Origin of the sequence: Streptomyces oceani, from assembly GCF_001751245.1 — a bacterium.
GTDB classification, from domain to species: Bacteria; Actinomycetota; Actinomycetes; order Streptomycetales; family Streptomycetaceae; genus Streptomyces; species Streptomyces oceani.
In genome coordinates this window covers 57,672-105,474 of sequence record NZ_LJGU01000095.1, presented here as the reverse complement: position 1 = coordinate 105,474, position 47,803 = coordinate 57,672, and the positions used below count along the sequence as shown (strand labels likewise).

48 protein-coding genes (1 of these 48 running past the window's edge) are annotated in these 47,803 nt (G+C 70.3%); 30 read left to right on the top strand and 18 right to left on the bottom strand.

The genetic code is table 11. From position 1 onward, the window contains the following. Nucleotides 1–538 (bottom strand): DoxX family protein (locus AN216_RS02845; RefSeq protein ID WP_070194966.1); only part of this gene is annotated, 538 nt, incomplete at its 3' end. Between the two features lie 74 nt (nucleotides 539–612). Then, nucleotides 613–1,371 (bottom strand): type 1 glutamine amidotransferase, encoded by a 759-nt coding sequence (locus AN216_RS02840; RefSeq protein WP_070194965.1) that lies wholly within the window; start codon nucleotides 1,369–1,371, stop codon nucleotides 613–615. A gap of 348 nt (nucleotides 1,372–1,719) precedes the next feature. On the opposite strand from AN216_RS02840, the gene AN216_RS02835 reads away from it, so the two are divergent. After that, nucleotides 1,720–2,694, top strand: coding sequence for a PfkB family carbohydrate kinase (locus AN216_RS02835; RefSeq protein WP_070194964.1), 975 nt, complete (start codon nucleotides 1,720–1,722; stop codon nucleotides 2,692–2,694). A gap of 64 nt (nucleotides 2,695–2,758) precedes the next feature. On the opposite strand, the gene AN216_RS02830 is transcribed toward AN216_RS02835, so the two are convergent. Both AN216_RS02830 and AN216_RS02825 read right to left on the bottom strand, forming a co-directional pair. Then, the gene (locus AN216_RS02830; protein ID WP_070194963.1) at nucleotides 2,759–3,160 is read right to left on the bottom strand and encodes a DnaJ family domain-containing protein; all 402 of its coding nucleotides are present in this window, start codon (nucleotides 3,158–3,160) and stop codon (nucleotides 2,759–2,761) included. Between the two features lie 343 nt (nucleotides 3,161–3,503). Next, nucleotides 3,504–4,346, bottom strand: coding sequence for an MIP/aquaporin family protein (locus tag AN216_RS02825; protein WP_107401873.1), 843 nt, complete (start codon nucleotides 4,344–4,346; stop codon nucleotides 3,504–3,506). A 334-nt stretch (nucleotides 4,347–4,680) separates the two neighbouring features. On the opposite strand from AN216_RS02825, the gene AN216_RS02820 reads away from it, so the two are divergent. Then, nucleotides 4,681–5,904: a PP2C family protein-serine/threonine phosphatase gene (locus tag AN216_RS02820; RefSeq protein ID WP_079166180.1), complete on the top strand. Its 1,224-nt coding sequence runs from the start codon at nucleotides 4,681–4,683 to the stop codon at nucleotides 5,902–5,904. Between the two features lie 163 nt (nucleotides 5,905–6,067). Here AN216_RS02820 and AN216_RS02815 read toward each other — a convergent pair whose 3' ends face one another. Together AN216_RS02815 and AN216_RS02810 are read right to left on the bottom strand one after the other, a co-directional pair. Continuing rightward, nucleotides 6,068–6,874, bottom strand: a complete 807-nt coding sequence (locus AN216_RS02815; RefSeq protein WP_244502292.1) for a hypothetical protein — start codon at nucleotides 6,872–6,874, stop codon at nucleotides 6,068–6,070. A gap of 345 nt (nucleotides 6,875–7,219) precedes the next feature. Further along, the gene (locus tag AN216_RS02810; RefSeq protein ID WP_070194960.1) at nucleotides 7,220–8,584 is read right to left on the bottom strand and encodes a cryptochrome/photolyase family protein; all 1,365 of its coding nucleotides are present in this window, start codon (nucleotides 8,582–8,584) and stop codon (nucleotides 7,220–7,222) included. A 186-nt stretch (nucleotides 8,585–8,770) separates the two neighbouring features. Here AN216_RS02810 and AN216_RS02805 point away from each other — a divergent pair, with 186 nt between their 5' ends. The 4 genes from AN216_RS02805 to AN216_RS02790 all read left to right on the top strand — a co-directional run bounded on the left by AN216_RS02805 (nucleotide 8,771) and on the right by AN216_RS02790 (nucleotide 13,012). Next, the gene (locus tag AN216_RS02805) at nucleotides 8,771–9,580 is read left to right on the top strand and encodes a MerR family transcriptional regulator (protein WP_070194959.1); all 810 of its coding nucleotides are present in this window, start codon (nucleotides 8,771–8,773) and stop codon (nucleotides 9,578–9,580) included. A gap of 35 nt (nucleotides 9,581–9,615) precedes the next feature. Further along, complete coding sequence (locus AN216_RS02800; RefSeq protein ID WP_244502291.1) at nucleotides 9,616–10,425, top strand: hypothetical protein; 810 nt, start codon at nucleotides 9,616–9,618, stop codon at nucleotides 10,423–10,425. A 104-nt stretch (nucleotides 10,426–10,529) separates the two neighbouring features. Further along, the gene (locus AN216_RS02795) at nucleotides 10,530–11,018 is read left to right on the top strand and encodes a hypothetical protein (RefSeq protein ID WP_070194958.1); all 489 of its coding nucleotides are present in this window, start codon (nucleotides 10,530–10,532) and stop codon (nucleotides 11,016–11,018) included. A 173-nt stretch (nucleotides 11,019–11,191) separates the two neighbouring features. Next, a complete protein-coding gene (locus tag AN216_RS02790; protein ID WP_070194957.1) occupies nucleotides 11,192–13,012 on the top strand; it encodes a protein kinase domain-containing protein in 1,821 nt (606 codons plus the stop codon). 87 nt (nucleotides 13,013–13,099) lie between these two features. On the opposite strand, the gene AN216_RS02785 is transcribed toward AN216_RS02790, so the two are convergent. Then, on the bottom strand, nucleotides 13,100–14,323 hold the full coding sequence (locus AN216_RS02785) for an MFS transporter (protein ID WP_070194980.1): 1,224 nt from the start codon (nucleotides 14,321–14,323) through the stop codon (nucleotides 13,100–13,102). A gap of 274 nt (nucleotides 14,324–14,597) precedes the next feature. Between AN216_RS02785 and AN216_RS02780 the strand changes: the two genes are divergently transcribed. The 4 genes from AN216_RS02780 (at nucleotide 14,598) to AN216_RS02765 (ending at nucleotide 18,072) form a co-directional block, all read left to right on the top strand. Continuing rightward, entirely contained in the window at nucleotides 14,598–15,533 is a 936-nt protein-coding gene (locus AN216_RS02780; protein WP_070194956.1) for a TetR/AcrR family transcriptional regulator, read from the top strand. An 85-nt stretch (nucleotides 15,534–15,618) separates the two neighbouring features. Beyond that, the gene (locus AN216_RS02775) at nucleotides 15,619–16,506 is read left to right on the top strand and encodes a beta-keto acid cleavage family enzyme (protein WP_170843008.1); all 888 of its coding nucleotides are present in this window, start codon (nucleotides 15,619–15,621) and stop codon (nucleotides 16,504–16,506) included. Between the two features lie 130 nt (nucleotides 16,507–16,636). Further along, complete coding sequence (locus AN216_RS02770) at nucleotides 16,637–17,617, top strand: 3-hydroxyacyl-CoA dehydrogenase NAD-binding domain-containing protein (RefSeq protein WP_070194955.1); 981 nt, start codon at nucleotides 16,637–16,639, stop codon at nucleotides 17,615–17,617. After that, the gene (locus tag AN216_RS02765; protein ID WP_070194954.1) at nucleotides 17,614–18,072 is read left to right on the top strand and encodes a thioesterase family protein; all 459 of its coding nucleotides are present in this window, start codon (nucleotides 17,614–17,616) and stop codon (nucleotides 18,070–18,072) included. Before AN216_RS02770 ends, AN216_RS02765 begins: the two co-directional genes overlap by 4 nt. 82 nt (nucleotides 18,073–18,154) lie before the next feature. On the opposite strand, the gene AN216_RS02760 is transcribed toward AN216_RS02765, so the two are convergent. Next, nucleotides 18,155–18,925 carry a TetR/AcrR family transcriptional regulator gene (locus AN216_RS02760; RefSeq protein ID WP_070194953.1) on the bottom strand — a complete coding sequence of 257 codons (771 nt, stop codon included), beginning with the start codon at nucleotides 18,923–18,925 and terminating at the stop codon, nucleotides 18,155–18,157. A gap of 101 nt (nucleotides 18,926–19,026) precedes the next feature. Here AN216_RS02760 and AN216_RS02755 point away from each other — a divergent pair, with 101 nt between their 5' ends. The 13 genes from AN216_RS02755 to AN216_RS02695 all read left to right on the top strand — a co-directional run bounded on the left by AN216_RS02755 (nucleotide 19,027) and on the right by AN216_RS02695 (nucleotide 31,124). Beyond that, nucleotides 19,027–20,025 (top strand): ATP-binding cassette domain-containing protein, encoded by a 999-nt coding sequence (locus tag AN216_RS02755; protein ID WP_079166179.1) that lies wholly within the window; start codon nucleotides 19,027–19,029, stop codon nucleotides 20,023–20,025. Beyond that, nucleotides 20,022–20,819 carry an ABC transporter permease gene (locus tag AN216_RS02750; protein ID WP_070194952.1) on the top strand — a complete coding sequence of 266 codons (798 nt, stop codon included), beginning with the start codon at nucleotides 20,022–20,024 and terminating at the stop codon, nucleotides 20,817–20,819. Before AN216_RS02755 ends, AN216_RS02750 begins: the two co-directional genes overlap by 4 nt. Before the next feature lie 217 nt (nucleotides 20,820–21,036). Beyond that, a complete protein-coding gene (locus AN216_RS02745; protein ID WP_070194951.1) occupies nucleotides 21,037–22,506 on the top strand; it encodes an MFS transporter in 1,470 nt (489 codons plus the stop codon). Nucleotides 22,507–22,659: 153 nt separating this feature from the next. After that, nucleotides 22,660–23,853, top strand: a complete 1,194-nt coding sequence (locus tag AN216_RS02740; RefSeq protein WP_070194950.1) for a trans-sulfuration enzyme family protein — start codon at nucleotides 22,660–22,662, stop codon at nucleotides 23,851–23,853. Nucleotides 23,854–24,018: 165 nt separating this feature from the next. Continuing rightward, a complete protein-coding gene (locus AN216_RS02735) occupies nucleotides 24,019–24,519 on the top strand; it encodes a MaoC family dehydratase (RefSeq protein ID WP_070194949.1) in 501 nt (166 codons plus the stop codon). Between the two features lie 54 nt (nucleotides 24,520–24,573). After that, entirely contained in the window at nucleotides 24,574–25,413 is an 840-nt protein-coding gene (locus tag AN216_RS02730) for a class I SAM-dependent methyltransferase (protein ID WP_070194948.1), read from the top strand. Then, nucleotides 25,410–26,483 carry a class I SAM-dependent methyltransferase gene (locus AN216_RS02725; protein WP_070194947.1) on the top strand — a complete coding sequence of 358 codons (1,074 nt, stop codon included), beginning with the start codon at nucleotides 25,410–25,412 and terminating at the stop codon, nucleotides 26,481–26,483. Before AN216_RS02730 ends, AN216_RS02725 begins: the two co-directional genes overlap by 4 nt. A 248-nt stretch (nucleotides 26,484–26,731) precedes the next feature. After that, on the top strand, nucleotides 26,732–27,622 hold the full coding sequence (locus AN216_RS02720) for a diiron oxygenase (protein WP_070194946.1): 891 nt from the start codon (nucleotides 26,732–26,734) through the stop codon (nucleotides 27,620–27,622). A 30-nt stretch (nucleotides 27,623–27,652) separates the two neighbouring features. Beyond that, nucleotides 27,653–28,522 (top strand): class-II aminoacyl-tRNA synthetase family protein, encoded by an 870-nt coding sequence (locus tag AN216_RS02715; RefSeq protein ID WP_079166178.1) that lies wholly within the window; start codon nucleotides 27,653–27,655, stop codon nucleotides 28,520–28,522. A 1-nt stretch (nucleotide 28,523) separates the two neighbouring features. After that, nucleotides 28,524–29,036 carry a holo-ACP synthase gene (locus AN216_RS02710; protein ID WP_070194945.1) on the top strand — a complete coding sequence of 171 codons (513 nt, stop codon included), beginning with the start codon at nucleotides 28,524–28,526 and terminating at the stop codon, nucleotides 29,034–29,036. After that, a complete protein-coding gene (locus AN216_RS02705; protein WP_070194944.1) occupies nucleotides 29,020–29,262 on the top strand; it encodes a phosphopantetheine-binding protein in 243 nt (80 codons plus the stop codon). The genes AN216_RS02710 and AN216_RS02705 overlap by 17 nt, the downstream gene beginning before the upstream one ends. A gap of 101 nt (nucleotides 29,263–29,363) precedes the next feature. Beyond that, nucleotides 29,364–30,365 (top strand): PfkB family carbohydrate kinase, encoded by a 1,002-nt coding sequence (locus AN216_RS02700; RefSeq protein ID WP_070194943.1) that lies wholly within the window; start codon nucleotides 29,364–29,366, stop codon nucleotides 30,363–30,365. A gap of 108 nt (nucleotides 30,366–30,473) precedes the next feature. Then, on the top strand, nucleotides 30,474–31,124 hold the full coding sequence (locus AN216_RS02695) for a maleylpyruvate isomerase family mycothiol-dependent enzyme (RefSeq protein ID WP_070194942.1): 651 nt from the start codon (nucleotides 30,474–30,476) through the stop codon (nucleotides 31,122–31,124). Between the two features lie 98 nt (nucleotides 31,125–31,222). Here the strand turns inward: AN216_RS02695 and AN216_RS02690 are convergent, their stop codons facing one another. Beyond that, entirely contained in the window at nucleotides 31,223–31,963 is a 741-nt protein-coding gene (locus tag AN216_RS02690; protein WP_070194941.1) for a PIG-L deacetylase family protein, read from the bottom strand. 163 nt (nucleotides 31,964–32,126) lie between these two features. On the opposite strand from AN216_RS02690, the gene asnB reads away from it, so the two are divergent. From asnB to AN216_RS02660, 6 genes are all read left to right on the top strand, one after another. Further along, entirely contained in the window at nucleotides 32,127–34,046 is a 1,920-nt protein-coding gene (asnB, locus tag AN216_RS02685; protein ID WP_070194940.1) for an asparagine synthase (glutamine-hydrolyzing), read from the top strand. 137 nt (nucleotides 34,047–34,183) lie between these two features. Then, entirely contained in the window at nucleotides 34,184–35,023 is an 840-nt protein-coding gene (locus tag AN216_RS02680; protein ID WP_170843007.1) for a PrpF domain-containing protein, read from the top strand. A 166-nt stretch (nucleotides 35,024–35,189) separates the two neighbouring features. Beyond that, nucleotides 35,190–35,918, top strand: coding sequence for an SDR family oxidoreductase (locus AN216_RS02675; protein WP_070194938.1), 729 nt, complete (start codon nucleotides 35,190–35,192; stop codon nucleotides 35,916–35,918). A 39-nt stretch (nucleotides 35,919–35,957) separates the two neighbouring features. Then, entirely contained in the window at nucleotides 35,958–37,538 is a 1,581-nt protein-coding gene (locus tag AN216_RS02670) for a class I tRNA ligase family protein (RefSeq protein ID WP_070194937.1), read from the top strand. A 157-nt stretch (nucleotides 37,539–37,695) separates the two neighbouring features. Beyond that, complete coding sequence (gene mshA, locus AN216_RS02665; protein ID WP_079166183.1) at nucleotides 37,696–38,928, top strand: D-inositol-3-phosphate glycosyltransferase; 1,233 nt, start codon at nucleotides 37,696–37,698, stop codon at nucleotides 38,926–38,928. 326 nt (nucleotides 38,929–39,254) lie between these two features. Then, complete coding sequence (locus tag AN216_RS02660; RefSeq protein WP_070194936.1) at nucleotides 39,255–39,434, top strand: hypothetical protein; 180 nt, start codon at nucleotides 39,255–39,257, stop codon at nucleotides 39,432–39,434. 126 nt (nucleotides 39,435–39,560) lie between these two features. Here AN216_RS02660 and AN216_RS02655 read toward each other — a convergent pair whose 3' ends face one another. The 9 genes from AN216_RS02655 to AN216_RS02615 form a co-directional block, all read right to left on the bottom strand. Beyond that, nucleotides 39,561–39,980 (bottom strand): Fur family transcriptional regulator, encoded by a 420-nt coding sequence (locus AN216_RS02655; RefSeq protein ID WP_079166176.1) that lies wholly within the window; start codon nucleotides 39,978–39,980, stop codon nucleotides 39,561–39,563. An 82-nt stretch (nucleotides 39,981–40,062) separates the two neighbouring features. Beyond that, nucleotides 40,063–41,118 (bottom strand): helix-turn-helix transcriptional regulator, encoded by a 1,056-nt coding sequence (locus AN216_RS02650; protein WP_244502290.1) that lies wholly within the window; start codon nucleotides 41,116–41,118, stop codon nucleotides 40,063–40,065. A gap of 110 nt (nucleotides 41,119–41,228) precedes the next feature. Then, complete coding sequence (locus tag AN216_RS02645) at nucleotides 41,229–42,011, bottom strand: class I SAM-dependent methyltransferase (RefSeq protein WP_070194934.1); 783 nt, start codon at nucleotides 42,009–42,011, stop codon at nucleotides 41,229–41,231. 343 nt (nucleotides 42,012–42,354) lie between these two features. Further along, entirely contained in the window at nucleotides 42,355–42,735 is a 381-nt protein-coding gene (locus AN216_RS02640; protein WP_244502289.1) for a GNAT family N-acetyltransferase, read from the bottom strand. 331 nt (nucleotides 42,736–43,066) lie between these two features. Beyond that, a complete protein-coding gene (locus tag AN216_RS02635; RefSeq protein WP_070194932.1) occupies nucleotides 43,067–43,963 on the bottom strand; it encodes a M56 family metallopeptidase in 897 nt (298 codons plus the stop codon). Beyond that, entirely contained in the window at nucleotides 43,960–44,337 is a 378-nt protein-coding gene (locus AN216_RS02630) for a BlaI/MecI/CopY family transcriptional regulator (RefSeq protein ID WP_070194931.1), read from the bottom strand. The genes AN216_RS02635 and AN216_RS02630 overlap by 4 nt, the downstream gene beginning before the upstream one ends. A 91-nt stretch (nucleotides 44,338–44,428) precedes the next feature. Next, nucleotides 44,429–44,710, bottom strand: a complete 282-nt coding sequence (locus tag AN216_RS02625) for a metal-sensitive transcriptional regulator (RefSeq protein WP_070194930.1) — start codon at nucleotides 44,708–44,710, stop codon at nucleotides 44,429–44,431. Between the two features lie 114 nt (nucleotides 44,711–44,824). After that, nucleotides 44,825–47,098, bottom strand: coding sequence for a heavy metal translocating P-type ATPase (locus AN216_RS02620; RefSeq protein ID WP_070194929.1), 2,274 nt, complete (start codon nucleotides 47,096–47,098; stop codon nucleotides 44,825–44,827). A gap of 91 nt (nucleotides 47,099–47,189) precedes the next feature. Then, nucleotides 47,190–47,468 (bottom strand): heavy-metal-associated domain-containing protein, encoded by a 279-nt coding sequence (locus tag AN216_RS02615; RefSeq protein WP_070194928.1) that lies wholly within the window; start codon nucleotides 47,466–47,468, stop codon nucleotides 47,190–47,192. Between the two features lie 176 nt (nucleotides 47,469–47,644). On the opposite strand from AN216_RS02615, the gene AN216_RS02610 reads away from it, so the two are divergent. Further along, a protein-coding gene (locus tag AN216_RS02610; protein ID WP_070194927.1) for a hypothetical protein crosses the window boundary here: on the top strand, nucleotides 47,645–47,803 show its 5' portion. Its footprint extends 816 nt past the window's final position; 159 of the gene's 975 nt are visible here — the first part of the coding sequence; it begins with the start codon at nucleotides 47,645–47,647; its stop codon lies off the right edge, out of view.

The following is a 47,803-nucleotide window of genomic DNA, read 5'->3' as shown; positions in this document are numbered from 1 at the left end:
CGTTGGCTCCCGCGCTGCGGGCGCTGTCGCCGGCGGCGCGTACGCCGTCCGCGGCCGTGCGGCCGGCGCCGCTCACCTGCTGGCTCGTCGCACGAACGGTCTGCCGGGCGCGCCAGCCGACCGAGGGCTTGCCCTCGGTGTCCACCACCGCCAGCAGCAGTCCGCCCGCCAGTCCGGCGTTCTTGAGGAAGTGCGCCAGCTCCTGCTGCCGAGCGGCCGAGTCCTCCTGCTCCCAGAACGGATGCCCGGCCGCCGTGGTGGGCACCAGGCTGCCGATCAGCAGCGCGGCGGACACCCGGGGGAAGGCGCCCAGAGCCAGGGCGGTACCAGCGACGATCTTCACCGCCGCGTCGATCCGGATCAGGGACTCGGCGTCGGTGGGGGTGCCTTCGGGGAGCTTCTCGGACTGCTTACGGAGGGTGCGGTCCAGCAGCGGCTCGGCTGCCTGGGCGTGCTGCTCGCAGTACCGCAGGGCGTTGATGCCACCGAAGACGAAGGTCGCACCCAGCATCGGGCGGGCGATGCGACGGAGAATCATGACACGCACCTTTCACGTCGCACGGGGAGGGTCGTTACCCGGAACTCTGCCGGGGTACCCAGCAGGGCGCATGTTCACCCCGCGGCGTTCTCCGGGCGCCCGGTCCCGGACGGGGCCCCGCCCGCCCGTACGACAGCGGCGAAGCGGTGCGCGACGGTGCGCCACACCGGGTCCGCGGCCGATTCGTTCCGCTGCGCCGTACGGCTGACCTCGTCCGGCGCGAAGCCGAGCCGGTGGAGGCGCGCCGGGTCCCAGTCCCGGAGTCGTGCCGGGGTGATCTCCGGGTGGAACTGCACGCCCCACGCCGAGGTGCCGACCCGGAACGCCTGGTACGGACAGTCGGTGCTGGACATGAGCCAGTGCGCGCCCGGGGGCAGGGTGGTGATCGCGTCCACGTGGTTCTCGATCGCGGTGACCCGGGGCGGCAGTTCGTGGAAGAGCGGATCGTCCGCCGCCTCGTCCCGCAGGGTCAGCGGGGTGCTGCCGACCTCGGGCGTGCCGTGTTCGGCTCGTACGCTGCCGCCGGCGACCTGGGCGAGGAGCTGACCACCCAGGCAGACGCCGAACACCGGGACCTCCCTCTCCAGCGCCTGGGTCACCAGCTTGCGGGTGGCGGTGAGCCAGGGAGCCCGGTCGGACGCGTCCGGCATGAAGCCGCCGCCGAGGACGACCACGGCCTGGTGCTCCCGGGGATCCAGGGTCTCCGGGGGCGTCTGTCCGGCGTAGCCGTGCACGACGTCCAGTGCCAGTCCGGCCTCGGTGAGGCACTCACCGAACCGTCCCGGGCCGCCGTTGGGTCCGTTCTGCACGACGAGCACGCTGGCATCGGTCATGGCTCCGCCTCCCTCAAGCCGCTGTGTGGTCGGGGGAATCCTATGGGCGCGGTGGTCGGTGGACCGTACGAGGTGGTTGGGATGTGACGTGAGCGGGGACGGGGGCGGCACCCGAGAGGCGGGCGGGGTGGTGGCCGAGGGCACGGAGCAGCCCGCCAGCCGGCCAACTCCCAGGTCAGGGGCAACGTACAGCCTTTCGTGTGCGGGGCGTCGGTGAGTTATCCACAGGCGGCCGGTGCTCGCTTGCCGTTGTTGACACGGCACTGGGAAGCTCAGATCTGTTCGGCGGCGCGGGCGGTTGGCGACGCGGGCAGTTCAGCTTGGCCACTTCGACCGGGGAGAGCACGCATGACCAGCACCGTCATCGGGGAGGTCCTCGTCGACCTGGTGTGGCGCACCGGAGCGTCCACCATCGTGCCGATCCCGGGCGGCAGCCCGGCGAACGTCGCCATCGGCCTGCATCGGTTGGGTCGCCCCACGACGCTCGCGACCTGCTGGGGCGACGATCCACCCGGATCCCTGGTGGCGGAGTATCTCCGCGACACCGGGCTGCCCGTGCGGCGTGCGACTTCCGGATCCGGGCGTACCACCCAGGCCCTGGCCTACGTCGACGGCGACAGCGGGGCGGCGACGTACGACTTCCTGGCCGCCTGGGACCCTCAGCGGTTGTCCATACCGCCCGAGGTGCGGCTGTTGCACACCGGTTCGCTGGCGATCGTCGTACAACCCGGCGCTGAGGAGGTGCTGAACGCATGTCAGGAGGTGCGGGGCCGGGATGGTGGCGCGGTCGCCGTGGACCTCAACGTCCGGCCGGCGGTGCAGCCTGACCGGGCCGCCTACCGGCGTGCGGTGGAGCGGGTGGCGACGACCGCCGATGTCATCAAAGCCAGTGATGAGGATCTCTCCTGGCTGTATCCGGGTGACTCACCTGAGGAGGCGGCGCGGCAGGTGCTCGGCCAGAGCGGCGCGCGGCTGTTCGTGCTCACCCGCGGGGCCTCGGGCGCCACCGGATACCTGGCGGCGGCGGATGCGGAAGAGGGCAGCGTCAGCGAGGTCACGGTGCCCGCGCCGGCCGCAGCGGTGGTGGACACCATCGGTGCCGGTGACTCCTTCCAAGCCGCGCTGCTCGCGGCGCTGTTGACCGATTCCGGCTCGGGGGAGGCGTGTGCCGTGCGGTTGCCGTCGGACGCGACGGGGCTGCGGGATGTCCTGTTGCAGGCCGTCACGGCCGGGGCGCTGGCCTGCGGGCGCGCGGGTGCGCAGCCACCGACGCGGGAGGAGTTGGACGAGGCCTTGCGGGCCACCGCGTCCGAGCCGTACTGACTCGGGCCCTTGTGGTGCCTTGGTCCGTTGCTCGTGCTCCTTGTGAAGTTCAGCGAGCCCTGACTCAGACCTCTCGTCGCTCGCGCCACTCTTGTAGGACGGCGTCGAGGTCGAAGGGCGTGAGCCGGTGTGGGGGGCCTTCGGGGGGACGCCGGATCGCCGCGTCGATCTTTGCGTTGATCTCCGCGACGATCTTCCGCACCATTGCCTCGCTCGGCGCCCGGAGCGCCGCGGCCCGCGCGTCCTGTGCCTCCTTCCGGAGGGCGAGGGAGGGCGGCAGGTGAGACAGGCCCTCCCGCTCCATCTTCGCCTTCACCCACCACATCTCGTCGTACGGCTTGTTCAGTCCGCGCAAGGGCTCACCTGCTCCTGGCAGGTTGTCGAGTTCACCGCGCTCGGTCGCTTCCCGGATCTGTCGGTCGGCCCACGACTCGAAGGTGATGCCTGGTGGTTTGCGTTCGGTCATCGCATCCTCCCTGTCACAGGTCTTTATGATACGGCCGTATCATAAACCTCGAAAAGGACGCAGCGTGCCCCGCACCCCGGCCGTCGGTTCCATCTGGTGTGGACGGCGCGCGGTGCTGGCCATGACGGACACGGAGCTTGCCGCGCAACCGTTTGCCGAGGGACCCAACCGAGGCGGCGCGGCTGCTGGCGCTGGGCCTCGGCCTCGGCCTCGGCACCAGTGTGCTGGTCGGCCAGCGCGGTTCACGATCCACGCCTGCCGTGCTGGACTACCACCTGGATCAGCTGTCCGGCCCGGGGCGGGCCCATGCCGCGATCGTGCGGCCCTCGTCAGGTCGGGGCCGTCAGTCCGACTGGGTTTCCGGGGTCGGGACCCGGCCCGGCTCCGGCTCCGTACGCGCCTTCACGACGTGTTGGATGAACAGGTCGTAGACCAGCACGCCCACCATGCCTCCGATGAGCGGCCCCGCGATGGGGATCCACCAGTAGTTACTGAACCAGTCGAACGTCCCTGGTAGCGCGATCTCGTCCCAGCCCATGATCCACGCCCACAGGCGGGGGCCGAAGTCACGGGCGGGGTTGATGGCGTACCCGGCATTGGGCCCGAAGCAGAGACCGATGGCGAAGACCACCAGGCCGATCAGGTACGGAGCGAGATTGGACAGCGGACCCGTGTTGCTGGTGTCGACGATGGCGCAGACCAACAGCAACAGGATCGCGGTGCCGATGATCTGGTCGAGCAGTGGCCCCCAGGTGGAGCCTCCGAAGTACTCCGCGGGGAAGGTGGCGAAGATCGAGTAGGTGTTCAGCGACTCGTCCCTGGCGAGATTCGCCTTCGCGTCGAACGCGTCGATGGCCCAGCGGTACGACGCGTAGACCAGTGCGGCACCCACGAAGGCGCCGGCCGTCTGCGCCAGCCAGTAGGGCACCACCTTGCGCACGGGGAAGCCCCGGCGGAGGGCGAAGGCGAGCGTCACCGCCGGGTTGATGTGGCCGCCGCTCACCCCTCCGGACACGTAGACCCCGAAGACCACGGCCATCCCCCAGCCCCAGGCGATGATCAGCCAGTTGGCCGGGCCGAAGGCGTCCACCTGTCGACCCGAGCCCGGCAGCCCGACCACCGCGACCGCGACCGAGGCACAGGCCAGCAGGATGAGCACGAAGGTGCCCAGGAATTCCGCGAGCATCTCGCCGCCGAGCCCTGCCCGGTACCCGCGTCGCCGTTCACCGGCCTTGGCCGCCATTCGCCCTCACCTCGCGCAGCTCGACTTTGGGAGTTCACCACAGCGCACATTAGGCACGAGAGGTAGGAAAAACGGATCTCCCACACAGAGGTCCCTCGAACGCCACAGGATCGCCTGATGCGGCCGGGGCCTGCCGAGCTCTTGTGTGAGATATCCGTAATGCTTGGTATGCGCAGTCGTGACCGCGGGCTGCCGGCCGGCTGGGGCGACATCCGTGTGCACTCCGGAACGGGTCGCCGCCGCAGAACATTCGAGGGGAGTAGGACGGTTGCCCATCATGGATCTCCGCGACGCTCTACGCCGTACGGTCCGTGGCCGGGGCGCCCGTCTCCTCACCGACCGCGCTGGTCGTACCGGTCGCACCGCCCCCACCGGTGAAGTCGCCCGCCCCGTCGGCGCCCTGCGCACCGACGACGTCCGAGGAAACGGAATCTCCGCTGGCTCCATGATCGGCTGGCTGATCCTTCTCACCGTGTTGCTGCTGGTCACCGGCTACCTCGGCTCGCGCGAGACCCGACTCATCCCTTTCCTGATCTTCCTACCGGGACTGGTCGCCGGCCGGGGCACGGTGCGCCAGACCGCGTTCGCCGCCGGCTGGGTCCTGCTCGCGGTCAGTGCCTCGATCATCGCCCGACCGCTGGAGTCCCTCAGCGCCAACATCTCCCTCATCGCGTTCACCACGGTGCTCGGCGGGCTCAGCGTGGCCATGGCACGGCAGCGGATCGTCCGACAGCAGGAAATCGCCCGACTACGCTCCGCCACGGCCGCGCTGCAGCGCCAGATCCTCCGCCCACTCCCGCTACTCACCGACCAGCTACTGATCAACGGCTTGTACGAGGCCGTGGAGGAGGACACCAGAGTCGGCGGCGACATCTACGAGGTGGTCTCCTCGCCGTACGGCAGCCGGGTCCTCATCGCTGACGTCCAGGGCAAGGGGCTGCCCGCCATCGGTGCCGCGTTCGCCGTGCTCGGGGCCTTCCGGGAGGCGGCGAGCCGCGAACCGACGCTCACCGCCGTGGTGGACGACCTGGAGGCGGCGGTGTTGCGGCACAACGCGTTCGCCGTGCAGACCGGCGAGCCCGAGCGCTTCGTCACCGCCCTGCTCATCGGGGTCACCGAGGACGAGGAGGCACAGGTGGTCAACTGCGGGCATGTCGAGCCGTATCTGCTGCACATCCCGCAGCCGGGTCCGGTGCTGCGCGAGGAGCCGGACGTGCCGCTCGGCCTCGGCGCCCTGGCGCGGGAGCCGCGCACCGTCGAGTGGTTCGACTTCCCCGGCGGCAGCACGCTGCTGCTGTTCACCGACGGCATCACCGAGGCCCGGTCGCCCTCCGGCGCCTTCTTCCCGCTGGTCGAGCGCCTGCCGCGGTGGAACGCCGTGCCGCCCGCCGAACTGGCCGGTGTCCTGCGCGACGAACTCCACACACACGCCGCCGGGAGCCCGCGTGACGACGTGGCGGTGCTGGTGTTGCGCCGTACGGGCGGCAGCCCGCCGCCGTAGGGTCCCGCGCCGCGGCGGTGGATCCGCCGAAGGCGTCCCGTACCCGGCCTCCTTCGTCGGGGCCCAGCGGAACACGCGCGCCAGCGCACGTACGCACGTACGCACGCACGGACGAGTCCGCCCGCCGTCGGTGTCCGACGGGTGGACTCGTCCGCGACGGTGGCTACGAGACGAAGCCGCGGGTGACGTGGGTGCCCCTCCCGTTCCTCTCCGCCTGGTAGTTGGCCTCCCCGACACAGTCGCTGTACTCGTAGTTGGCCCTGGAGGCACCGCTCAGACCGCCGGCGTCGGTGGACGTGGGCCCGCCGAAGACGACGTCGGAGCGGGGCATCTCAGCACAGCTGGGAATGCCCAGGTAGTACTCGACGAACCCGCCCTGGGAACCCTGGAGGTTGCCGCTCCCCTCCGGCAGGGTGTACGTCCCGAGGTGGGTGGACTCGCCCGAGACGGTGTCCGTCGCCGTGCCGGTCCAGGTGTTGGTGCCGCTGCGCTCGACCGTGACGTCGTACGTGTGGCCGTAGACGGCGTCGAAGTCCACCGCGCAGGTGACGCCCGGGCCGCCGTCGGCCCCTTCGTGGCAGAGTGGGTCGGAGGTGCTCGCCCCCGCGGTGAAGGTGGAGAAGCGGGCCGACAGCCGCTCGCTGCCTCCGCTGTTCTCGCGGGGCTGGAGGCCCGTGTAGCCCATGGCGTTCGCGAAGTTGTACTGCTGCGCGAAGTAGATGCCGTCCTGGTGGGCCGTGGCCTTGTTGACGGTGATCGGGAAGGTGATGTTCGTCAGCCCGGATTCCGGGACGCCGTCGATCGACCAGCCGATCGAGACGTTGCCGCCTCCGACGCTCGCGGCCGCCGTCTGCGGTACGGCGACGAGCAACCCCGCCACCAAGGCGGGTACGGCACAGCGGCGGAGCTTGCTGGGACTACTGGGTCTTCTGGCGCTTCCGAGTCTGCTGAGTCTGCCGAGTAGGGACATGCGCTTCCTCTTCTCTGTCGTGTGCGGCCTGGACAACTGGCGGCCGGTCCCGGGGCGTTCGTCCGCCCCACCCGCCGTGCGCAGGCGGCCGCGGCCGTGTCGACCCGGCCGCGGGAAGATCCCCGGAGGACGCTAAGGACACTGAGGAATCGTCAGGTTCGCGCTATGTCGATCCTGGCCCCGGGCGGAAGGCAGCACCATGGACTCCCGCGGGGGGATACTTGGACCGTTCCTCATCAGTGTCCGGGAGTGGCGTCTGGTGCCACGCGCTGGAACTGCGCGCAATCCCGTCCGGGGCCATCCCTGACCGCTGGTCACTGAGCCGGCCACGGGTTCGGTCACGGGTCAGTCCAGGCCCCGTGCGGTGCGGAAGCGTCCAAGACCACTGGCCAACTCGACGATCGGCTCCGGGTAGTCCAGCTGGGCGCGGTCCCGAGCGGCGAGCTTCCACGGCGAGTGCGCGCTCCTGCCCGACAGCTGCGCCAGCTCCGGCACCCAGCGGCGTACGTACGCGCCGTCCGGATCGAACCGCCGGGCCTGGGTGAGCGGGTTGAGCACCCGGTTGGGGCGGGTGTCGGTGCCCGTACCGGCCGCCCACTGCCAGTTGAGCTGGTTGTTCGCGATGTCACCGTCGACCAGCCAATCGAGGAAGTGTCGTGCGCCGAGCCGCCAGTCGAGATAGAGCGTCTTGGTCAGGAAGCTCGCCACGAGAAGCCGGGCGCGGTTGTGCATCCAGCCCTCGTGCCGCAGCTGGCGCATCGCCGCGTCGATCAGCGGATAGCCGGTACGCCCCTCTCGCCAGGCCGTGGCCTCCCGCTCGTCGTGCCGCCAGCGGTCGCCGTGCCCGCGGTAGTCCCGCCGGGCGGCCTCGGGCCGTGCGGCCAGCACCTGGTGGTGGAAATCCCGCCAGGCCAGTTGGCGTACGAACGCCTCCGCCCCGGCGCCACCCCGCCCCCGGGCCCGCTCCACCAGCTCGGTGGCGGAAAGGGTGCCGAAGTGCAGGTGTGGGGACAGCCGGGACGTCGCGTCGGCGCCCAGGTCATCATGCCGCTCGGCGTAGTCGTCGATGCCCTCACGCAACCACGAGTGGAACCGGCGGCGTCCGTTCCGCTCGCCGCCGAGGGCCAAGCCGGTCGAGACGCCCGGGATCGCCGAGCGGGCGGGTGGTTTCGCGGAGCGGACGCCGTCCGGGACACGTACGACCCGCGGGGCTCGCGCCGTTCGGCGCGGCGTCTCTGCCGCCCAGCGGCGGAAGTAGGGCGTGAACACGGCGAAGTGGTCGCGGCCCTGCGGGGTGACCGCGCCCGGTGGCACTGCCGTGACCACCGCGTCATGGACGCACAGTTCCCGGCCGTCCGCGGCCAGGGCGGCGCGCAGCGACTCCTCCCGCCGATCGGCGTACCAGCTGACCCCGGCCGCGATATGGACACGTGGCGCGTCGACCTCGGCGGCTACCGAACGGACCTGCTCGGTGACATGCCCCTGGCGCAGCACGAGTCGCCCGCCGCGTGCACGCAGCTCGGAGTCGAGGTCGGCGAGACAGTCGGCCAGGAAGGCGCGCCGGTTGGGCACGTCGAAGCCCGCGGCCCTGATGTCGTCGTCCAGGACGAACAGCGGCACCACCCGCTCCGCCTCGTCGCAGGCCGCCCGCAGCACCGGATTGTCGTGCAGACGCAGATCGCTGGTGAAGAGGACGATGGAGTGCTTCACGTGGTGCTCCCGGTATGGTCGATCCACGGCGAGGGCGGGCTCTGGTGGAGTGCTGTCGTGCTGCCGCTGCCCCACAGTGCCGTACTGGCCCGGGATCGAAGGGCCGACACGGCCAGGACGGCGTCAACCCTGGAGCGGGCGGCGGGCCTTGACCTTGTCGTAGCGGCAGGGTTTTCACTTGGCCCCATGCGTATAGGGGAACTGGCCGCTCTCGTCGGGGTGTCCGCCCGTGCCGTACGCCATTACCACCAGATCGGGCTCCTGCCGGAGCCGCGGCGGCACGGCAACGGGTATCGCGACTACGGATGGCGCGACGCGGTCCAACTGGCACGGATTCGCCGGCTCACGGCCTTCGGCCTGAGCCTGGACGAGGTCCGCGAGGCGCTCGCGGAAGGCGCCGGTGGTGACGTCCACGCGGCGCTGACCGGACTGGACGCCGACCTGGCGCGACAGGAGGAGGACATCCGAGCGCGCCGGGCCCGGCTGGCGGTGCTGTTGGAGCAGGCGAGGGCGGGCACCCTGCCGGAGGAGGGGCCGTTGTCGCCCCAGCTGACGGAACTCTTCGCCCGGCTGGAACCAGCGCCCGGGTCCGTCGAGCAGCCTGAGGGAGGCATGGCCGCGCGGGACCGAGAGGCGCTCGCGCTGTTGGACACTGCCGCGCCACCGGACGTACGCGAGCGCATGGCCGAGCTGCTGGGAACCCTGGGGGCCAGTCCGCGGGAGGTCGAGAGGGTGCGTGCGGCGTACGCGCTGCTGGACGGCTTGGTGCGGGTCGCGCCGGACGATCCGGAGGTGGAGGCCGTGGTCGGGGAGCTGGTCGACGGCGTGTCCGACGAGATGCTCGGGAGGATGGCCAGGGCGGGCGCCGGAACGGATTTCGCGGTAACCGACAGCGTCTTCGTCGAGGCGCTTGGCACCAGCCTCGCGCCCGCGCAGGCGGAGGCGTTGCGAAGGGCGATGTGCCGGATCATCGAGCGAGTGGAGCGGCTGTCGTGACGACGGCCGGGTGCGTCGTGAAGAGGTGCCTTCGATTGGCTCTGTGGCTGTTGCTGCCGGCGGAGCTGATACTCGTCGGTTGCCTGTTGGGGGGCGTCCCTGTGTCGTCCGGCATCCTCCTCGTCGTCGAGTCCGTGGTCGTCTGCCTGGTTGTCGCGGAACTCATCCTGCTCAGCCGGGTGTTCCGGCGCGCCAGGAGGAGCGGACTCGATCGTGCGGCGGCGTGCCGCGCGGGGCTCCGCGAGGTGGTGCCCGAGCCGTTGCGCCGACTCATCGGGCACGAGACGCGGGCGATGGTCAGTCTCGCGTTGTGGGTGGCCCGGCGGCGACATGGCGTGCGGGCGGGTGACCACGCGGTGGCGTACGCCGGCGCGCAGGCGTCGACGATGTTCCTGCTGACCTTCGCGGTGCTGGTCGAGACGGTCGTGCTCGCTCTGCTGATTCCCTGGCCGGTGGTGCATCTGGTGGTGCTGGTCCTCGACCTCTACGGCGTGCTGTTCGTCCTGGCGACGCACGCGGCCTGTGTCGTGCGCCCCCACGTCGTCGGCGCGGACGGCGCGCTGCGGGTGCGGTACGGCGCGTTCTTCGATCTGCGGGTGTCGGCGGAACAGGTGGCCCAGGCTCGGATCGAGCGGGGCTACCCGACGAGCGGCCCGATCCAGGTCGACGACGAGGGGGTCCTGACCCTCAGCGTCGGCAACCAGACCTCGCTGGTCGTGGAACTGACCGAGCCGGTCCCGGTCGTACGGCCGCTCGGCCGGCGGGAGACGGTCCGGGTCCTGCGCTTCCACGCCGACGACCCGCGTGCGGCCCTCGTGCAGTTGACGGCGTCAATGCCACGCTGACGTCCACTCGGTGGACCAGGCAGTGGGGCTCGGGCGGAGGTGCCAGGAGAGCGTGTGGCGCGGTGTTCGTGATGAACCCTTCCGAACGCTGTGAAACTGGCGCTATGTCGAACAGTTCGGACAGTTCTACGCGCGGTACGGGCCACGCCTCGGCACGCGTCCTGGACACCTACGGCCGGGGCGTGCGTACGGCGCTCCAGGACAACGCGACGGCGTACGGCTTCTCGATCTCGATCACCGCCGCCTACGGGTTGGCCAGCGGCTCCCGGGGTCCCGCGAGCGCCGCCGAGACGATCGGCTTCGCCCTCGGCGCGGGGACGGCCTTCCTCGTGATCACCCTGCTGTTCCTCAGCAAGCACGAGCGGCTCAGCGAGGGCGAGCAGGTGCTGACGCTCAGCGGCGCCTTCGACTTCCTCTCGGTCGTCGTCGCGGTGGCGGTCGGGTACGGCCTCTCCCGGATCCCCGGTTCCCCCGCCTGGCCGTTGACGGGGCTGGGCACGGTCGTCAGCTACCTGCTGGTGGGTGGCCTGGACGTGGTGCTGGCGCGCGCGCTGTCCCGGCACACCTCTCTGGGGCGCTCGGACAGCCCTTGACGTCCTCTCCCGCCTGTGTGGGGCGGGAGATCGTCTCCCGGGCGTCCGCGGAGGCGGCGCGTATAGCCGGAATGACGTCACGTCATGTTCCGGGAACAGAGTCGGAGATCTTCCGTGGGCTCGGAGCGGGACCTCGGTAGGTTGGGGAGGTGACTGATACGGGTGGATCGCGAATGGTCTCGGGCCGGTACCTCCTGCTGGACCGGGTCGGCAGCGGCGGCATGGGGACGGTGTGGCGCGCGACGGACCAGCTGTTGGGCCGCACGGTCGCGATGAAGGAGATGCGCCTGCAGTCCAGAGGCGAGGAGTTGGCCAAGCAGAAGCAGCGGGCACACCGGGAAGCACGCGCGCTCGCCCGGATATCCCACCCGAACGTCATCAACGTCTACGACCTCGTGGACCATGACGAGGGCGTGTGGCTGATCATGGAACTGGTGGACGGGCCGTCACTGGCCGAACACGTCGCCGCCACCGGGCCGATGACGCCGTCCACGGTCGCCGGGGTCGGCCTTCAGGTCCTGGCCGCGCTGCGGGCGGTGCACGCGGTCGGTACGCTCCACCGGGACGTCAAGCCCGGCAACGTACTGCTTCGCGCGGACGGCTCGCTGGTGCTCTGCGACTTCGGTATCGCGGCCCTGGCCGGCGGCGACTCGGTCACCACGACCCGTGGGGTGCTGGGGTCTCCGGAGTACATCGCACCGGAACGGCTGCACCAGCAGCCGGTGGGGCCGGCCAGTGACCTCTTCTCGTTGGGCAGCACGCTGTGCGCGCTGCTGTCCGGTCGTTCCCCGTTCGCCCGTTCGGAGGCCATCGCCGTACTGCACGCGGTGGCGCACGAGGAACCGGAGGTCCTACCCGAGGCCGTGGCAGGGCCGTTACGTCCGCTGCTGGAGGCGTTGCTGCGGAAAGACCCGGCGGAACGGCCCTCGGTCGCCGAGGCCATGGAGATGGTGCGGGCGGTGACCGCGACAGGGACGGCGCCGCCCCTTCCGGACCCCGCTCCCCACAGCGGGCAGTCAAGCCCGGCCGCCGCCTTCGCGGTCTCCACACCGGGCTCCACCGGGGGAACCACACCGGGTTCCACCAGGGGATCCACCGCGGATACCGGCGCGCCTCGGCGTCGAGTGTCCCGGCGGGCCATGCTGTCGGTCGGACTCCTGGCGGCGGGCAGCGCCGTCACCGGGCTGTGGGTGAACCACTCCATGGACGACGGCGAAACCGGGGCCGAGGACAGGGAACCGTCCGCGGGTCCGGAAGGAAATGGAGACCCCCGCCCCGCGCCCTCGTCGTCCGGGCTCGACGCGGTGATGGCGGTTCCGGGCCCGCCGAGCCCCGAAGGGCCGAGTGAGTACTGGCTCTTCACCGGGGACGACTACTTCCGGTTCCGTGCCGCGTCCGGCAACCACCCGGTGCGCCGGCGGCTCACCAGGCCGTCGCCCATCGGGAAATGGAAGGGCACCTTGGCGCGGTTCCCCGGGTTCCGGGATGGCGTCGACGCGGTGCTGCGGGTCCCGGAGAAGGGCGACGAGTACTGGGTCTTCGCCAAGGAGCGGTACCTCCGGATCAGGGTCGACCCGGCGTACCAGGACACGCTGGTGACCGGGCCGCAACCGATCAGCGACTGGCGCTCGGCGTTCCAGGGGCTGCCGCCGGGCGGCATCGACGCCCTGATGCGAGTGCCGGACGACCCGCATCAGGTCTGGGCGTTCTCCGGTGGTCGGTACGCCCGGGTGCGTCTGGCGGGCGAGGAGCCGGGAGGGTCGAACCCGGGCGCCTCCGGAGTCGAGCTCTGGTCGGGCACCCTCGCGCGTCACCCCGAGTTCCGCACGGGGATCGACGCGGTGCTGCCCGTGCCGGGGGTGCGGAACGACTACTGGGTCTTCGCCGGCAGGCGGTACATGAAGATCCGGGTGACCGATGTCGAGTACGCGGACAGGGTGCTTCTGCCGCCCAGGACGCTCCCCCCGTGGAGCGCCGTCCCGTTGGCGAACTGAGCGGCCCCTGCCGGGGGCTCGCGAGGTCGAGCCGGTCGCGGTGGCTTCCGACATCGCGTACGTCGTCCGTCGTCGTCCCCGCCGCCGTCACCTCGGCCGGCCTCTGGCGTTGCCCGCGCGCGGTACGGCGGACACCGCGCGCAGGTTCCGGATCGCCGGCACGGACAGCAGCGCGACGCTCACGAGGACCGCCATCACACCGCCGAAGAGCAGCACCGTACGGCCGCCGACCAGCTGCGCTGCCGGGCCGGCGAGTGCCTGGCCCACCGGCACCATCGCCAGCGAGCCGGCCACCTCGTAGGCGTGGATACGGTTCAGGATCGGGCCCGGCACCTGGGTCTGGACACTGGTGGCCCACATGACGCCCCAGAAGCCGATGCCCGCGCCGGAGACGGCGGCGCCGGCCATCATCGCGGCCGTGGGCAGGCCCGCCCCGACGGTGAGCGGGAATAGGCAACAGCCCAGCAGCGCCACGGCTCCGGCCCGGAGTTGCCGCACCGGGCGGAAACGCAACGCGCACAGTCCCCCGATAGTGGTGCCCGCGCCGAGTGCCGAGTTCACCAGGCCGTAGACGCCGGCGCCCTGGGAGGGGATGATCTCGGAGGCGGTCAGAGGCACCTGCGGGCCCATCACCGTGATCATGTAGACCATCCAGATCACGATGACGGCCCACATCCACTGGCGCGATCTGAACTCCCGCCACCCCTCCGCGAGATCGGCGAGGTAACTGCCGCGCTCCGCCGGCCGGGCGGCCGGCGCGGGCAGCCGGAGCAGCACCAGACAGAGCGCGCTGAGAGCGTACGTGCCGGCGTGCGCGACGAACACACCGCCGGCCGAGAACAGGCCGACCAACACGCCAGCCAACGCGGGCCCCAGCAGCAGCGCAAGCGACTCCGCCGTGCGCACGAGGCTGTTGGCGCCCTGCACGTCGTTGGCGAGTCGTGGAATGGTGCTGGCCACGCCGGGCTGGAAGAGCCCGCCGGCGATGCCGTTGACGGCACCGATCACGCACACCTGCCAGAGCACCACGTGTCCGCTCAGGAAGAGTCCGGCCATCAGCGCCTGACTGCCGACCCGGACCAGGTCGGCGCCGATCATCAACACGCGGGTGTTGAGCCGGTCGCAGAAGACGCCGCCGAAGACGACGAAACCCGCCAGACACACCGTCAGCGAGGCGAGAGCCGCCCCGATCGCACCGGGGCCGTGCCCCTGCTGGATCAGTCCGGCGGAGAGGGCGATGGGCAGCATGGCGTCACCGAGCTTGGCGACGGCTCGTGCCACGAAGAACAGGAGGAAGTTGCGCGAACGCAGGGTTGTCGGCGGTGCGTCGGCAGCCGGGACGGTCGCTGCGGTTGGGGCGGGAGTCACGTACGCACAGTCTGCCGGGTCCACGCGCCGGGGGCGAGGGGTTCGTGGCTGGGCGTTGTGGTGGTTCCGGAGGCTCCGTGATGCTGACTGATGCGCCAGTCAATATCACAACGGACGACAGCCGACCTCCATATAACGTGCAGAAATAGGGATGGCGGCGATGGCGGCATGGAGGTGGTGTTGCGATTTACTCAACGTTCCCGTAGGCTCTCGCACCATGCGGCAGGAACAGGTCAGTGAGGTCGCCGCCCGAGTGCGGGAGGTGATCTCACGTGTCGGGTGTAGTCAGCGGGAGTTCGCACGGCGGATCGTCATCGACCCGTCGAAGCTGTCCCGCTCGCTCGGCGGCACCCGTCGGTTCACCGCCGCCGAGTTGGCCCGGGTCGCCGACGTCGGCGGAGTCGACGCGGGCTGGCTGCTGGGTTCCCGAGCCGAGGCGGAGGGCGAGAGCGTGGCGCGTCAGACCGTAGCCGAGGGGACCGTGGGAGCGGAGGGGGGAGCGCCCGGCGCGCCGGTCGTCGTCCCCACCACCGGTCGACCGCTGCAGATCGTCCGCGAGACCGTACGCCTGATCGCCGAGCACGGCTTCCACGCCGTGCGCGTCGCGGACATCGCCGCCGCCTGCGGCACCAGCAGCGCGGCGATCCACTACCACTTCCCGGGCCGCGCCGAACTCCTCGAGGCCGCGGTCCGCTGGTGCATGGACCAGGACACCGCGGCACGCGCGGCCCGGATCGCCGACGAGGAGGAAGCGGCCAGCGAACTGCGCCAGCTCATCGCACTGCAGACCCCGCACACCGAGCAACAGCGACGGCAGTGGCGCGTATGGCTCGACCTGTGGGCCGAGGCCGCCCGTTCCACCGCCATCGGCCGGCTGCACGTCGAGTACTACCGGCAGTGGCGTACGACCGTCGGCGACGTGATCCGACGCGGTGTCGCGCAGGGCGCCTTCCGCCCGGACACCGACCCGGAGTTCGCGGCGCTGCGTCTTACGGCGCTCATCGACGGACTCGCCTCCCAAGTCCTCGCCACCGCCCGCGACGGCGCCGAGGGGACGAGCCCCGAGGACATGTACGCCGCGCTGCTCGCGCACGTCGACACCGAGCTCACCGCGGAGACCGAACCTGCCGCGGAGACCGAACCCACCTCCTGAGCAGCGCCTCAGGCACGACCCGCACCGCATCCGACGAGGGACCCATGTCCGCCGGGATGGTCCCCTGATCTGGAGGAGCCCCCTCATGCCCATGAACGACAGCGTCATCATCACCTGTGCCCTGACCGGCGCGGGTGACACCGTCGGGCGTAGCAAGCACGTGCCCGTCACCCCGGAGCAGATCGCCACCTCGGCCGTGGAGGCCGCCAGCGCGGGCGCGGCCGTCGTCCACATCCACGTCCGCGACCCCGAGACCGGCGCTCCCGCGCGGGACCCGAAGCTCTACGCCGAGACCGTCGACCGGATCAAGCAGACCGGCAGCGACGTCGTCATCAACCTCACGGCCGGGATGGGCGGTGACCTCGTCCTGGACGCTGACGAGCCGCTGGAGAAGGGCGCCCTCCCCGGCACCGACCTGGTCGGTGGGCTGGCCCGGCTGCCGCACGTCGAGGACCTGCTGCCGGACATCTGCACCCTGGACTGCGGCTCGCTGAACTTCGGCGACAACCTCTACGTCTCCACGCCGGAGATGCTCCGCAAGGGCGCCGCCCGCATCCAGGAGTTGGGTGTCCGACCCGAGTTGGAGATCTTCGACACCGGGCAGCTGTGGTTCGCCAAGCAGTTGTACGCCGAGGGGCTGCTGTCCAACCCCTCGGTCTTCCAGCTGTGCATGGGTATCCCGTGGGGAGCGCCGGCTGAGCCCGAGGTGCTCCAGTCCATGGTCAACATGCTGCCGGACGGGGCCCAGTGGGCCAGTTTCGCGCTCGGGCGGATGCAGATGCCGTGGGTCGCGCAGTCGATCCTGTTGGGTGGCAACGTACGAGTGGGGCTTGAGGACAACCTCTATCTGAGCAAGGGGGTGAAGGCGACGAACGCACAGCTGACCGAGCGGGCCGTCACCCTCACCGAGACGCTGGGCGCCACCGTCGCCACACCCGCCGAGGCCCGCGAACGGCTCGGCCTCGGCCGCTGACCGCTCATCACCCCGAAGCCCCCGAAGTCCCGTGTGCCCGCGCCCGCACTGTGTCCGCCGTGCCGTGCGGGGTCACGCTCGTACGGACGCGCGCCGGAGCCCGTACGCGACACAGCACAGGAGTCTCCCCATGACACCACCCGAACCTGCCGACGTCACCCGCGTGACCTGCGTGGGCGCAGGAGTGATCGGTGGCGGCTGGGCCGCCCACTTCCTCGCCCGCGGCTACGACGTGACCGCCTGGGACCCGGACCCGGAGGCGGAGTCCAAGCTGCGCCGGCTCGTCGACGCCGCCTGGCCCGCACTCGTCCAGCTGGGTCTCGCCGAGGGCGCCAGCCGGGACCGTCTCACCGTCGCCCCGACGCTCGAGGGGGCCTGCGCGGAGGCGCAGTTCGTCCAGGAGAGCGCTCCGGAGCAACTGGACCTCAAGCGTGACCTGCTGGCCCGGCTGGACGCCGCGACCCCTCCCGGCGTCGTCATCGCCTCGTCCACCTCCGGCTATCCGATGACGGACATGCAGACCGAGGCGGCGGACCCGTCCCGGCTGCTGGTCGGCCACCCCTTCAACCCGCCGTACCTGATTCCGCTGGTAGAGGTGGTCGGCGGTGAGCGGACCGACCCGGACGCGGTCGCGTGGGCCGCCCGGTTCTACGACACGACCGGCAAGTCCGTGATCACGATGGACCGTGAGCTGCCCGGTTTCATCGCGAACCGGCTGCAGGAGGCCCTGTGGCGGGAGGCGCTGCACATGGTCGCGAACGGCGAGGCCACGGTGCGGGAGATCGACGACTCGATCACCGAGGGTCCGGGACTGCGCTGGGCGTTCATGGGACCCTGCCTGACGTTCGCGCTCGCGGGTGGCGAGGGCGGCATGGCGCATATGCTCGACCACTTCGGGCCCTCCCTGAAGGCGCCGTGGACCCGGCTCGAGGCCCCGGAGCTGGACCGGAAGCTGTACGACGGCATGGTCACCGGCTGCGCGGAGGCCGCGGCCGGACGCTCCAGCGCGGACCTCGTCGCCGAGCGCGACCAGGGCGTGATCGACGTGCTGCGGGCCACCGGCCGGCTGCCCGGGCAGCCGGTCCCGGGGCGGGGCGGTGCCCCCTCGTGACCGACGGCCTGCCGCCGCACGTCGAGAGGGTGCGTCCAGCCTGGATCGACTACAACGGCCACCTCAGTGAGGCGTACTACGTGCTCGTTTTCGGACACGCCACGGACGCGATGATGGAGGCGACGGGGCTGGACGGCGCGTACCGCGCGGCCACCGGATGCTCGCTCTACACGGTCGAGTCGCATGTCCGCTACCTGCGCGAGGTGCGGGACGGCGCCGAACTGCGCGTGCGTACGCGGGTCCTGGGCGTCGACGCCAAGCGGCTCCGCTTGGCCCACGAGATGTACGCCGAGGGCGGCACCGAGCCGGTCGCCACGACGGAGTTGCTGGGCCTGCACGTCGCCGCGTCCGGCGTCGTGCCGTTCCCGGAGGAGGTGCGCGCGCGGTACGCGGCGCTCGCCGAGGCGCCCCCGGCGTGGGCGGGGCGGGCCATCGGGCCCGTACCGCGGGGGTGAGTCGCCGGCGTACGGCGGTCACTCCGCGCCCGCGCTCGTACCCGCGCCCGCGCTCGTATCAGCCCCCGCGCCCGCTGGCACGTCAGCGGGCGCGGGCGCTGACGTAGCTGTCGATCCCGTCGAGGAGTCGCTGGAGTCCGAAGTCCAGGCTGGGCCGGATGTCGTTGTACGCGTTCCCGTCGGGTTCGAACATGTCGGCGGCGACCATTTTGGACAGAGTGGGGAACCGGGCCTCGTCGGTGAGGTGTTTCATCGCCACGGCGTACTCCTCGCCCATCCTCTCCACCGGTACGCCGGTGCGCCGTGGGCTCTCGGAGAGGTCGGTAGAGGTCCTGGCCAGGTCGCGGACGGCCCCGGAGACGAAGATGACCAGGTGGAGCATCTCCTCCTGCTCCAGGCCCACTTCGGAGACGTGGTGCAGGAGGGTGTCGAACCAGGCGAGCTGGTTGGGCCCGAGGGGCGGGGTGTTGGCGGCGACGCGCAGCAGCCAGGGGTGCTGCGCGTAGACGTCCTGCACGGCCCATACCCAGGCTTGGACGCCGGCCCGCCAGTCCCCCTCGGGAGTATGTGCCGGGGGAGGGGGGCCGATCGCCGTGTCGTAGATGACGTCGACGAGTTGCTCCTTGCCGGGGACGTAGCGGTAGAGCGACATCGCCGTGTAGCCCAGCCGGCTGGCGACGGCCTGCATCGAGAGGGCGTCGAGGCCGTCGGCGTCGGCGATCTCGATGGCGGTCTCCGCGATGGCCTCGACGGACAGACCGGGCCGCGGGCCGCGACTGGGCGTGTTCCGGTCGCCCCAGAGGATCTCGATGCTGCCCTTCTGCGGGGCTTTCGTCCTTCGCCGGGGTGCCAAACGTGTCCACCGTCCTTCGTAGCTTGACGCCATCCTAAAACTGTGTAGTACTTAAACTTAGTATATGCAATATACAGTTTCGCTTCGGGGAGGTGCGACGAATGACGGCACACCACGCGATCGAGGCCCGCGGGCTGCGTAAGTCCTACGGCGCGGTGACGGTCCTCGACTCGGTCGATCTGCGAGTCGAACACGGCACCATGCTCGGGCTGTTGGGCCCGAACGGCGCTGGGAAGACCACCTGTGTGCGGATTCTCAGCACGCTGCTCGCGGCCGACGGCGGCACGGCCACGGTGGGGGGAGTTGACGTACGCGGTGCGCCCCGCGCCGTGCGCGCGTGCATCGGCGTCACGGGCCAGGACACCGCCGTGGACGAACTGCTCACCGGCGAGGAGAACCTGGTCATGATGGGCCAGCTCTTCCGACTGCCGCGCACCACCGCTCGGCGTCGCGCGAGCGAGCTCCTGGAGCGGTTCGACCTGGTCCAGGCCGCCGGCCGTCCCGTCCGGACGTACTCGGGAGGTATGCGGCGCAGACTCGACCTGGCCGTCAGCCTGATCAACTCACCGCCCGTGCTCTTCCTGGACGAGCCGACGACGGGTCTCGACCCCACCAGCCGCACGGCCATGTGGGAGACCATCCGCCGGCTGATGCGGGGTGGCACGACCGTGCTGCTGACCACGCAGTACCTGGAGGAGGCCGACCAGCTCGCCGACCGCGTCGCCGTCCTCAACGACGGCCGAGTCGTCGCCGAGGGTACGGCCGGCGAGCTGAAGCGCAGTGTCGGATCCGAGCGGGCCGAGCTGACCTTCACCCCGGCGGACTTTGCCAGGGCCGAGGAAGTCCTCGGCGGCGAAGACCTCGGTCAGCACTGCCTCAGCCTGCCGGTCGAGAGCCCCGCGTGTGTCCGGGACCTGCTCAATCGCGCCGCCGCCACGGACCTGCGTATCGAGCACTTCGCGCTGCGGGAGCCGACACTCGACGACGTGTTCCGCACGCTGACCACCGCTGACGGCGGCGGGACCGGGGCCCGTGCCGGCGCCAACGCCCGCGTCGACACGGCCGTACGCACGGCCGCCACCATGGGAGATCACGCATGAGCCAGGCACTCGCGCCCAAGCCGTACCCCGAGTTCGTCCTCGCCCTCGGCGACTGCGCCGTCCTCGTCCGCAGAAGCATGCGGCACCTCACCAGGAACATCGACCAGATCTTCCAGACGGTCCTGCTCCCGATCGTGCTGCTTCTGCTGTTCCGCTATCTCTTCGGTGGCGCGGTCCAGACCGGCGGGCCGAGCTACGTGAACTACGTGATCGCCGGAGTCCTCGTCCTCAGCGTCACCTTCAGCGCGTCAGCGACCGCCGTCGGCGTGACCAACGACCTCCAAGAGGGAATCGTCGAACGGTTCCGCACCATGCCGATGTTCAGCTCCGCCATGCTCGTCGGACATGTCGTCTCCGCCGTGCTGCGCAACGGCGTATCGACCGCGCTGGTCATCGGCGTCGGCTGGCTCGTCGGTTTCCGACCCTCGGCCGGGCCCGGGGAGTGGCTGGCCGCGCTCGGCATCCTGCTGCTCTTCACGACCGCGATCTCCTGGCTGGCCACGCTGCTCGGCATCCTGGCGCGCAGCGTCGAGGGGGCCAACGGACTCGCGATGATCGTCGTCTTCCTTCCCTACGCCAGCAGCGCGCTCGTGCCCTCCGAGACCATGCCCTCCGTGCTGCGCGCGTTCGTGGAACACCAGCCCGTCACCCCCGTCGTGGACGCGGTACGCGGACTGCTGGTCGGGACACCGCACGGCGACAGTGCCTGGTCGGCACTGGCCTGGTGGGTACCCGCGCTCGTGCTCACCGCGGCTCTGACCATCCGGCACTTCCGGCGCCGTACGAACGCCTGACGACGGGAGCGGCGAATCGACCGACGTGTCCCGCTGCCGAGCTGTCGAGCGGTGTGAACCTGCAAGGTCGGACCCTCGCGGCGTGACGCGGGGCGATCACCGGACGCGTGGCGGAGATGTGAGGAGGTCGACGCACGGGAGGAGTATACCCCGCAGGGGTATGTTACCTTCTCGTGCGGGGTACCCGGTGGGGGTACTCTCGAAGGAGGGCATGTATATGTCAACGGTCAGTCCAAGACGTTGGTGGGCCTTGCTCGTGATCGCCGTCGCCCAGTTCATGGTCATCATGGATGTGTCGATCGTGGGCGTCGCACTGCCGGAGATGCAACGCGAACTGGGCTTCTCCGCGAGCGAGTTGCAGTGGGTGATCAACGCCTACGTCGTCTCTTTCGGCGGTCTGCTGCTGCTCGGCGGTCGCCTCTCCGACCTGCTGGGCGCCCGGCGGGTGTTCGTCGCCGGTTGGGTCGTCCTCATGGCGGGATCGGTGGTCGCGGCCCTGGCGGGTTCGGCCGGGACCGAGATCGTGGGCAGAGCGGTGCAGGGCATGGGCGGCGCGCTGATCGCGCCCTCCGCGATGACCCTGCTCATGGTCCTGTTCAGCCACGACTCGAAGGAACTCGGCAAGGCGATGGCCGTGTACGGTGCCGCCGCGCCGGCCGGCGGCACCGTGGGGGTCTTCCTCGGCGGCGTGTTCACCGAGTGGATGAGCTGGCCGTGGATCTTCTGGATCTACCTGCCGATCGGTGTCGCCACACTGCTCGCCAGCAAGCTGCTGCCGGACATCGGCAAGAGCCGGGGCGCCGTGGACGTACTCGGGGCCGCCGCGGTCACCCTCGGCCTGGCACTCGCGGTGTTCACGGTCGTACGCGCCGAGATGGAGGGTTGGGCCTCCGCCACCACGGTGTTCGGCCTGGCCGGGGCCGCCGTGCTGCTCGGCCTGTTCCTGGTGCTCCAGAGGACGGTGCGCTCCCCGCTGATGCCACTCGGCATCTGGCGTACGCCGCGCCTGGCCTCGGCCAACCTGGCGATGGCGCTGCTCGCCGCCTCCTGGATTCCGATGTGGTACTTCCTCAACCTCTACCTCCAACAAGTCCTCGGTTACGGCGCGTTCGCCGCTGGCGCCGCCCTACTGCCGATGACCACGCTGCTCATGGTCTTCATGATCGGGATCACCGGCAGGCTGATGGGACGGTTCGGGATGAAGCCGCTGCTCTCCGGCGGTCTCCTGATCCTCGCCCTCGGACTGGTCTGGCTGGCGGCCGTGGAGCCGACGGGCGTGTTCGTGGTCGACGTGTTGCCCGCCTCGCTGGTCGCCGCGCTCGGCATGTCCCTGGCCTACATTCCGGGCCTGATGGCCGCCATGTCCGGTGCGCCGCAGGAGCAGGCGGGTCTGGCCTCCGGCATCGTCAACACCACCTACCAGGTGGGTTCGGCCCTCGGCCTGGCGGCCCTCACCTCCATCGCCACCTCCGCCGGAGCCGATCAGCTCGGCAATCTGCCGGCGCTCACCGACGGCTTCAGTGCCGCGTTCATCGGCGCCGCGGTGGTTGCCGCCGTCGGCGCGGTGCTGACCGCGCTGTTGATGCGGGGTGACCACGGTGCCGCGGCGGATGCTGAGGAGTCCGCCCCCGAGGCGGTCTCCGAGTCCGTCCCCGCGGAGAGGTCGAGCCAGGGGGCCGGTGTCTGACGGGCGGACCGTCGCTCGCCGGTCACACACGCCGCCGCCCGAGAGCTCGACGAAGCCGCCCGATGCCGGACTACGGCGTCGGGCGGCTCCGTTCTTGTCGTCCCGTCGTCCCGTTGCCGCGCACACCGTCAGGAGGAATCCACAGTGCACCCCATGACTCGTGTCGTTCACGCCCCCGAGGACCCAGCCAGTCAGCACCAGGAGCGGGCGGAAGGACGTCCGCTGAGCGTCCCCATCCACCAGTCCTCCGCCTTCGCATTCGACTCCGCGGACGCGCTTGCCGAGGCGATGGCGGGGCCTGACCGGGCCTACGTCTACACCCGCCGCGGCAACCCCACCGTCCGTACGCTCGAACGCCTGCTGTCCTGCCTGGAGGGTGGACACGCCGCGCTGGCCACCGCCTCAGGTATGGGCGCGATGAGCGCCGTCCTGCTGGCGCTGCTGCGGCCGGGAGACCATGTCGTGGCCCAGCGTTGCCTCTACGGCGGCACCCACTCCGTGCTGGCCGATCTCGCCGAGCGGTACGGAATCGACGTCGACCGCGTCGAGGGAGACGACGCAGCCGAACTGTCCGCCGCGCTGCGTCCGGGCACGACCCGCTTACTGCTGTTGGAGACGATCGCCAACCCCACCTGCCAGGTGCCGGACCTGCCCGCGCTGCTGGCGACCGCGAGGGCGGCCGGAGTGGTGTCGGTGGTCGACAACTCTCTGGCCTCGCCCGTCCTCTGCCGCCCCATCGAGCACGGGGCCGACATCGTCGTGCACTCCACCACGAAGTATCTGGGCGGGCATTCGGACGTGCTCGGCGGGGCCGCCGTGTTCGCCGCTCCGGAGTTGTACGGCACGGTGTGGACGCGGGCGGTGGAACTGGGCGCCGCGGCCGATCCGTTCGCCGCCTGGTTGACCGTACGCGGCATTCAGACCCTGCCGTTGCGGATGCGACAGCACTGCGCGAACGCGGAGCTGATCGCCGGAAGGTTGGCGGCGCACCCTCGGGTGCGGAGGGTCTTCTGGCCCGGGCTTCCCGGTCATCCCTCCCGAGCCGTGGCCGAGCGGGTGTTGGAGGGCGGAGGCGGGATGCTCGCGTTCGAGTTGGCCGGCGGGCGCACGGCCGGGCGGGAGTTCGTCGAGCGCGTCCGGGTGGCGCGGTTGGCCCTGTCCCTGGGGGGCGTCGAGACCCTGGTGACCCATCCCGCGAGTACCTCTCACAGGGAGCTCGACGAGGGGGAGTTGAGCGCCGCGGGGGTCAGCGTCGGGCTCGTGCGGGTGGGGGTGGGCATCGAGCACCCGGAGGACCTGTGGAAGGACCTCGAACAGGCGCTTGACCAGGGGCTCGACCGGTCCTGACGGCTCGCGCCGGGGCCGCGGTCGGGCCGGCCAGCCCGCTGGTTGGCCCGACCGCCTGCCGGACGCCTCGCAAACTCGTCTCTTTTTTGGTTTGACAAAAAAATTGTCCTGGCAATAAATTAGTTCCTGTCAGAGGAGTCTGGTCACAGCGAACGGGGAGCCACCATGCGCTACTTCGACGATTTCCGGACCGGTGACGTGCACGAGCTGGGCACGGTGACGGTGACTGAGGAAGACGTGCTGGACTTCGGGCGGCGATTCGACCCGCAGCCCTTCCACATCGATCCGGACCGGGCCGCACAGAGCCCGTTCCAGGGCCTGGTGGCCAGCGGATGGCACACCGCCTCGCTCTTCATGCGCCGTTACGTCGACGGGCTGCTGGCCTACAGCGCCTGCGAAGGGTCGCCCGGCGTGGACGAGTTGCGTTTCCACCGGCCCGTACACCCAGGTGAGGTGCTCACCGCCAGGTTCGAGGTCCTTGGCAAGCGGCCCTCACTCGGAAACCGCGCCACCGGCATCGTGCAGCCTCGCTGCCAGCTGGTCGCCGAAGACGGGACTGTCGTGTTCAGCATGATCCTGCACAGCATCTTCCGGCGTCGTCCTGCCGCATCCCCCGCGTCGATGCCCGCGGCACAGGACCCGGTGCCCTGTGCGGGGAGTCGCTGAACACGACAGTCCGTACATCCACCCGACCAGTACGACCATGAGGGAGGTCCATCCATGGAGGCGGTATCCCGCACCGCACAGTGGACGGCAGCGGCCCGGGCACTGGAGTCCGAGCGCGACGACGCGCTGTTCAACGACCCGTACGCCCGGACCGTCGCGGCGGACACCGGGTTCACGCTCCTGGAGCGGTACGCCGGAGCCGGCACCGTACCGTTCCTGGCCATCCGCACGAAGTACCTGGACGAGGCCGTGGTACGCACCGTCGCCGAACGCGGCATCCGGCAGGTGGTGTTCCTCGCCGCGGGTATGGACACCCGGTTTCACCGGTTGCCGTGGCCGGACGGCGTCACGGTCTACGAGCTGGACCGGCCCGCTCTGCTGGAGGCGAAGGAGCGGCTGCTCGCCGATGCCCGGCAGCCGTCCGGACGCGAACGTCACGGAGTGGCCGTCGATCTCACCGAGGAGTGGACGGGTCAGCTGAAGGAGGCCGGCTGGAAGTCCGACGAACCGGTGCTGTGGGTGGTGGAGGGGCTGCTCTTCTTCCTGCCTGAGCAGGCGGTGCGCGACCTGCTCGGCACCCTCTCGGGGCACAGCGCTCCTGGTTCCGTGCTCGCCGGTGACGTCATCAGCCGGGCGGCGCTGCGGAATCCGTTGTCCAGGACCTTCCTCTCGGCTCTCCGGGAGGACGGCAACCCCTGGCTGTTCGGCACCGAGGAGCCCGAGCAGCTGCTGGTGGACTGCGGTTGGGCGCCGCGCGAGATACGCCAGCCCGGTGAGGAGGGGGCGGACTTCGGGCGCTGGCCCTATCCGGTGGCCTCCCGGGACGTCGCCGGCGTGCCCCGTTCCTTCCTGTTCACCTGCGACCTGCCTTCCGATGAGGGGACCGCGTCATGACTTCCGTACCGCACACCACGGCCGCGACTCCGGAGGAGTTCCACCAGCGGGTCATCAGCGACGCCGCCGCGGCGGTCCGCGGCCTCACCGTGGCTCTCGGAGAGCGCCTCGGCCTGTACCGCGCCCTCGCGGAACACGGGCCTCTCACCCCGGACGGCCTCGCCGAGCACGCGGGCATCGCCCAGCGGTACGCGGTGGAATGGCTGCACGCCCAGCTCAGCGCGGGGTATGTGGAGCATCAGCCCGACTCGGACCGGTACCACCTGCCCGCCGCGCACGCCGCCGTCCTCGCGGACACCCGCGCACCCACGTTCACGGCGGGTTTCTTCACCGCGCTGCGTGCGCTGTACGCCACCGAGGACGCGCTCGTCGAGGCGTACCGCAGCGGTGAGGGGGTTGGCTGGGCTGAGCACGATCCGTGCCTGGACACCGGTATGGGCAGTTTCTTTCAGCCGACGTACGAGCACAAGCTGGTGTCGGAGTGGTTGCCGGCCCTGGACGGCGTGACGGCGAAGCTCAAGGCCGGCGGCACGATCGCGGACGTGGGCTGTGGTGTCGGACATACCACCCTGCTGATGGCCCGTGCCTTCCCCAAGGCCACCGTCCGCGGCTTCGACTACTCGGAGGAAGCCGTCGGCCTGGCCCGCGAGCTCGCCGAGGAGGCCGGCCTGAGCGAGCGCGTCACCTTCGACGTGGCCACCGCCGACGACTACCCGGGTCAGGACTACGACCTGGTGACGCTGTTCAACTGTCTGCACGACATGGGCGATCCGGTGGCCTCGGCCCAGCACGTGCACAAGTCGCTGCATCCCGAGGGCACCTGGATGCTCGTGGAGTCCAACGCCTGCCCTGACGACGTGTGCTGCGACTGCAGCCCCGCCGGGAAGATGTTCATGAGCCTCTCGGCTGTCATGTGCCTGCCCGTCGCCGTCGCCCAGCGTGGACCGCACGCGCTCGGCAACCACTCGGGGGAGGAGGCCTTCCGCGCCATCGCGGCCGACGCCGGGTTCACCCGCTGGCGCCGCGCCACCGAGGCCACCGCGCAGATCATCTACGAAGCCCGCCCCTGAAGCCGAACGGTCACCGGGTTTCCCCGACACCGTCTCAGGATCTCCGGCCTGTCGTTCGGACCTCTGCGGGCTCGCGGCCCCCGGCACGCACATCTGCCGCGTTGTCGTCTCAACACGCAGGTGCGGCTGCGCTCGTTCCCCTCGACCGTCGACCAAGGGAGACCCCCCCCTTGGCCTCGCATCCGCACGCACCAGTCCCCGCTCCCTGATCCACGAAGATCCAAACGACACGACTAGGAGGGATCACCATGGCCGTCGCGGCTCTGCCGGTCACGGACCGCTTCCACGAAGTGCTGGACCGGCTCAGCAGCAAGTCGATCGAGGACTACTACAACCCCTACCTGCGGTTCGACTGGCCAGACCGGCTCGACGAGAACCGGATGTGGATGAGTCCGGACCTGCTCACCCCGTACGGCACACCCCACTTCGACGAGCTGGGTGAGGAGACGCTCATCCGGCTGTCCAAATGGGAGAGCATCAACTTCTACAGCCTCAACGTGCACGGCATCAGGGAACTCCTGTTGGAGGTCGTCGCCCGGATTCACATGCCCGGTTTCGAGGTGCCCTCGGACTTCTTCCACCACTTCATCGGCGAGGAGAACGAACACATGTGGTTCTTCGCCGAGTTCTGCCGTCGCTACGGAGACAAGATCTACTCCTCGACGGCGATGCGGGCCGGCGCCGGGTGGGAGCCGGAGGTGGAGAACTTCCTGGTCTTCGCGCGCGTGCTGTTCTTCGAGGAACTGGTCGACCACTACAACAGCCGGATGGCGCGCGACGATTCGCTGTGCGACACCATCCGGCAGGTCAACCGCATTCATCACCAGGACGAGTCGCGACACATCGCCTTCGGCCGTGAGCTGGTCTCGCTGCTCTTCACCCGGATGTGCGAGGTCGTGGACGAGTCCCGGCGTGCGGAGGTGGAGGCGTACCTCAAGCGGTATGTCGTGTACAGCATCAACTCGCTCTACAACCCGCACGTCTACCGGGACGCCGGCGTGCCCGATCCGCTCGCCCTGCGCAACGCGCTGTTGGCCGACGAGCGGCGACGCCCGATCGAACGCACCGTGATCCGCAAGCCGCTGTCCTTCTTCCGGAAGACCGGCATCTTCACGGACGACGCCCTGCCGACCGTCTGACCCCTCCATCACGACCGCGAGGTGGCTTTCATGCCCACGTCCATCAGTCAGACCCTGCCCCCGACCGAACCGGCGGTCAGCAAGCAGCCGGGCCTCCCCTCACACGGCCCCGAGGACACCGCCCTGCTGAGGTTGCTCGACGACACCTTCGAGAGCTGGGGGGTGGCCGCGGGAGCACGCGCCATGACCATGCCGCCACTGCTGCCCGCCACCGACCTCGCCCGACTGGACTACTACGAGAACTTTCCGCACCAGGCGGTGGTCGCCACACCGCTGGACCTCACCGGGGACGAGGGCCTGTCCTTCTGTGACGAGACAGGCTGCTTCCCGTGCAGCAATCTGCAACCAGCTTCGCTGGGCCTGCCCAGCGCCTCCTGTTACGCCGTCTACCTCGACCTCGAAGGCCGTACGGTGGCCGACGACACCCTGGTCACGGTGGTGAGCTGGTGCTTCCGCAAGGAGCAGCAGTACGAGGGTCTGCGCAGGCAACTCGGCTTCCGCATGCGGGAGATCGTGGCGCTCGGCAGCCAGGAGCATGCCGAGGAGCACCTGTGCTCCCTCTCGGAGCGGATCACGTCCTTCGCCGAGGCGCTCGACCTGCCGCTGCGTAAGGAGGCGGCCACCGACCCGTTCTTCGACAAGGGAGGGTCCAAAGCCGTTCTGCAGCGGCTGATCCCGGTCAAACACGAGTTCCTGTTCGAGGACCTGGCGATCGCCTCGGTCAACACGCACCGGAACTTCTTCGGCGACCGCTGCTCGATCTCCCGGCCCGCCGGCGGGCCGGTGTTCACCAGCTGCGTCGCCTTCGGCCTGGAGCGCTGGCTGTCCGCGCTCAGTCGGCGGCACGGGAGCCGGGAAGCGGCGGCGGACGCTGTCGTCCGGGCCAGGTCGGCGCTCTGACATGTCGACCCGACCCGTCGCCAGGTCGCCTGGCGGGCCGGGCTGGGCCAATCTCGGCATGGACATCGTGTCGGTCACGCGTGTCCAGCGCCTGCTCGACGAGCACGGCGAGCACTTCTTCACGCGGATGCTCCGCTCCGGTGAACTCGAGGACTGCTCCACCGGCACCGGCCTGGATCTGCTCGGCCTGTGCGGGCGTATCGCGGCCAAGGAAGCGGCGTTCAAGACCCTGCGGGTGCGCAACCAGCTGCTGCCCTGGCGGGACATCGTCGTCCGTCGCGCGGACGGCGGCTGGCCGCTGGTGGAACTGCGCCACCGTGCGGCTCGGATGGCGGCCGAGGTCGGCATCCAGGGGATCACCGTGAGTATCAGTCACGACGTGGACTACGCGGTGGCCGTCGCCGCCCCCATCGTCGGCGAGCCGGTCGCCGTATCCGGCACGGGGTCCAACGGCCCCCAGCACACACAACCGAACCAGCACAGTGAGGAGTACCCCCATGTCCGAGGGTCTTGAGCAGGTCAAGCAGTGGATTCTCAAGCGTCACCCGGAGCGTACGGACATCGCACCCGACACCGACCTCATCGACAACCGTCTCATCGACTCGCTGTCCTTCGTGGAGTTCGTCTTCCTGCTCGAGCAACTGAGCGGCAGGTCGATCGACATGGACACCCTGGAGGTCGACGAGATTCGCACGCTCGCCGCCATCGAGGAGCAGTTCTTCAAGGCCGAGGTGCACTGAGCCGGAGGCCGGGCCGCCCCGGTACCGGGGCGGCCCGGCCTCCGGGCCCTGCCGCCACCTCCGCCTGCAGGCGCATCACAATCGGGAAGGGGAGCGAGACCATGAGCCGACGGCGGCTGGCCGTGAGCGGGTCCCTGGTGGCCAGCCACCTGGCGACGCCCCGCGGGCACTTCAGCGACCGGCGACCCGCCGGAGGACCGGACGGCGGCTCGGGCTTCGCGTCGTCGCCACCGGCCGACGCACGCGAGGTGCGGTGGGACGGAGCGGCCGGGAACATCTGCTACGGCCTCGGGCTGTTGGGTCTGGACCCCGTGCTGGTGGGCGCCGCCGGCGCCGACTTCGAGCCCTACCGATTGCACCTGAAGAGCCATGGTGTGGACACCGATTCGGTATGGGTCAGCGACACCCGGCCCACCGCGCGTCTCGTACGTACGAGCGACCGCTGCCGGAACCGGAGTGCCGACTTCCACTCCGGGGCCATGGCCGAAGCCCGGCATATCGACCTTGGCCGGGTGCTCGCTCGTACGGGCCGCCTCACGCTGATGGCCGTCTGTTCCGACGACCTCGCCGCGATGCGCCGGCACACCCGCGCCTGCCGCCGCCTCGGCGTGCCCTTCGCCGTCGGTCCCTGCCGGCAACTGGATCATCTGGACCGCGATCAGGCGCGGCAACTCGTCGACGGGGCACGCTGGCTCCTCACCGACGAGCACGAGAGTGCCCTGCTGCGGGAGAGGACCGGCTGGACGGAGGAAGCGATTCTGGGCCGCGTCGACTGCTGGATCACCACGCTGGGCGGGGCCGGGGCGCGGCTGCGCCGCGAACGGGCCCCCGCGGCGGAGGTCCCGGCCGTCCCCGTCTCCGGGGTGGTGGACCGAGCCGGAGCGGGCGACGCCTTCCGGGCCGGCTTCCTGGCCGGCACGGTCTGGGGGGCTCCGCCGGAGCGAGCGGCGCAGCTCGGCTGCACCCTGGCCGCGACGGTGCTGGACTACATCGGCACCCAGGAGTACCGGCTCTACCGGGATTCGCTGTTCGCCCGGATGCGCGACGCGTACGGTCCGATCGCGCTGGCCCGACTGCTCCCCTTCCTAGGGGCGTTGACCTGACGGCACCCCGTACCACCACCCGCCCGGCCTCCTGTGCGGCACGTCTCCCGGGGGGCGTCGGAGCGGGCCAGTCTGACCACCAACCAATACCGAGGGGGCGACGATCCCATGAGGACACGGGACCCGCATCTGCCGGGCCGGCTGCTGCTGGCCGAGCGGGACACACTGCTGCCGCGGCTGCGCCGGCTGCCGGAGACCGCGTTCACGCTGCGTACGGCGTGCCCCGGCTGGTGCGTTCGCGAGGTGCTCGCGCACTGTGGGGCGGCGCTGCTTCGTATCGTGGAGGGCCGCACGGAAGGCGCGTTCAGCCCGGAGGCGAACGCCGCCGACGTGGCGGAGCGGGAGCACTGGCCCGTGGACCGCGTCCTGGACGAGCTGGAGCGCGGCTTCAGCGAGGCCGGGCCGGTCATCGCCGCCGGCGACGGACGGTTGGACGTCATCGGGCTCGGGGAGTGGGTGCACGCGGGCGACGTGCGGGACGCGCTGGGAGAGGCGGACGCGTACGACGGGCCGGGCACGGGCGAGGCGCTGTCCCTGCTCGAGGTGGTCAGCCGGGAGCGCGAGACACCGCGGGTGCACGTGGGGCTACCCGGCCGGGCGGAGCCGCTGCTGCTGGGCAACGCCGTGCCGGGACGTCCGCCGGCCCGGCTGACGAGTGACGCCTCGACCCTGGTCCGGCTCTACACCGGCCGGCCGCTGGTCGGCACCCGCTACACGCTACGAGGCGCCGAGGAGTCGGAACTCGTCGTGTACGGCTGATCCCGCGACCCGGCCGGCCGGTCAGGCGGCCGGCCGTTCGTAGTCGGTAAGCCACCCGGGTTCGCTTCCCGGGCCGTGGGTAAGCGGTGGCTTCCCCATCATGTGGTCCGGACGACCTGGAACGCCTCGGCCAGTCGCCCGGGGGGCAGGCCGGCGGCCGTGGCGTGCTCGGTGAGCCATTCCCGCAACAGCCCGGTGAGGTCGTCCAGATGAGCTGTCTGGGAGGTGTGCAGCCGAAGCCCCTCCACCTTACGTTCGAAGAACCCGGTCACGTCCATGTACTGGTTGGGCCGTGGTCCGGTCATCAGCCAGGTCTCGTCCACCGTCCAGGGGTCGAGCCCCTCGTCCCGGAGGAGCGTCGGATACGCGAACGGGTTGCGGGCCTCGGGATAGATGGCCCGAAGGGCCGCCTCGCCCACCGACCGGTGATCGGGGTGAGTGTCGGCGATGCGGGCCCAGTTGATCTCCGGGCTGGGGATGATCACGCGGTCGGGACGGGTCTCGCGAATGACACGGCACAGGTCGCGGCGAAGCGCCGGGTCGGGTTCGACGAGGCCGTCGGGATAGCCGAGGAAGCGTACGTCGCGGACACCGCTGAGTTTCGCCGAGTGCACCTGCTCGGCACGCCGCAGGTCCGCCATGGCCTGCCTGGGCAGTTGCTCGTCATAGCCGCCCGCGCCGCCGTCGGTGACGATGCAGTACGTCGCCTCGGTGCCCCGCTCGATCCAGTGCAGCACCGTGCCGCTGACGCAGAACTCGATGTCGTCGGGGTGTGCCGCCACCACCAACAGGCGGTCCGGAGCGCCTCGGTCGACAGGTCGGGGTGTGGATTCGTCCATGGCCGTCAGCCTGTTGCCGGTCGGTGGCGTACTGCAAGAGGAGGTTCCTGGCGGACCCGCGACATGGCACTTACGTGCCAGGCAAATAATTGGTACATTCAAAAGAAAGCGCCGTGGCCGGTACGTCCGACAGCCCCGGACAGTCGCTGCGAGAGGACCCGTCGTGTGCAGGATCTTCGGTTCATTCGCCACCGCCACGACCGAGTCGGAGCTCGCGGTCGTCTCCGCCCGTCAGCGCCACGGCGGTCCCGACGCCCAAGGACTGTGCGTCGGGCCGGACTGGTCTTTGGGATGCGACCGGTTGGCCGTCACCGATCCGGACGGCGGCCGCCAGCCGTACCGGCTCTCCGCCGGCCCCGAGGCCCACGGCATTCCCGGTGCCCCCGGCATCGTCGCCGTGTTCAACGGCGAGCTGTACAACCACCACGAACTGCGCCGGCGCCTGGCCGGTCGGGGACACACCTTCCCCGACCGGTGCGACGGCACGTTGCTGCCCGCCCTGTACGCGGAGTACGGCCTCGGCTTCGCGGAACACCTGGAGGGTATGTACGCCGTGGCTCTACTGGACCTTCGGGACCGCGCGCGGCTGGTCCTCGCCACCGACGACCTGGGGATGAAACCCCTCTACCACCACCAAGCCCCGGACGGCGCCGTCCACTTCGCCTCCGAACTCCCGGCGCTGCTGGCCTTCGACGGCGTCCCCGTCGATCCCCGCCCCGAGGCACTCGACGAATACCTCACCACCCGGGCCTGTATGGGCGAGCGGACCGCGTTACGAGGGATCGCCGTGCTGCCCCCCGGCACCACCGCCGTGGCCGTCGGGCGGGACGGGCTGCGTACCCACCACCGGCGCGCGTTCGCCACCCACACGGAGCCGGACCGCAGGGACCTGCGAACGCCGGGCGCCGGACTCCGCCGCACCCTCCGCCGGGAGGTCCACCGGCTCGCCCGAGCGGACCGCCCGGTCTGCGTCGTCACCAGCGGTGGCCTCGACTCCGGCCTCGTCACCGCGCTCGCCGCCGAACAGGCCCGGGTCGCCGGAAGCCTGCCCGTACACAGCTACCACCTGACGTACCGGGGCAGATGGCCACACTCGGAACACGGCTACGCCCGGGCCGTCGCTCGGCGTTGCGGGACCGTACACCACCAGGTCGAGGCGGAACCAGCACGGTTCCCGAGCCTGCTCCAGCGCACCGTGCGGCACCTCGGACAGCCCAACGCCGACCCGATCACCCTCAGCAGCCTCGTGCTGTACGAGGCCATCGGGCGGGCGGGCTTCGCGGTGACCCTGACCGGGGACGGAGCCGACGAGTTCTTCGGCGGGTACGACCGGGTGCGAGCCGCCGTCGCAGCCCCACCGGGGAGCGACTGGGCAGAGCCGTACGTGGAGGCGCTGGCCGCGGTGCCGCGGTCCCTGCGCGAGCGCTTGTACACGCCCGAGTTCCACACGCTCCTCCGCGAACGCCAGGCCACCGCCGACCGCATCGTCGCCGGTCTGCGGGCCGACGCCACACGGAACCAACTGGACCAGCGGCGTCAGAAGCACCAGCGGCACATGTGCGAGCGACGCGCCCGGCTGGACGCGCTCACTCGTTTCGAGACCACGCGGCGGCTCCCCGGGTACCACCTGCGCCGCACCGATCACCTGAGCATGGCGGCGGGTGTCGAAGCCCGGCTGCCGTTCTGCCAGCCGGCCGTCACCGCCTGGTCATCGGCCCTGCCCGTCGCGGGCCGCGAGGGGAAGCGCGCACTGTACGCGGCGGGGCGCGGACTCCTGCCGGACTCCGTACTACGCCGCTCCAAGCAGCCGTTCACGCTGCCGGTGGCCGCGATGCTGGGCCCCGGCCAGCCCCTGCTTGACCTGGCCCGCGACGTGCTCACGCCGGCCCGCCTGCGGGCTGACGGCCGGCTCTCGTCCCGGCACGTCTCCACCCTGCTGGACCGGCAGACCCGCAGGCCCGCGCCGGGCACCGCGACGGCCGTATGGGCGCTGCTGGTGCACCAGCTGTGGCAGGAGCAGCTGGCGGAGCTCGCCTCCGGAAGCCCGGGCCACGGGGGCGTGCCGGAGCAGGCCGCGGCGTGATCGGTCATACGGTCCGGGTCCACGGCGCTCCCTGTCCCACGTTCGTTTTGGCCGGCCCCTTCCCACACCAGGAGACGGAACTCTCGGCTCTGTTGGGCCGGGTCCGACGACGGCTGGTGGCCGACGGGAGCGGGCACGTGCTCAAGTTCGCCCTCGTCAACCCCTCGGCGGACGCCGGTCACGACCTCGATTACCGGTTCGCGCAGTGCCTGCCCGGAGCGCCGGAACAGTTCGACCTCGGGGCCGGCTGCGGCCACTCGATGCTGGCCTCGGTCGCCGCGCTGGGCTGCCGTGGTCCGGTGCGGGTGCGGATGCTGAACACGGGGGAGCGGGCGGTGTGTTCGCCCGACGGCGCCGGCCGGCTCCGGCTGCGGTTCGTACACGATCCGCCGCTGCCGACGCGCCGGTTGCTGACCACCGGACGTCCGGTGGACTCGCTCTCCTTCGACGGTCGGCTTCTCCCGGTCTCCTTGGTCGCGCTCGGCAATCCGTATGTCTTCGTGGACGCCGCCCGGTTGGGCTTCACCAGCCTGGAGGCGCTGACCCGCGCCGACCATCGGCTCCTGCGGCGGCTGGAGCGGTTGCGCGGCGCCGCGGCACGCCGGTTCGGGCTGCATCTGGGACGTACGCTGCCCAAGATCGCCGTCGTGGGCGCCTTCCGGCCCGGGCGGCTCGCCGTCCGGGCGGTGACCGTGCCGGGCTGGCATCCGGGCATCGCGCTCACCGGCGCGGCCTGCCTCGCGGCAGCCTGCGCGGTCGAGGGCACCCTGCCCCACGCTCTCGCCCGTGCCTCGGGCTGCTCACCCGCCGCGCTGCACCTGGACACCCCCGGCGGCCCCGTTCTCGCCACGGCCGACACCGGCGTGTCCGGGAGCGCCGGGAAGGTGCTGTACGGGACGGGCGTCGGGCGCAAACGGGCCACGGTCCTGCGGACGTACACGGACCTGGCGCGATGGCGTACGTACGCCACCGCGTGAACGCGCCGCGGCCACACGTCGATTACCCGCCCGGCCTCTGCCAGGATGATGAGGACACCCCGCACGGGAATGCCCCCGAGGAACCGGAATCACCGGAAACCCGGTCCACTGGAAACCGAATCCATTGTCCTGGCCGCGTGCCAGGGAACGGGGAAACAGGTCGAGGATGAAATTCGATAACCTTCGCGTCGTCGTTACCGGCGCTTCACGTCATTTCGGTCGCGGACTCGCCGTGGGATTCGCCCATCTCGGGGCCGAGGTCTATGTTTCGGCGCGCACTCTGGCGGCCGCCGAGCAGACCCGCGCCGATGTCGTCGGCGCCGCCCGGGACCGTATCCACGCCTTCGGCTGCGACCTCAGCAGAGCCGGTGAGATCAGGAACTTCGCACGCCAGGTCTTGGAACGCACCGACCGCGTCGACCTCCTGGTCAACAACGGCGCCCGATGGCTGGACGGGACGGCGCTCGACGACGCGTCGGACGAGCAGATCATGGAGACCATCGAATCGACCGCCGGTGGGACCGTACTGATGGTCAAGCACTTCCTGCCGTTGCTTCGGTCCAGTAACCGGCCGGACATCGTCAACATGGTTTCCGTCTGCGGAACGGCGGGAGAGGACAACTCCCGGGCACACGAGGCGTTCTACGCGGCGAAGAGCGCGCAGGCCGGATTCGCCGACATCCTCTCCCGGCGCTTGGGGCCCTCCGGGGTCCGGGTGTTCTCACTCTATCCGCCCGACTTCTCGACCTCGGACCCGAAGTTCTCCGAGTGGGAGGGAACTCCCCGTGATCCCGACAACAAACTCACCACGCAAGCACTCTTCGAATGCATCGTCTACGCGGTCGAGCAGCCGCGGGACTTCTTCATTCGCTCGTTCCACTTCGAACCGCGCTGACCGCGCTGACCGCGTCAGACTCGTGAAGGAGGTTCGTTCATGACCGGGCCGATCTGGATCACCGCGACGCCGCCCGCCACGGACGGCGAACTGCACGTCGGCCACCTCGCCGGCCCCTACGTCGCCGCCGACATGCTCAGCCGCTTCCTTCGCGCGGACGGCACGTCGGTGCTGTTCACCACGGGTACCAGCGACCACCACAGTTCCGTGGAGGTCAAGTCGCTGCGGGTCGGACGCAAGCCCGGCGAGGTCGCCGCGGGCTACCGTGAGTCCATCGCCGCGGACTGGCTGAGCTCGGGCGTCGAGTTCGACGACATCGTGCATCCCGGTGCCTCCACGGCCTTCGTCGGCTGGATCAGGGAGCTGTACGGACGGATGGCGGCCGAGGGCCTGATCGTCCCCCGCACCCGGCCGCTGCCGTACTGCGCCCCCTGCGACCGCTGGTTGTACGGCGCGCACGTCGTCGGTAACTGCCCGCACTGCGAGGCCACCTGCGCCGGGGGGATGTGCCACGAGTGCGCGCGCCCCAACGACTGCGGGGACCTGCTCGACGCGGAGTGCGCTCTGTGCGGTGCCGAGGCACGGCCCCGCCGCTGCCGTCGCCTCTATCTCCCGCTGGAACCCTTCCGGGAGCGTCTTACCGAGTACTGGTCCGAGGGAGCCGGAATGCCGCCGCGGCTCGTCGCCATGTGTCGGCAGCTGGCCGAGGACGGGCTGCCCGAACTGGCTGTCAGCCACCCGGGAGAGTGGGGTGTACCCGTGCCGGTGGCGGGCTTTCCGGAGCACCGTGTCGACGCCTGCTTCGAGGCGGCCGCGCTGCACCTGTACAGCTACTCCTTCGACGGGCGGCCAGAGCCGGACCGGACCGTCCACTTCTGCGGCTTCGGCCACGCCTTCAGCCACGCGGTGCTCCTGCCGCTGCTGATGTTCGCGAAGGGCCTCAAACTCCCGCAGGACTTCGTCGTCAACGAGTCGTACCTCCTGGCGGAGCCGGCGGTCGGGAGCGGCGAGCCCCCGTTGTGGGCGATCGACCTGCTTGCCGAGCATGGCTCGGACACCCTGCGCCGCCACGTACTCCAGGAGCGTCCCGCCGCCCGTCGTACGGCCTTCAGTCACGAGGAACTCCGCCGTACCCGGACGCTGTTGGACGCGTCCTGGAACCGGTGGCTGAGCGGACTGTTCACCGCGGTCCGACAGGAGTGCGGAGGAGTCGTGCCGGACGCCGAACCGGGCGGAGTCGGTTGGCCCACCCTGCTCCGTCGCCTGGAGCGGACGGTGGAGGACCTGCGTGAGGCCCTCGGCCCGCAGGACCTCGACCCGAGGCGTGCGGTGGCCGTACTGGACGAAGCGGTGCGCTGCGTGGCCGTCTTCGGCGACGTCAACGCCCCCGACCTGGGCCACCCCGAGGGCGGGGCCGAGCGCCAGCGTGCGCTCGCGGCCCAGCTCGCCGTGGCGGCCGCGCTCACGGCGTGGGTACGGCCGGTCATGCCGGAAGGCGCGGACCGGCTCGCCGCCGCGCTCGGGCTCGCCCCCGGCGCCCCGGTGACGGCCGCGGCGTTGTCCCCGCCACCGCCGGGGAGCCGCCTGGCACCGCCCTCGGGTCCCGTCTTCGGGTTCTGAGAACGCTCCATCCCGCTTCACCCTTCCGGGCAACCGGGAGTCCGCATCGCCCGCCGCGTGCCTGGGCGTCGGTACGCGGCGGCAGCGCACGTGGCCCTACGTACAGGGAGTCCACGTGACCTCAGGCCCGGCCGCGAACCGCCCGCTGCGCGTCGCCATGCTCAGTGTCCACACCTCACCGCTGCACCAGCCCGGAACCGGCGACGCCGGCGGGATGAACGTCTACATGCGCCAGCTGGCCCGGTGCCTCGCCGAACAGGACGCGGACGTCGACCTGTTCACACGGTGCGGCGCCCAGGGCCAGCCGCAGCGCGTTGACCTCGGCCCCGGAGTACGGGTGCGAAATCTGGTCGCGGGCCCACGCGCGCCCCTGGCCAAGGAGCAACTACCGGACCGGTTGGCGGAGTTCTCGCTCTCGTTGCTCCGCAGTACCGATCCCGACCGGAACGGTCGCCCGTACGACGTGGTCCACTCGCACTACTGGCTCTCGGGACAGGTCGGCCGGATCGCCGCGGCGCACTGGCGGATACCACTGGTGCACACCATGCACACGCTCGCCCGGGTGAAGAACGCCGCACTAGCCGAGGGCGACACCCCGGAACCGGAACACCGCGTGCAGGGCGAGCACCGGGTGATCGGCTCGGCCGACCGGCTCATCGCCAACACCCCCGCCGAAGCCGAGGCGCTCAGGTCACTGTACGGCGCCGCGCGTACGGACGTGGTACGCCCAGGCGTCGACCTGCGGATATTCCATCGGGGCGACGGACGTGCCGCGGCCCGGGACCGGCTGGGGATACCGCGGCACGCCTTCGTACCGCTGTTCGCGGGCCGTATCCAACCGCTCAAGGGGCCCGACGTGCTGCTCCGGGCGGTGGTCGAACTGCTCGGGATGGCACCGGGACTGCGGCGCAGGCTGCTGGTACCCGTCATCGGCGGACTGAGCGGTACCGGCACCGCGGAACCGGAGCGTTGGCACAAGATGTGCGCCCGAATGGGTATCGCGGACGTCCTCCGGTTCGGGGGAGCGGTGCCGCAGGACGTGCTCGCCGACTGGTACAGGGCCGCCGATGTCGTCGTGATGCCTTCGCGAAGCGAGTCCTTCGGACTGGTGGCGCTGGAGGCCCAGGCATGCGGAACCCCGGTCCTGGCCGCGGCCGTCGGAGGTCTGCCCACCGCCGTGTGGGACGGCGTCACGGGGCTGTTGGTGGCAGGCCATGATCCGGTCGACTACGCGCTGCGCCTGCTGTGGTGGGCCGAACGCCCGGATCTGGTGGAGCTGATGGGCCGCGGTGCCGTACGGCATGCCTCCGGGCTGAGTTGGGAGCGTGCCGCGAAGGAGACCCTCGACGTGTACCGGGCCGCCCGCGAGGCGCTGACGCCCCGGGGTTAGGGGGAGGGGCAGAGGCGGCGGCACGTCTCTGCCCCAGGTGGCTACCCCCTCCTGGAGGCCAGGGGAAGCCACTCCAGAAGCCTAGCAGTTTTTTTGGGAGTTAAAAACTATGCTTCAATCAAAATGAGTGGTTCGGAGTGCGGCTGACCCTCTTCCTCGTTTCCCTCCCGGGAATTTTGTCGCGTCCTTGCCATGGCGTGAGCACGAACCCCGAAAACTCTGGTGAGCGGACCGGCGAGGGGCCATTATTTAAGTGTCACCCCGGAAACCCGGCGGCACGGGTGGGGAGGCACCGACCTTAATGGCTTCCATATCCTGGAGGATTCATGACCGCCGCACTCCACACCAGCAACCTGCGCCCGGTTCTCGTTCGCCTGTTCGCCGCGACCCTGCTCTGCTCGGCAGTTGCCGTCCCCTCCGCGGTGCTGGCGCTCGACGAGGCGCCGGTCTCGCAGCGGTCCGTGGAATCGTCGCCGGGGAGCGAATGGCCCATCGCTGGGAAGTAGAATGTAGGAAGTAACGGCAAGGGGTCGGGGTCCGTTCCGCAGGGGACGGGCCCCGACCCCTTTTTGCGATCGCCTAAGCGTCTACCCGACCCAGTTCGAGGGTGGATTACTCGGAAAGTCCTCGGATCAACGACAGTCTGGACAGTCCCCTTTGAAAGTGATCTCAACGGAGTCCAGATTCCAGCCCCGGAGGCGTTTGCGTGGGATTTCCTCGGGCGTCACCGAAATGTTGACCACCTGGCCGCAGGTCACGCAGAGTGCGTGCTGGTGCGGTGTGTCGCCGATCTCGAACACGGCGGGCCATCCCGGGCGGTCGAACTTGGTGACCAGTCCGGTGTCCAGGAAATGCCGAAGCATGTCGTAGACGGCTTGGCTGGTCAGCGTGCCCAGCCGGTCCCGGGCCGCGTTGGTGATCGCCTCGACGTCCAGGTGCTCGCCCGAGGACAGGACCCGCAGCACCTCGAGCCTCGGCCCGGTGACGCGGAGGCCGACGTCGCGGAGCCGCTGAATCATCGCCTCGTCTGTCTGTGCCGTTTCCCGTGCCATCGCTCCGCCCTCTTGCGGGGACCAAATGTTTGTCAACATCGTACAACCGGCCCCGGTCAAGAAGTGGAGCGCCCGCCCAGGCTTAGTCCAGCCAGCCGAGCCGGGTGGCGCGTACTCCGGCCTCGAACCTGCTGGAGGCGCCGAGCTCCTGCATCAGCTCGGAGAGCACCCGGCTCACCGTCCGGAGGGAGACCCCGAGACTGCGGGCGATCTTCTCGTCCTTCATCCCGGAGGCCAGCATGCGCAGCGCGGCTCGCTGCTGTTCCGTCAGCCCGTCGCCGCCCTGCTCGGGCGTGCTTTGCTCGCCGTAACTGGTGGCGGTGTGCCAGCAGTACTCGAACAGCGCCAGATACGAGCGTACGAGGGCGGAGCCACGGGCGAGTATGGCCCCCGCGGAGGTGTCCTCCGGGTCGACGGGCAGCAAGGCGAACTGCTGATCGGCCAGCACCATGTCCATCGGGACCACGGGTGACAGCCGAACCTCCACTCCCAGCTCCACCTTGCGACGGAAGTATTCCGCCTGTTCGGGCACGGAGGCGAACCGGCGGTTGTAGACGGCGCGGACCCGCACTCCGCTTTCCAGCTGGCGTCTGTCCCGGTCCAGGGCGCGTTCCGGGATCTCGCGGCGCAGCGCCCCCGGGTGCAGTGAGGCGAGGTCGTGCTGGATGACATCCGCGATGTCCTCCAGGACCTGCTGTATCCGCCGGTAGTCGGTGAGGACCTCGACCTCGACCTGGGCCTGGTCGAGGGTGCCGGCGCGCAGGAACCGGGCTGCTAGGTGCTCCAGTCGCTCGTAGGCTTCGTCGGCCTCGGTCAGGCGTTCCCGCAGCCTGCGCTGCTCGCGTTCCAGCAGCCGGAGTAGGGCGATCTCCGGAGCGATCACGGCGACGGCGTCCGTCTCCTCCTCGGGACTGCGTCCGTCGTCCAGCGCCAGTTGGCTGTCGTGCGCGGTTCCCGTCGGGACGATGAGTCCCAGTGCCACCAACTCGGCTCGGCTGTCCGCGATCTCGTCCGGGGTGAGTCCCAGGTCGGCGACGGACTCGGCGAAGCTGGACGCCCCGCGGCTGCGCAGTGCCTGATAGAGAGTCAGCGTCACGTCGGTCACATCCGAACGCCCCCCGGACCTGATTCCCGCCACGGTGCCGCAGACTCCCCTCGTCGCCTGGTGTGCCCCTCGGAAACTATGTCACATGAGGCGGCATTTACCCTCGACTCGGAATTCCCCTGTGACGCGCGTCACATGACGCGTTACGGTGCGTGTGGTCCCGCCGGGGGAGGCTCGGAATCCAGGGGCGCGCAGACGAGTAGGACGCTGCGCGTGCGCCGGTCGAGTCGATGTCTGTTCGTCACGACGACACGGAGGCCCGCGGCGCGAAGGTCCTCGTGCAGCCGCGCCGGTTCGACGATCCACTTCTCGGTGGTCAGCCGCACCCGGTGCGCATGGCCCTGCGCGGAACGCTCACAGTCGTAGGTGACCAGTTCCCGTACGTCCGACGGGAAGAACTCCTGACGATACCGCACGCGTTCGGTGACCTCGTCGAACCGGGGGACGTGGAAGGTGCTTTCGCGACGTGGGTGGTCGCGAAGTTCTGAGGCCTCGTGCACGGTGAAGTCGAGAGCCAGTGTGCCGCTCCTGCCGAGACACGAGGCGATCTCGCGGAACACTCCGCGACGGGCCTCTGGCGGAATGGTCGCGACCATGGCGCCGGCCAGCACCGCGAGTCGGTAACAGCCGCTGAGTCGCAACTCGGTGAGATCCGCCTTGGTGGTGGTCACCAATCGGTTGACCCGTGGCCCGAAACGGGCCGCCCAGGACCGCAATTGGGCCAGGCTGGGCGCGTCCCGGTCCACCGCTTCCACGCTGAACCCGTGCCGGGCGAACGGGACGGTCAGCCGCCCGGCTCCCGACCCCAGATCGAGGACCGGGCCTCCGGTCGCGCGGGCGAGTCCGAGGTAGCCGACGATGTCGGCGCTGAACGGCCCCAGCACGGAACCCTGGAGCCACAGGTCATCGGGTGACAGCGGAGCCATGGACTCCAATCCGGGAAGCCACGAGTGGAACTCCGGGAAATCCGCCTCCCGGGGGAAGAGTCGTGGCACCGAACCCGCCGCGGGTTTACAGCCGCTCGAAGGTCTGCACGAGGGATCGAGCAGGGCCGGCCTGCCGGCGCTGGTATGTGCGTCCATCGCTCCTCCAGGAAGGTCGGTCGGCCGGTCCCCTGCCAATCCGGGCGGGGCACCCGTGCCGCCGGGGCCGCGCCGTATGCCACACATCGTGGCCCGGGCCTGTGGGTGGGAGCCAGCGAACGCGACTGCGTGTCCACGCGATGGCGTGGATCTGCCAGGAAGCGGCGACCGACCGGATGGCGACCGGTCAGAGGTCCCGCAGGCAGCGCAGCGTGTCGTCCTGTTCCGGCTGAGGGTCCTGGAGTTGGAAGCCGTGGTGACGCAGGAAGGGCAGCAGGGGGTCGTCCGGGGAACGGACAGAGATGGCCTGGCGCCGAGCCCGGTGTGTCTTCTGCTGGTCGGTGGCGGCCGAAAGCAGTTGGCTGCCAATTCTCCCGCGACGATGGGCAGGCGCGGTGCATAGGGAGTAGACCTCCCCCGTCTCCGATGACGGAACGCCGCCCGCGACGGCGCCGACAACCGTGCCGTCGGCGGTCACTGCCACCAGCCAGCCGAGCCAGCCCGGAGTTCCCCCCGGAATACCGATTTCCGCGCGAATGCGCGGCAGGGAGCACTGCTCTCCGATCATGCGCAACAGGGTGGCTTCTGCTAAGTGGTCCGTGTAGCTGGCTCTGATTGCCTCAGCCAATACCCTGGACACCGCGGAGGCCTCTGCTGGGACTGCTCGCCGCACGTCGACCGGCGTCATAGGCCTAGTACCTCCTTGCGGCGGCCCTCTTCCCGCATGCCGACCCTAGCGGCGTGAGCGGCGCGAAAACAGGGGTATGGGTGGGAATTGTGAGCCGCCGTTGATTTGGTCAGATGAATGAGAATAGCGGGGACGGAACGAAAGGGCGAACCGGGGCCTGTCTACTGAATTCCTTAGTAAATTAGTAGTTCTTGGGTTCGTTTCGACCGCGCTAGGCCGGGAGAGTGCAACAGGCCGCGAGAAGCGGGACCGTGGGTATGGCGGAGAGGAAGAGGCACAGCAGTCCGCGGGGTACGGTGCGGTTCGGCCGCTGCGGCCTGACGAGGCGTCGGATGCGAAGCGCCGCCGACGGACCACCGGCGGCGAGCGTCTCCCGTGGGGCCTGCCCCGCTGCCATAACGTAGAGCGCGGCGGCCAAGGCGTCGCGGGAACAGCGGCGTAACGTACGGTCGTCAGCTGCCAGTTCCATCAGGAGCGGAACCTGCGACCGAATGTGGCGCGCCAGCGGAAGCGGACCGAAGACGGTTCCGAACGCCTCGGCGGCCGCCACCGGGATGTGGTGACGGCCCCTGATGTGCGCCCACTCGTGGGTCAGTACGGCTGCTAGTTGTGCCTCGGTCAGGTTGTGTAACGCCCCGGAGGTGACCACGACTTGGGGCGTGCGTCCGGGAAGGCAGTACGCCACGGGGGAGTCGTGGTCCAGCACGGTCGCCGGAATCCCGCCCATCCGACGCCCCACCAGCCGCAGTGTCGAGGCGTGCTGGTGCCGGCTCCGTGAGGAGCTGCGGAGCTTCCACAGCACGGCGGCGGCGAATGGCACGATCAGAAGGGCCGTCGTCACCAGGACGGGGCCCACCTCCGAGTTCTCGCCCGTCCATGGCTGGCACGCCGACAACAGGCTCAGCAGATGGTGCCCGGCGTCGCTTGGTCGCAGCACCTGCGACAGGGCCACACCCGAGGCGCCGACGAAGATGACGCTCAGCGCGGCCCAGGTCGTGGCGGCAAGCCGGGGCACCTGGTGGGACCACTCGGACCTGGCGAGGAGCTCTGGCGTGAAAACACCGCTGCCCAGGACCGTGAGGAGGAGGGGCAGGAGATGATGGCTCACTTCAGTGCGCCGGACGGGCCGGACTGGTCCCGGGAGCGTAGGGCGGCGTCGAGGGCCGCCACGTCCTCGCTGGACATCTCCTCGACGAAGCAGAGCAGCGCGGCGGAACGGTCGTTACTGCTGCCCAACGCGTCCTGCATCAGAGCGGCGGTGTACCACTCACGGGAGTGCACCGGTTCGTACACCCAGGCGCGGTTGACCTTCTCGCGTCGGACCCAACCCTTGCGATGGAGGATGTCGGCCACGGTCATCACGGTGGTGTAGGCCACGGAGCGGCTGTGGTTGATGTCGTCGACGATGGCGCGCACCGTCCCACGTCCCCAGTCCCACAGCCGGTCCATGATCTCGCCCTCCAGCTCGCCCAGCCCCCGCACACTTGCCTCCTGCTTGTTCGCCGGTCGGGGAACGCCTCTTATCGTACGACCAGTTGACAGGGCCACCCGCTTCTCGACACCGGGCCCCGGGTCAGGCTCGTACGAGCCGCGCGATGGCGGCCGATGCCTCGCTGACCTTCGCCTCGGCGCGTTCCCCACCCTGTTCCAGCGCGTCGCTGACGCAGCAGTTCAGGTGTTCGTCCAGCAGCGCCAGCGCGCAGGACTGCAGCGCTGACGTGGTGGCGGAAACCTGGGTCAGTACGTCGATGCAGTACGTGTCCTGCTCGACCATGCGTTGGAGTCCCCGGACCTGCCCCTCGATGCGGCGCAGGCGGCGAACGACGGAGTCCTTGTGCGGTGCGTAGCCGGCCACGGTGCCCTCTTCTGGTGGTGGGTCGTCACGGAGAGACGCGCTGTTCGGTCGGGCCGAGGGGGCGCCGTCCGGCAGGGCGGGCCGGTCGCCCCCTCGGGCTGTGCGGTGTCCGCGTCAGTCCGCGGCCCGGAAGGTGCGCAGCCGCATGCTGTTGGCCACGACGGACACCGAGGAGAAGGCCATGGCCGCCCCCGCGATCATCGGGTTCAGCAGGCCCGCGGCGGCCAGCGGCAGGGCCATCACGTTGTAGCCGAACGCCCATGCCAGGTTGGACTTGATGGTGGACAGCGTCTTGCGGGACAGGCGAATGGCGTCGGCGGCGGCACGCAGGTCGCCCCGTACCAGGGTGAGGTCGCCCGCCTCGATGGCGGCGTCCGTGCCCGTGCCCATCGCCAGGCCCAGTTCGGCCTGGGCGAGCGCTGCCGCGTCGTTGACGCCGTCGCCGACCATGGCCACCGACCTGCCCTCGTCCTGGAGCCGCTTGACGACATCCACCTTGTCCTGGGGCATGACCTCCGCGATCACCTCGTCGATGCCGACCTCGGCGGCGACGGCCTCGGCCACGGCGCGGTTGTCCCCGGTGAGGAGTATCGGGGTCAGCCCGAGGGCGCGCAGTCGCCGGATCGCGTCCGCGCTGGTCGGCTTGACGGCGTCGGCCACCTCCAGTACGGCCCGCGCCTCACCGTCCCAGGCCACCGCGATGGCCGTACGTCCGGCTGCCTCGGCCTCGGACTTGGCGCGGGACAGCTCGGCGGGCAGCTCGATGACCCACTCCTCGAGCAGCTTCTCCCGCCCGACGAGCACGGCGCGGCCCTCCACGACGCCCTGCACGCCCAGCCCGGCGACGTTGGTGAAGTCCTCCGGAGTGGGAAGCGCGCCGACCTTGTCCGTGGCGCCGGTGGCGACCGCCTGGGCGATGGGGTGTTCGGAAGCGTGCTCCAACGCACCAGCGAGGCGCAGCACTTCGGATTCGTCCTGACCGTCGGCGGTGTGCACCGAGAGCAGCGTCATCTTGCCGGTGGTGACGGTGCCGGTCTTGTCCAGCACGATCGTGTCCGCCTTGCGGGTGTTCTCCAGTACCTCGGGGCCCTTGATCAGGATGCCGAGCTGGGCGCCGCGTCCCGTGCCGACCATGAGCGCGGTGGGTGTGGCCAGGCCCAGGGCGCAGGGGCAGGCGATGATCAGGACGGCGACGGCCGCGGTGAAGGCCGCCGTCAGCTCCGAGCCGTTGCCCAGCCAGAAGCCCAGCGTTCCCAGGGCCAGCGCGATGACGATCGGGACGAAGACCGCGGAGATGCGGTCCGCGAGCCGCTGAGCGGCGGCCTTGCCGTTCTGCGCCTCCTCGACCAGCTTCGCCATCCGGGCGAGCTGGGTGTCGGAGCCGACGCGGGTGGCCTCCACCAGCAGCCGGCCTCCGGCGTTGAGGGTGGCGCCGGTCACCGGGTCGCCCACGGCGACCTCGACCGGCACCGACTCGCCGGTCAGCATCGAGGCGTCCACGGCGGAACTGCCCTCGATCACGGTGCCGTCCGTGGCGATCGTCTCGCCGGGCCGGACCAGGAAGTGGTCGCCGACGGCCAGTTCCTCGGTGCGGATCAGCTGCTCGCGACCGTCCCGCAGGACGGTGACCTCCTTGGCGCCCAGTTCGAGCAGCGCCTTGAGCGCCGTACCCGCCTTGCGCTTGGAGCGGGCCTCGAAGTAGCGGCCGGCCAGGAGGAAGGTGGTGACGCCCGCCGCCGCCTCGAGGTAGATGTTGGCTGCGCCGTCCGTACGGGCGATGGACAGCTCGAAGGGGTGCGTCATCCCCGGTTCGCCGGCGGTGCCGAAGAACAGCGCCCACAGGGACCAGAGCAGCGCCGCCGACGTGCCCACCGAGATCAGGGTGTCCATGGTGGCGGCGCCGTGCCGGGCGTTGGTCCAGGCCGCCTTGTGGAACGGCAGCGCTCCCCAGACGACGACCGGGGCCGCCAGCGTCAGCGACAGCCACTGCCAGTACTCGATCTGCAGGGTCGGCGCCATGGCCATGGCGATGACCGGCAGGGATAGCAGCGTGGAGACGATGAGCCGCTCCCGCAGGGGCTTCAGCTCGTCGGTCCCGCTGGGCGCTGTTTCCGAGCCGTCCGAGCCGTCCGATACCGGCCCGGTCTCCTCGCGCTTGGGTGCGGGCGGGGTGGCGGAGTAGCCGGTGGCCTCGACGGTGGAGATGAGGCTGCTGATCTCCAGGTCGCCGGTGTAGGTGACTTTGGCCTTCTCCGTGGCGTAGTTGACGGTGGCCTCGACCCCGTCCATACGGTTGAGCTTCTTCTCGATCCGGGCGGCGCACGAGGCGCAAGTCATACCGCCGATGGCGAGTTCGACCTCGGCTGTGCCGGGTGTCGTCGTGGTCATCACTGCTCCTCGGGCTGAGAGCGGGGTCCGGGTGCCTGGGCTGCCCTGCCCGTCCGGACGGGCAGGGCACGGCAGGTGCGGCGCCGATGGTTCAGGCGCGGCCGGTCAGGTCGTAGCCGGCTTCGTCGACGACGCTCGAGATCAGGGCGTCGTCCGGCTCGCCGGCGGTGTTCACGGTGACCCTGCCGTTGTCGACGTCCACGTCGACGCGGATCACGGATTCCAGATCACCGATCGCTTTGGTGAGCGTGGACTTGCAGTGACCGCAGGTCATTCCGGAGACCGCGTAGACGGTCTCGTGGGAGTCCGCGACGGCGGTCTCGGTCGTGCTGGTGTGGCAGCTGCCGTCGGTGGTGCAGCAGTCCGACATGGGTTCCTCCGTAGGATCAGCAGATCGAAATACCCAGTAGGGGTATCTGTTTCTGGGAGTCATGTATACCCCCTCGGGCTATCCGTTCGCAAGCGCTGTGCCGCTTTGCGCGGCTACCCCATAGGGGTATATTGAAGCGGTCTCGACGGAGGGACAGGACCCGACTAGGGAGTGCCATGAACACCGGAATGAAGATCACGGCTTTCGCCGTCACGCTGGCCGCCACCTTCGGTGCCGCATACGGCGTCGGCAACGGCGTCGACCCGGTCTCGACCGAGGCCGATGCCGCCGCTCACGGGCAGCACGGCGACGGAGCGGACGGAGGGAAGGCGAAG

Bases quoted from the DNA above. Each gene is read 5' to 3' on its own strand.
- AN216_RS02715 (WP_079166178.1), top strand. From the start codon at position 27,653: ATGCCCACGTCCATCAGTCAGACCCTGCCCCCGACCGAACCGGCGGTC.
- AN216_RS02710 (WP_070194945.1), top strand. From the start codon at position 28,524: ATGTCGACCCGACCCGTCGCCAGGTCGCCTGGCGGGCCGGGCTGGGCC.
- AN216_RS02740 (WP_070194950.1), top strand. From the start codon at position 22,660: ATGACTCGTGTCGTTCACGCCCCCGAGGACCCAGCCAGTCAGCACCAG.
- AN216_RS02620 (WP_070194929.1), bottom strand. From the start codon at position 47,098: ATGACCACGACGACACCCGGCACAGCCGAGGTCGAACTCGCCATCGGC.
- AN216_RS02840 (WP_070194965.1), bottom strand. From the start codon at position 1,371: ATGACCGATGCCAGCGTGCTCGTCGTGCAGAACGGACCCAACGGCGGC.
- AN216_RS02815 (WP_244502292.1), bottom strand. From the start codon at position 6,874: ATGTCCCTACTCGGCAGACTCAGCAGACTCGGAAGCGCCAGAAGACCC.
- AN216_RS02660 (WP_070194936.1), top strand. From the start codon at position 39,255: ATGACCGCCGCACTCCACACCAGCAACCTGCGCCCGGTTCTCGTTCGC.
- AN216_RS02640 (WP_244502289.1), bottom strand. From the start codon at position 42,735: ATGATCGGAGAGCAGTGCTCCCTGCCGCGCATTCGCGCGGAAATCGGT.
- AN216_RS02820 (WP_079166180.1), top strand. From the start codon at position 4,681: ATGGATCTCCGCGACGCTCTACGCCGTACGGTCCGTGGCCGGGGCGCC.
- AN216_RS02805 (WP_070194959.1), top strand. From the start codon at position 8,771: ATGCGTATAGGGGAACTGGCCGCTCTCGTCGGGGTGTCCGCCCGTGCC.
- AN216_RS02705 (WP_070194944.1), top strand. From the start codon at position 29,020: ATGTCCGAGGGTCTTGAGCAGGTCAAGCAGTGGATTCTCAAGCGTCAC.
- AN216_RS02825 (WP_107401873.1), bottom strand. From the start codon at position 4,346: ATGCTCGCGGAATTCCTGGGCACCTTCGTGCTCATCCTGCTGGCCTGT.
- AN216_RS02655 (WP_079166176.1), bottom strand. From the start codon at position 39,980: ATGGCACGGGAAACGGCACAGACAGACGAGGCGATGATTCAGCGGCTC.
- AN216_RS02835 (WP_070194964.1), top strand. From the start codon at position 1,720: ATGACCAGCACCGTCATCGGGGAGGTCCTCGTCGACCTGGTGTGGCGC.
- mshA (WP_079166183.1), top strand. From the start codon at position 37,696: ATGCTCAGTGTCCACACCTCACCGCTGCACCAGCCCGGAACCGGCGAC.
- AN216_RS02720 (WP_070194946.1), top strand. From the start codon at position 26,732: ATGGCCGTCGCGGCTCTGCCGGTCACGGACCGCTTCCACGAAGTGCTG.
- AN216_RS02675 (WP_070194938.1), top strand. From the start codon at position 35,190: ATGAAATTCGATAACCTTCGCGTCGTCGTTACCGGCGCTTCACGTCAT.
- AN216_RS02755 (WP_079166179.1), top strand. From the start codon at position 19,027: ATGACGGCACACCACGCGATCGAGGCCCGCGGGCTGCGTAAGTCCTAC.
- AN216_RS02645 (WP_070194934.1), bottom strand. From the start codon at position 42,011: ATGGCTCCGCTGTCACCCGATGACCTGTGGCTCCAGGGTTCCGTGCTG.
- AN216_RS02730 (WP_070194948.1), top strand. From the start codon at position 24,574: ATGGAGGCGGTATCCCGCACCGCACAGTGGACGGCAGCGGCCCGGGCA.
- AN216_RS02795 (WP_070194958.1), top strand. From the start codon at position 10,530: ATGTCGAACAGTTCGGACAGTTCTACGCGCGGTACGGGCCACGCCTCG.
- AN216_RS02770 (WP_070194955.1), top strand. From the start codon at position 16,637: ATGACACCACCCGAACCTGCCGACGTCACCCGCGTGACCTGCGTGGGC.
- AN216_RS02790 (WP_070194957.1), top strand. From the start codon at position 11,192: ATGGTCTCGGGCCGGTACCTCCTGCTGGACCGGGTCGGCAGCGGCGGC.
- AN216_RS02830 (WP_070194963.1), bottom strand. From the start codon at position 3,160: ATGACCGAACGCAAACCACCAGGCATCACCTTCGAGTCGTGGGCCGAC.
- AN216_RS02745 (WP_070194951.1), top strand. From the start codon at position 21,037: ATGTCAACGGTCAGTCCAAGACGTTGGTGGGCCTTGCTCGTGATCGCC.
- AN216_RS02735 (WP_070194949.1), top strand. From the start codon at position 24,019: ATGCGCTACTTCGACGATTTCCGGACCGGTGACGTGCACGAGCTGGGC.
- AN216_RS02725 (WP_070194947.1), top strand. From the start codon at position 25,410: ATGACTTCCGTACCGCACACCACGGCCGCGACTCCGGAGGAGTTCCAC.
- AN216_RS02670 (WP_070194937.1), top strand. From the start codon at position 35,958: ATGACCGGGCCGATCTGGATCACCGCGACGCCGCCCGCCACGGACGGC.
- AN216_RS02615 (WP_070194928.1), bottom strand. From the start codon at position 47,468: ATGTCGGACTGCTGCACCACCGACGGCAGCTGCCACACCAGCACGACC.
- AN216_RS02780 (WP_070194956.1), top strand. From the start codon at position 14,598: ATGCGGCAGGAACAGGTCAGTGAGGTCGCCGCCCGAGTGCGGGAGGTG.
- AN216_RS02695 (WP_070194942.1), top strand. From the start codon at position 30,474: ATGAGGACACGGGACCCGCATCTGCCGGGCCGGCTGCTGCTGGCCGAG.
- AN216_RS02700 (WP_070194943.1), top strand. From the start codon at position 29,364: ATGAGCCGACGGCGGCTGGCCGTGAGCGGGTCCCTGGTGGCCAGCCAC.
- AN216_RS02775 (WP_170843008.1), top strand. From the start codon at position 15,619: ATGCCCATGAACGACAGCGTCATCATCACCTGTGCCCTGACCGGCGCG.
- AN216_RS02750 (WP_070194952.1), top strand. From the start codon at position 20,022: ATGAGCCAGGCACTCGCGCCCAAGCCGTACCCCGAGTTCGTCCTCGCC.
- AN216_RS02690 (WP_070194941.1), bottom strand. From the start codon at position 31,963: ATGGACGAATCCACACCCCGACCTGTCGACCGAGGCGCTCCGGACCGC.